This is a genomic window from Azospirillum agricola, from assembly GCF_020005195.1.
Taxonomy (GTDB): Bacteria; Pseudomonadota; Alphaproteobacteria; order Azospirillales; family Azospirillaceae; genus Azospirillum; species Azospirillum agricola.
This window is the reverse complement of sequence record NZ_JAIFZR010000006.1, coordinates 57,324-114,802: the sequence shown is the minus strand read 5'-3', so window position 1 is coordinate 114,802 and position 57,479 is coordinate 57,324. Positions and strand designations below refer to the sequence as shown.

The window sequence follows — 57,479 nt, the reverse complement described above, 5'->3', positions numbered from 1 at the left end:
ACCACCCCAAGGTGGCCGAGTTGCGCGCGCTGTCGCTCTGGTCGGAGGGGCAGGTCTGGGTCAGCCCGGAGCGGCACGGCACCCTCACCGGCATCCTGAAATGCCAGATCGACTGGCTGCCGCTGGAGAGCGGCGGCGTCCGGCCGACGCAGGGGCGCACGCTGGCGGTGATGCAGGTCTCGGGTGGCTCGCAGTCGTTCAACGCGGTCAACGCCATGCGGGTGCTGGGGCGCTGGATGCGGATGGTGACCATCCCGAACCAGTCGTCGGTGGCCAAGGCGTTCCAGGAGTTCGACGAGGCCGGCCGGATGAAGCCGTCACCCTACTACGACCGCGTGGTGGACGTGATGGAGGAGCTGGTGAAGTTCACCCTGCTGGTGCGCGACCGCAGCGACTACCTGACCGACCGCTACAGCGAGCGCCGGGAGGCCGGACGGACGGTGGCCGGGCAGGCGCAGGCCCTGGCCGCCACTGCGATGAGCGGAGAGCGCACCACCTGACTCCGTGAGGCGTGGCGGGTCACGGCTTGGCCGCTTGGCCGCGCCCGCTAATGCTGGCTTCCTTCGCACCGGCCCGACTGGTCCAAATTCAGGGTCAACGCGCACCGCCGGCGCGGGTCGGTCAAGCCGCCAGCATCTTCACCCCGGACGCCACCAGGATTGCCGACAGCACATAGCGCAGGGCTGCGACCGGCAGATGCCGGCTGCCCAGCCATGCCCCAATCATTCCCCCGGCTCCGGCTGCGACCAGCCACATCGGCAGCGCCGGAGGCAGCACCGGCAGCGTCGCCCAGGCGCCGAGCAGGGCCGACGCCGAGTTCAAAAGGTTGAACGCGGCCGACACGGCGGCCGTCCGCCGGGTTTCGACCCACCCCAGCAGCAAGATCACTGGTGCCAGGAAGATGCCGCCCCCGGTTCCCGTCATGCCCGATAGAAAGCCGATGCTTGCACCCGCCACCAGGGCCGGCCAGAAGGGCGGATGCTCAGGCGGCACCGTCGTTGCCGGTCCCCGCCTGGACATCCAGGTGGAGCGCGTCAATTCCAAGCCGGCCAACAGCAGACAGCCGCCCACCACGGGATAGTAAAGCGGGGCGGGAAGATGCACCAAGCCGCCGGCAAAGGAGAAGGGCACGCCCAGCACGCCAAAGGGATAGAAGGTGCGCCAGCGAAACAGCCCCGCCCGTGCAAAGCGGGCCGCGCCGATCGCCGCTCCAAGCCAGGGCAACCGGCTTCATAACGGCAGGATCAAGGCTGACCATCCCCATTGCAGCCAAGTAAGCGGAAGCCCCCACTTGGCCAACGGCAGCGTGCAGCGCCGCGATGACCAGCATCAGCCCTGCCGGATTGACCGTCGCGCCCGCAACGCCCCTCCCGGCTCCCCCGTCGCTTCTAACCGGGCTGCTCACGAGCGACAAATCCTTTCGGACGCTCCGGCCGGCAAGCCTTCCAGAGCGTTCGGCTCCCAGCCACGAGACCGAAGGCATGGCGAACGGCCAGCCCGTCAGGCGTCAGCCTCGACCGGATCGAGCAAGCCTTGGTCGCGAGCCCGGTCAAGCAGGGCCTTGACGCTCGATGGTGCCCAGGTCCGGGCGCCGGTTTTGGTTGGGATGCCCTGTCGCTCCAGCTGGCGGCCGATGCGGGCGAGCGTCGGCTTCTCACCGTCTGCGGCGTTGTGGATGGTCGCGACCAGCTCAACCAGCCGCTTGTCCTGCGCCACCGCCTTCTTGGAACGGCGCGGCGCCGCCTTCAGCAGGCTGGGATCAGCGAGACCGTCGCCGATCAGGCGACGGACGGCCCGGATCAGCGCGTCGCGCGTCCAGGGCGCTGGGTTGTCGCCCGGGCGCTTCCTCACCGCGCTGTTGAGCACGTCGACGACGCGGTCCCACGGGTGCGCCGGCCGCAAGCGCTCGACGACCGGAAGAAACTCCCCAGCACCCTCGGCGACCCGTTCGCTCAGCCGGTCGTCCCGGGCTCGGGCCACCCGGCGCCGGGCGAGCGGGTCCCTGGCGATCAGCCCTGGGTTGCCCGGCTGCTTGCCGATCGCCTTGGCGGCCCGCACGCCGGCCTTCGTCCGCTCGCGGATCAGGGAGCGCTCGAACTCAGCCACGGCGCCGAGGATCTGCAGGGTGAACTTGCCCTGCGGGCTGCCGGTGTCGATGGGGTCGCCGAGCGACTTGAAGGCCGCCCCCTTGCGCTCGAGACCGTCGATCACGTCGAGCAGGTGGGCGAGCGAGCGCGCCAAGCGGTCGATGCGCACCACCACCAGCGTGTCGCCCTTGCGGACCCGGTTCAGCACCGCCTTGAGCTGCGGCCGGTCGCGGTCGGCGCCCGACGCGCTCTCCCGAAAGATCTCGGTACAGCCGAAGTTCTTCAGGTCGAGGAACTGCGCCTCGGTCGACTGGTCTTCGGTGGAGACGCGTGCGTAGCCGATGAGGGCCATAGCCGACTTGTCGGCCCTCTCAATAAGCTTAACCCGTAAATTCTTTAAATCCAAATACTTAGCTCGGCAGCAATATTGTTGACTGAACACCAATAACGCAAACTGACGCACGAGCCTGACCTCAATAAGGTTAACCGGAGCGTGCGCCGATGTCGACCAACCGCTCCGGAGGACGACTGCGGTTTCTGGACCAGTCGGACGCCGAAGCGGCTCTGCTCCGCGCCCGTCTCGAGGCCGTGACGCGCTTGGCGGCGCTGACAAACCGAACCCGCTTGGATGTCGAGCGGGAGGCGGCGGCACTCGGCCTCAGCGCCGTGACCCTGTACAAGCTGCTGCGCCGCTATCTGGACGATCCGAAACCCGAATCCGTCCTGGAACAGCGCCGGGGCTGGACCAAAGGCCGGCCCCGGCTGGACTCCCAAACAACGGACATCATCACAGCGGCCATCGACGACACCTATCTGACGCGTGAAAAGCCGCCGGTTTCCAAGCTGGTGCGCGAGATCAATGGCCGTCTGCGGCGGGCCGGCCTGAAGGAGGTGATGGCGACGACGGTCCAGCGGCGCGTGGACCTTCTGCCGATCGATCTCGTTCTCAAGCGGCGCGAGGGGTCCAAGGCCGCTCGCGACGCGGTCGGTCCGCACACCTGCCGGTACGAGGTCGAGCATCCGCTCGACGTGATCCAGATCGACCACACGCTGGCCGACGTCATCGTGCTCGACGACCTCTTCCGTCAACCCATCGGCCGGCCGTGGCTGACCCTGGCCATCGACATCCGAACCCGCATGGTTTTCGGCTTCCACGCCACGCTGCGCGCGCCCTGCGAATGCAGCGTCGCCTACGCCCTCGAACAGGGCATCCGGGCAAAAGCGGCCTGGCTCGCGGCCCGCGACATCACAACGCCCTGGCCGGTCTTTGGGGTACCGCAGGCGGTGCATCTCGACAACGCGCGGGAGTTCCGTGCCCGCGGCTTTCTCTGGGGATGCCGGCGGCACGGAATCAAACCGGTGCCGCGGCCCGTCAAGGTTCCGCACGTCGGCGGCCACATCGAGCGGCTGATCGGCCGCCTGATGGGCGAGGTGCACCTGCTGCCCGGCACCACCTTCTCCGATCCCCGGCAGCGCGGCGAGTACGACGCCGAAGGCCGGGCACGCATCACCCAGTCGGAGTTCGAGCGGTGGATGGCGCTGCAGATCGTCGGCATCTACCACGCCAGCCAGCATCGCCAGCTCCTGCGCCCTCCCGTTGCCGTGTGGGACGAGGCCATTGCCGCCCTCCCGGCCCATCGGCGGCGGGAGCCCCCGGCTAGCGACGATCCGTTGCTGCTGGACTTCCTGCCGTTTCGCACCCCGGCCGTCGACGGGCAGACGATCCAGCTGTTCAACCTCGTCTACCACGACCCCATCCTGAAGCACTGGCAGGTCCGTCGCGAGAAGCCGATCGTCCGCTATGACAAGCGGGACATGAGCCAGGTCTGGGTGTTCGACGAGGCGGCGGACCGCTACTGGCCGATCGGCCTGCGGGATCCGGTCCCCGGGCCGATGTCGTTCTGGGAACACCAGCAGGCCCGGCAGGCACTCCGGGCCCAGGGCTACCGCGAGGCCGACCAGAAGCTGGTCTACGAGACCATCCTGGAGTGCCGGGCATTGGTCGCCGAGGGGGAACGGCGGACCAAGCAGGCGCGCCGCGGCCTGCAATCCACGCTCGAGGCCTTCCGCTCCCTCGACCTGATGGACGCTCCCTCGCCCGCCGCCCTCCCGTTGTCCACCCCGCCGATGCTCCGGCTGCCGCCGCCCGAGGCGCGCGCAGCCTCCACCCTCCCCCTCCCAGGACCTGAGCAGGACGGACCGGTGCCATGGCCCAGTCCACCGTGTCCACCTCCCGCCGATCTCGCCAACGAGGTTGAAGAATGGTGACCCCCATGGATTTGAACCACCTGGGTCCGGCCCAGCAGGAGATCGCCGGCCGCTCCGACGAGGAGCGCGTGCGCTACATCCTCTCCGACCGCTGGGTGCCCTACCGGGTCGCCCAGCTGGTGGAGGAGCGATTCCGCTTTCTCATCGACTTTCCCAAACGCTCCCGCATGCCGTGCCTGCTGGTCAGCGGCGATCCCGGCATGGGCAAGAGCCTGATGGCCGAGAAGTTCATTCGTGACTACCCGACCGCCTTCAACGAGGGGACGGGCGCGACGATCCGCCCGGCCCTGCATCTGGAGATGCCGGACGAGCCGACCCCGCAGGCGATCCGGGAGGAGTTGCTCGGAGCGCTCGGGGCGCCGGCGGGCAAGGCGGACAACCGCACCGTTGCCCGCTTGGTGGACAGCGTCGGCTGCCGCCTGCTGTTCATCGACGAGGTCAACAAGATCGGCGACGTCGGCCCCAAGCAGCAGGCCCTCTGCCTCACCGCGATCCGCACGCTGCACAACAGCCTGAAGATCCCGCTCGTGGCGCTGGGAACACCAGGCGCGGACATCGCCATCCGCCTGGACCCCGCCCTGGCCGAACGGTTCGAAGTGCTCGGGTTGCCGCGGTGGGGAAGCAACGAGGATCTGCGCGAGCTGCTGCTGCGCGTCGCGGCGGTGCTGCCGCTGCGCCGGCCGTCAGACATGGACACTGCGCGGTTCCGCCGTCTTCTCATCGATGCGACGTCCGGGGTGACGAGCCGCATCTTCAGGCTGCTGGAGACGGTCGCCATCGCCGCGATCCGCAACGGCCAGGAGCGGATCGACGAGGACAGCCTGTCCGACGACAAGCTGCTGCTGCCTCTCGTCTCCATGGTGCGGAACCGCCGTCCCAAGGCCATGGCCTAGGGCTATGGCGGTGTCCCCCCTGCCGGTGGTGCCGCGCCCGCTGCCCGACGAGCACCTCACCGCATGGCTCGGACGGGTGGCCGGCGTCTACAGCAGGACGTCCGAGGAACTGCTCGACCATATCGAGGAACAAGCTGGACGGAAGGCCCTGTTCGGTGTCCTGTCCCACCATCCCGCCCCTGAGTCACTGGCGGTCCTGTCGCAATCGCTCGGCCTGTCGGTCCAAACCCTCTCCGGGCTGACGGTGCCACGCCTGCGCCCCCTGTGGGGTAAAGCCTTCCGGACTGACTGGACCGTTGGACTACCACCCCTCCATTGTCCAGCGTGCCTGGCCGGCGACGAAGCGGCGGGCCGCCCCCACCACCTGCGCGTCGATTGGACCAGTGCCCTGGCCTTCCACTGCCCGATTCACGACATCGAACTCCTGCCGGGGTGCCCGGCGTGCCGACACACGGGGCTTGTATTTTCCGGACCTCCGGCGGCGGCCCGCCTCCACTGCGCCCTCTGCCGCACCCGGCTGGGAACGCGGTCCGCGGTGTCCCTTGCGCGGTGTCACAATCCGGGCCGCTGGCCCGCCGCCGACCGCCGCCAGGGTCCGGACCCGCAGGCCGCGCACGAGGCACCGTTCCGGGCGTTCATGAACGCCATCTTGCGGGCGTTGGCCTGGACGCCGGCGAAGGATACCGTCCTGGGGACCGATTGCCCAGCCGCCGTCCGATCGACGCTGATCGGGCTGCTGGAGCTGTTTGGGTTGCCGGTGCGCCACGATGACACCCCCTTGCCGAGGCGGACACTCGCCCAAACCATCCGGCTTCCCTGGGTCCGCATGGTGCCGGCGGAATGGCCGCAAGCGATCACCTTCGCCGACGGCTTCGCCTCCCTGGCCGCGCCGACCCGGTTCGATCTCATGGTCGCCATCTATGCGCTGCTCAGCGGTGCGCAGGACCTGCTCTCCTGCCGGCGGTGGCGCCTTCGGCACGAGGATTGGCGGGTGTACTGCATGGGTGATCCCATCGCCCAAGCGCTCGGTGCCGTGGCCCCGGAAGCAGGCGCAATGATCCTTGAGAGGACAAAGCGATGGGTTCCCACGGCCGCCCGCCGGTTTTTGGCCGCTCACACCGCCATGCAGGAAAAAGAAGGGGAACTGCGCGAAACAGTGGCTCGTCGACAAGACCGGACCAGAGCGGTTCCGATCACGGAAGCCTCTCTTGAGGAGCGCTATTTCTATTATCGCAAGCTTGGAAAGCTGAGCGATTACGACCTTCTGACCGTCGAGGACATGTTGACCGTCCCCAGCGAGCCCGCGGGGTATGATCGCAACGTGCCCATCGAGGAGGTGCTGGGCTTTTCCAAGGCACGGCCCTCGGTGCAAAGCCGGGACGATGCCATCCGGACGCTCCTGTCCGACGCGGGTCCTGCCGGCAATCCATCCGTTCGGACCTTCCCCCTGCCGACACCTCCGACGGACGACAGCCGGGTCTCGGTCGGCGTTGCCTCTCCGGATCTCTGCCTGACAGCCGCCCGCGCGGCACTGTCGTCGGAGGCCGGAGCCCGATTCAAACGGTCCACCGTCCGACAGCGACGCCGAGCGTGGTTGCGCTTGGTCGAGGAGGCAACCCTTCAACTGGCGGCGCTGAAAGCACAACGGACACCCAATGACCGAGCCATGACATGACGCGGAAGCATCCCGCACCAAGGGCGAACGGCACCGACCGGTTGGACCTTGAAGACCAGACAGTGCCGCGGCGTGCGAAACAGCGCCGATCGATGCCGGGTGGTCAGCGGCTAACCTCGAACAACGCCGCCGCCCCCATGCCGCCACACCTTCGTGTTGCGGCCGGACGATGGCTGGGACTACATCGGCGATTTCCAGGCGGGGGCCGGTGGCGACACGCTCGACCTCTCGCCCTACACCGACATCATGAGCCGCGCTGACTTGAACAGCCTCGTCACCGCGGACGGCAACGACGTTACCATCACCTTCAGCCCGACCAGCTCGGTGCGGCTCGCCAACGTCGATCACGCGACCTTCCTCAATGGCTAGCTGAACCTCAAGCTCGCGTCCACCCAAACGCCGCCGCCGGCCAACAGCTTCTCCCTGGCGACGGCCGAGCGGCGGCTGGCCGAGGGCAACGACGGCGCCTCGACCGACTACGCCTTCACCGTCACCCGCACCGGCGACCTGTCGCAGCCCTTGGCGCGCTCCGTCACGCGTCCGGCTGCCTGAACGCCCGCCGGACCAGACCGTCCATCTCCTTGGCCCAGCCGCTGTAGTTGCGGTGGTAGTCGCGCAGCGCCGGGTCGTCGCGGGTGCGCTCGGCCATCGCGTGGAACAGCGGCGCCTGCGCCGCGGCGATCACGGCGGCGTCGGGCCGGCGGGTGGCGGTCAGGAAGGACGACAGGCTGGACACCAAGTTGCCGCCGGTCGGCTTGGCCGCCAGCTTGGCCAGATCGTCGACGACCCACGGCATGTATGTCAGCACATAGTCCGCGTAGCGTTGCATGACCGGCGCCTGGTCGAGCAGGTCACCCCGCTCCCGGTCGAAGTCGCCGCGGTCGACGATGGCGTGGTCGCGGTAGACGACCGGCGCCGCCTCCGACACGTCGCATTGCCAGCCCTTGCGCGGGATCAGCAGGTCGGCTTGGTCCTTCTCCTCGCGGTAGGGATAGAAGGGCATGGTGCGGCAGCGCGACGGCTTGATGGCGTGGATGCCGCACAGCCCGTCGTCGCGCAGCTCCGGACAGGGGAAGGACGTCGGCAGGTAGGCGGTCGGCACGATCAGCACCGCCACCGTCTTGCGGTTGGGCAGCCGAACCGTGGCGCCCAGCTTGGTCGCCAGCCCGTAGGACCTGGCGTTCGGGCGCACCGGCGTCCACACCATGGCCAGCGGGAAACGGCCGGCGTGGGCGACGGCATCGTTCAGCGTCAGCGGCAGCCAGCCATGGCAGCACTGGCCGCAGGCGGTGCAGGAAAAGCGCGGGTCCATCGCGGCCTCCGTCCGGTCACTTGCCGCAGCAGGCCTTGAACTTCTTGCCCGACCCGCAGGGGCAGGGCTCGTTGCGGCCGACCTTCGCCACCCGGCGTGGCTCACCCTTCGGGTTGACCTCGCCGCTGACGTAGAGCCACCGCCCGTCCTCGCGGCGGAAGCTGGCCCGCTCGTGGTGGCGCAGGTCCTTGCCGTCACGGCGGAAATGGATGAGGAATTCCACCGTTCCAGCCTCGCCCTCCTCCTCGGCGCGCAGGACGTCCAACCCCTGCCATTCGGACTCGTCGGCCACCCGCTCGGCCTCGCCGCGGTTGAAGTCGTCGCGGATTTCCGGGGCGTGGGTGCGCTCGACATGGTCGAGGTCGTGGCGCAGGAAGGCGGTGTAGCGCGACCGCATCAGCGCCTCGGCGGTCGGCGCCGGCTGCCCGGCCAGGATGGGGCCGCAGCAGTCGTCGAAGGGGCGGGAGGAGCCGCAAGGGCAACTGGTCATGACGCGAACCTCACGAAACAGACAGGGATGGGAGGAGCGTGACGGACCGGGGTGTCCCCGGCCCGTCGCGGTTGGGCTTGTTAGGAGGGCGGCAGCAACGGCTGCACCGCCTTGAGAAAGGCCTCGTAGGACAGCACGCCTTTGTGGGTCTTGCCCCCGATCACGAAGGAGGGCGTGGAATCGACCCCATGCTGCTGCTCTCCCGTCATGCGGGATTGCAAGACGGCGTCGCCCAGGGCCTTGTCGTCCTGACAGGCCTGGAGGGTGTCCTTGGACAGGCCGGCCAGGGTGCCGTAGCGCCCCAGGTTTTCCAGCGGCTCCTTGGCGTGGGACCAGTCGTCCTGCTTGGCGAACAACACCGACAGGACGGCGAAGTAACGGCTGGGATCGACGCAGCGGGCCATGATCGCCGCCTGGAACGCCGCCCGGTCGAGCGGGAAGTCGCGGTAGACCAAGCGGATCTTGCCGGTGTCGATCAGCTCCTTCTTGACCTGCGGCAACACTTCGTTGTGGAAGGTCGCGCAATGGTGACAGGTCAGGGAAGCGTACTCGATGACCTCGACCGGCGCCTCGAGGCTGCCCAGGACACGCGGAGCGGTGGCCGTCGCGGGCACGGCCGGGGTCTGGCCGAGTGCCGGAGCGGCGAGAATCGTCAGGCCGGCCGCGCCGGCGAGCGCCGCGAGGGTCCGGCGGGTGAGTGGCAAGGAAAACATCGTCGTCTCGTGAATGAAGGGGAAAGAGGCATCGATGGCGGCGACCGGGCGGGTGAGCGGAGCGCGGCCGCCCCGGAGGGCTGGTCGGCGATCCGCGACATCCGCAGCCGTCGCGTGCCTCCGGATGGCCAGGGTGCGGTTGGTCTGGCGGAGCGGCTCAAGGCCGCTGGCGCCGGATGGCGACACGGGGCCGGCCATGGAGCGCGGCCAGCCTGGTCTGCGGCCCGCTCCGGACCAACCGAGGCCGGGGCCTTCAGGCCGCACGCCGGTCAAGCCGGTGCGGTGCAGAACTCCGGACCGGCCGGCGTCAACGGGCCGGCCGCCTTCGGCGGGCGGCTGCCAGGGGGATGGGACAGACCATCGGGCATGGATGCGGTGGCAAGGAGGAAGCGCGCGGGCGCGGCCAGGGGAATGGCGGGGCTGTCCGGCAGCACGCCGGCCTGCCCAAGGCAAAGGCTGCCATGGCACCCCGCGGCAGCAAACCCGGTTGTGGGGCCATTGCGACCGGAAGCGCAGTCCTCGCAGCCCGCCCGGCCGTCCTGGAGCATGGCGGCAAGGGCACCCGATGCCGGGGCCGCCACGTCCAGCGGCGCCGTCACGCCGAGCCGCGCGGCCGACACCATCGACCCCAGGGCGAGGCCCAGGATCGTCAGAAGCGTGAGAAGGCGGCGCAGACGGAGCATGGGGCCGACTATGACCACTGCCGTTGCGCAATCCAACCGCTTTGTCGTCGCCTCCACCTCGCCCGATCCCGCCGCCCTGCACCATCGTCCGGCACGGATCCGGACCACTTCCTTTTTTCGTGCGCGGCGTGGAGCGCTTAACAGTCGCTTAAGGTGAGCCGGGCTACCGGTGGCCCCCTCCCAACCGCTGGACCGACGGTTTAGCCATGTTCACCCGCGTCCGCTCCGCAGCAGCCCTTCTCACCCTGGTGGCGGTGTCCACCCTGTCGGCGCCGGTGGCGGCCAAGGCGAAGCGGGAACCGGCGACGGCCCGGCCGGTCGTGGCGGAGATCCTGATGGACGCCGGCACCGGACGCGTGCTGAGGGCGCACAACGCGGACGTTCCGACCTATCCCGCCTCGCTGACCAAGATGATGACGCTGCTCCTGACCTTCGAGGCGCTCGACCGCGGCCAGCTCCAGCTCGACCAGCTTCTGCCGGTCTCCTACCGCGCCACGACGATGGCCCCCTCGCGGCTCGGCGTCGCGCCGGGCGACAGCATCCGTGTCGAGGACGCCATCCTGGCGCTCAGCACCAAGTCGGCCAACGACGTCGCCGTCGTGCTGGGCGAGGCCCTGGCCGGGAATGAGGTTTCCTTCGCGCAGGCGATGACCAAGCGGGCCCGCGACCTGGGGATGACGCGCACCGTCTTCCGCAACGCGTCCGGCCTGCCCGATCGCGCGCAGCGGACCACCGCGCGCGACATGGCCATCCTGTCCCGCGTCCTCGTCCGCAGCCACGCGCGCTATTATCCGTATTTCAGCCGCCGCAGCTTCGATTGGCAGAACCAGACCGTCTACGGGCACAACCGGGTGCTCGACCGGTATGACGGGATGGACGGGATCAAGACCGGCTACATCGCCGCCTCCGGGTTCAACCTGGCGGCCTCGGCCTCGCGCGACGGCCGCCGCCTGATCGCGGTGGTGCTGGGCGGCGAGAGCGCCGGCAAGCGGGACCGCCGGATCGTCGAGCTGATGGACAGCGGTTTCCGCAACCAAGCCCCGGAGAAGCCGGCGGACGCGCTGGTGGCTGCCGGGACGCCGGGGGCCCGGCCGGCCGCCGGGACAGGTGCCGCGGTCGCGCGGACGGGGGCCTGGGCGATCCAGACCGGCGTGTACGGCAGCCTGCAGGCGGCCCGCCAGGACGCGGAAACCGCCCGGAGGAGCCTGGGAGCCCTGGCCGCGGGCGCGAAGCCGACGGTCCAGCAGTCGGGCTCCCTGTACAAGGCCCAGCTCGTCGGCTTCGACGGAGCCTCCGCGCGTTCGGCCTGCCAGAGCCTGAAGAGCACGAAGGCGGACTGCATTGCGGTCCAACCGCGTCCGTGACTGCCCCGGCCCCGTCCCTCAGGCGTCGAGCGGACGGGCGCGCGAGCGTTCGATGAGACGGCCGACCAGAATGGAGATTTCGTACAGCGCGAGCATCGGCAGGGCGAGGCTGACCTGGCTGATGATATCGGGGGGCGTCAGGATGGCGGCGGCGATAAAGACGACGACGATGGCGTAGCGGCGGCCGGCGACCAGCGTCGCCGTGGACAGGAGGCCGACGCGGATGAGCAGCGTCAGCAGCACGGGCAGTTGAAAGGCGATCCCGAAGGCGAAGATCAGCGAGGTCACCAGGCTGAGATACTCGGCCACGCGGCCCTGGAACTCGATGGGCAGCGCGTTGGGGCCGGGCTGCGGCACCTCGAAACCGAGGAAGAAGCGCCACGCCAGCGGAAACACGAGGTAATAGACCAGCGCGCCGCCAAGGAAGAACAGCACCGGGGTCGCCGCCAGAAACGGCAGGAAGGCCTTCCGCTCGTGCTTGTAGAGGCCGGGGGCGACGAACAGCCAGATTTGGCTGGCAACGATGGGAAAGCTGAGAAACGCCCCGGCCCACAGCGACAGCTTGAGGTAGGTGAAGAACGCCTCGGTCAGCCCGGTGTAGATCATGCGCCGCCCCTGGCCCGCCAGGATGTCCGCCAGGGGCTGCATCAGGAACCGGTAGATGCGCTCGGAAAAGGCGTAGCAGATCAGGAACCCCGCCAGCAACGCCGCGGCGGCGCAGACCAGCCGGTTGCGGAGTTCGAGCAGGTGATCCATCAGCGGCATGCGTCCGCTGTCGAGATCGTCGTCGGGGTGGTCGGGCATGAGGGCGAAGCCGTTCGTTGACGTCTGTGATGATGCCCCGGTGCCCCGCGGGACTCCGGTGCGGCGCGCGTTTCCTATGGCGTTGGCGGCGTGTCGCGTCGGAGGATCCAGGCCAGCGACAGCACGGCGAGGAGCAGCCCCAGGAAGGTCCAGTCGCCGTACCGGCCGTAGAGGGTCGGCGGAAGCGGCGGCGGCAGCGGAGCGTCGATGATCCCGGTCTGCTCCAGGGGCAGGCTGGCGCGCAGCCTGCCGAACCCGTCGATGACCGCCGAAATGCCGGTGTTGGCGGCGCGCACCACGGGCAGCCCCTCCTCGACCGCCCGCATGCGGGCGGAGGCGAGATGCTGGTAGGGGCCCATCGAGGTGCCGAACCAGGCGTCGTTGGTCGCGTTGACGATCCAGTCCGGCCGGTTCACCCGCTCGACCACCGCACCGGGGAAGATCACCTCGTAGCAGATGGCCGCGCCCACCGCGGTGCCGCCGAGCCGCAGCGTCCGCGGACCGGGCCCCGCCGAGAAGTCTCCCAGCCCCGGCGCGATCCGCTCGATGGGCAGCAGGCCCCGCAAGGGCACATACTCGCCGAAGGGGACCAGATGATGCTTGGCGTAGGTCGCCGTCACCCGGCCGCGGTCGTCGATTGCGACGATGGCGTTCCAATAGGCGGGGCCCGTGGCCTCCTGGCTGCGCCGCGGCGTCCCGGCCAGGAGATGCCCGCCCCGCGGCAGCAGGGCGGCGATCCGGTCGAGGGTCGCGGCGCTTTCCTCCAGGAAGCCGGGATACGCCGTTTCCGGCCAGACGAGCAGGTCGAACCGGCCGGCCTGGGAGGACAGGTCCAGATAGCGCTCGACCGTCGCCGCACGCCGCTCGGGTCGCCACTTGCTGGCCTGTGGGATGTTGCCCTGGACGATCCGCACCAGCGGCCCCGCCGGAGCGGGGAGCGGAGGCTCAGTGAGCCGCAGGGCGCCGCTCGCCAGCACGAGCGCGACCGCCCCGCCCACCAGCACCGTCCGTCGGCGCTCCCGCCGCGACCGGCAGCGCAGCAGCACCGCCGGCACCGTCATGGCGAGAACCGTCAGCAGGCTCAGGCCGTAACTGCCGACCACGGCCGCCGCTTGCCGCGGCCCCGCCAGCTCGACCCAGCCGTAGGCGACGAGGTTCCATGGGAATCCGGTCAGGACATGGCCCCGCAACCATTCCGCGCCAGCCCACAGGGAAGCGAACAGCAGCGCGCCGGGCAGGCCGCCGACCTTGAGGCGGGCAACGGCCCAGGCCGGCACTGCGCTGAAGACAGCCAGGATGGCGCCGATGCCGGTGACGGCGGGAGCGGCCAGCCAACCGAAGCGCTCAGGCTCGACGAGGAAGCTCTCGGCGATCCAATGCGTGCCGACGACGAAGAACCCGAAGCCGAAACTCCACCCGACCAGCGCCGCCCGGACTGGCGGCGCGCCGTCGAGCAGGAGGAAGAGCCCGCCGAACGCAAGCGCCAGAACCGGGGGAATGGACAGCGGCGGCAAGGCGGCGACCGCCAGCCCACCCAGCAGCGCGGCCGCCACACACCGCCACAGCCCGCCGGCCAGCCGGCGCCGGCCGGGCGTCACCACCGGGACAGCCTCCGGCCGATCGGCGCCGGCGGCGGGGCCGCGGTGCTGCTTCCGCCGCGCTGCAAGGTCCGCCACGGCGCGTCAGGACCGCAAGGAGAGCAGGCGCAATGCGTTGGCGGTGACCAGCACGGTTGCCCCGGTGTCGGCCAGGATGGCCGGCCACAGGCCGGTGACGCCGATGACCGTCGTTACCAGGAACACCGCCTTCAGCCCGAGCGCCAGCGTGATGTTCTGGCGGATGTTGGCCATCGTCCGCCGCGACAGGAGCACCATCGCCGCCACGTCGCCGACCCGGCCGTGCAGCACCGCGGCATCCGCCGTCTCCAGCGCCACGTCGGTGCCGCCGCCCATGGCGATGCCGACGTCGGCCGCCGCCAGGGCCGGCGCGTCGTTGATGCCGTCACCCACCTTGGCCACCCGCTCGCCGCGTGCCTGCAGTTCGCGCACGATGCGCTGCTTGTCCTCCGGCAGCAGCTCGGCTCGCGGCTCGATCCCGAGGTCGGCGGCGATCGCCTTGGCCGTGGCGGCGGTGTCGCCGGTCACCATCAGCGAGCGGATGCCGATCGCCCGCAGCGCCGCAAGGCCGCTCTTGGCGTCGTCGCGCGGCTCGTCGCGCATCGCCAGCAGCCCGGCCGCCACGCCGTCCTCCAGCAGCACCGACACGGTCTTGCCCTCGGCGTTCAGGACGGCGATCCGCTCCGCCTGGGCCGGCGTGAGCGCCACGCTCTCCCCCGCGGCCCGCGCCGAGGCGAGGACCAGCCGGTGCCCGTCGATCCGGCCGCTGACCCCCTGGCCCGGCAGGGCCACGGTCTCCGTGGCGGCCGGCGACGGCAAGCCGCGCTGCTGCGCGGCGGCAAGGATCGCCTTGGCCAGCGGGTGGCTCGACCCGGCCTCCAGGCCGGCGGCCAGCGTCAGCACGACCGCCTCCGGGCGCTCAAACGCCACGACGTCGGTGACCTTCGGCCTGCCCTCGGTCAGCGTCCCGGTCTTGTCGAAGGCCACGGTGGTGATGCCGCCCAGCGTCTCCAGCACCGCGCCGCCCTTCAGCAGCAGCCCGCGCCGCGCCCCGTTGGACAGACCGGCGGCGATGGCCGCCGGGGTGGAAATCACCAGCGCGCAGGGGCAGCCGATCAGCAGGATGGCCAGCCCCTTGTAGATCCAGTCGCCCCACTCCCCGCCGGCCACCAGGGGCGGAAGCACGGCGACCAGCGCCGCCACCACGACCACACCCGGCGTGTAGAAGCGGGAGAAGCGGTCGATGAAGCGCTCGGTCGGCGCCTTGCTCTCCTGCGCCTCCTCGACCAGACGCACCACGCGGGCGATGGTGTTGTCCCTGGCCGCAGCGGTGACCCGCACGCGCAGCACGCCGTCGCCGTTGATGGTGCCGGCGAACACCGCATCGCCCTCGCCCTTGCGCCTGGGCACGCTCTCGCCGGTGACGGGGGCTTCATCGAGGGCGCTCTCGCCGGACAGGATCACGCCGTCGGCCGCCACCCGGTCGCCGGGCCGCACCAGGATCACCATCCCGACCGCCAGGCTCGCCGCCGGGGCGCTCCGGGTCCGCGAGCCGACCTCGACCAGCGCCGTGTCCGGCATCAGCTTGGTCAAGCCCTGGATGCTGGCGCGCGCCCGGCCGGCGGCCACCCCTTCGAGCAACTCGCCGACCAGGAACAGGAAGACGACCATCGCCGCCTCCTCGGTGGCCCCGATGACCACGGCGCCGACGGCGGCGATCGTCATCAGCATCTCGATGGAAAAGGGCGTGCCGGTGCGGGCGGCGGCGAAGGCCCGGCGCGCGGTGGGCACGAGCCCGACCGCCATGGCCAGCAGGAAGGCCCAGCTCTCCGTGGCCGGAACAAGCTTGCCCAAGGCGTAGGCCGCCACCAGCGCCGCACCCGAGGCGATGGCGAGGCGCCCCTTGCCCGTGCTCCACCAAGCGCCGTCGCCGGCCCCGTGGCGGTGGTCGTGCCCATGATCATGCCCGTCCCCGGACCCGGCGCTCTGGGCGCGATCGGCCGTCCCGGCCTCGCTGCCGCTCACCCCGAAGCCGAGGGCGGAGAGCGGCTGGACGATGGCGTCGGGGGACAGCGAGGGCTCGTGGGTCACGGTCACGGTGCCGGCCGGTACCGACACGCCGACCCCGTGCACCCCGTGCACGCGCCCCAGCGCCGTTTCGATCTTCGCCGCGCACGACCCGCAGTCCATGCCGGTCACGCGGTAACGGGTGCGCTGGTGGTGCCGCTCGGCACCGGGATCGGGCGCGCTCATCGGAGGCTCCTTGTCTGCATCTCTCCGTGAGCCTAAATTCTCCAGCGACTGGAGGATCAAGAGGATTTTTCGATGACGACCCTGACCATCGGCGCGCTGTCGACGCAGACCGGGGTAAAGATCCCGACCATCCGCTACTACGAGAGCATCGGGCTGCTGCCCTCGCCGTCGCGGACCGGGAGCAACCGGCGCAGCTTCGACGAGGCGGCGGCCCGGCGGCTGCGCTTCATCCGCCACGCCCGCGAGCTCGGTTTCGAGACCGAGGCCATCCGCCAGCTGCTGACCCTGGCCGACGACCCCGCCCAGCCCTGCCACGAGGCCGATGCCCTGGCCCGCGCCCACCTCGCGGACATCGATTTCAAGATCGCCCGGCTCCAGGCGCTGCAGGCCGAGGTGCGCCAGATGGTCGAGCATTGCGCGCAGGGGCAGGTGCGGACCTGCCACGTCATCGAGGTTCTGGCCGACCACTCCCATTGCTTGAGCGACCGCCACTGATCCAGCCGCTTCCCACGGTCGATTCCCTCTTGATGCTCCAGTGGCTGGAGCATGTACGGTCCCCCGGCGCAGCCCCCTTCCCGGCGCGACGACGGAGACTGGAATGCCCCACCGCCTTGCCTTGCCCGGCCTGCGCGTGACGCTCGCCGCGGCGGCGTTCGCCCTGGCCGCCGACCAGTTGAGCAAATGGGCGATTCTCGCCCATGTCCTCAACCCGCCACGGACCATCCCGGTCACCCCCTTCTTCAACCTGACGCTCGGCTTCAACACCGGGATCAGCTTCGGCCTGCTCGGCGGCGACGGAGCGTTGGCCCCCCTCCTCCTGGCCGGGGTGGCGCTCGTGGTCGCCGCCGGGCTGATGCTGTGGGCGATCCGCCTGCCTGACCGGCCGCTGGCCGCCGCCGCCGGCGCCATCGCCGGCGGGGCGATCGGCAACGTGGTCGATCGCCTGCGCCAGGGGGCGGTGACCGACTTCCTCGACCTGCACGCCTTCGGGTGGCATTGGCCGACCTTCAACGTCGCCGACGTGCTGATCGTCGGCGGTGCCGCCGCCATCGCCCTGCGCTCGCCCCGCGAGCGGGACAGCCGTCCGGCGCTGCGCGTCGGCGGCGACTCTTCGACCTGACCAGGATGGACAAGATGACGACGTTGCGTTCCCTGCCGGGGCTTGTGCTCCTCGGCCTTGCCGCCGCCTCCCCCGCCCTGGCGGAGCCGGTCCGGTCCGGCGCGATCACCGTCGAGCGGGCGTGGGCGCGCGCGACCACGCCGGGCGCCAAGACCGGAGCGGCCTATCTGGTCATCCGCAACGACGCCGCGCAACCGGAGCGCATCCTGTCCTTGGCCGCACCGGTCGCCGGGCACGTCATGGCCCATGAGACCAGACGGCAGGGCGACGTCCTCACCATGCAGGAGGTTCCGGCGCCGGCGGTTCCGGCCGGCGGCGCGCTCAGGATGGAACCCGGGGGCATGCACGTGATGCTGATGGAGTTGAAGGGCGGCCTGAAGCCCGGTCAGAAATTTCCGCTCACGGTGACCTTCGAGAGGAGCGGCGCGGTCCAGGTGCCGGTGACGGTGGGCGGGCCGGGTGCGATGGGGCCGGAATGAGGAGGCCGCGATGATCACGCCCAAGCAGCTGCGCCGCGGCCTGTGGGCGATCACCGGGCTGGCGGTCCTGGTGTTCGTCCTCGCCCTGCAGCGCATTCCCGCCGACGGGACAGCGACCTCCGGCTCCTCGCTCCCGGCCGCCCCTCCGCTTGCCGACGCGGCGGATTGGTCCCTGACCGACCAGCGGGCGGCGTCCTTCACCGCGGCCGACCTCGTCGGCGCGCCGAGCCTGCTGGTGTTCGGCTTCACCCACTGTCCGGACGTGTGCCCGACCTCGCTGTCCTACGTCGCCGACCTCCTGAAACGCCTCGGCCCGCAGGGAGACGCGCTGCGCCCGGTCTTCCTGACCGTCGATCCGGAACGCGACAGCGTGGCAGTCATGGGCGAGTACGTCGCGCTGTTCGATCCCCGCATCCGGGGCGTGACCGGCTCCCCGAACGAGGTGTCCAAAGCTCTGAAGGATCTCGGGGCCTTTTCCCGCAAGGTTCCGCGCGACGGTGGCGACTACAGCATGGACCACACCGCCACCATGCTCCTGCTCGACGCCACCGGCCGCCTCCAGAGCACGCTCGACCTCCATGAAAGCCCGGTGACGGCGGTCGCCAAGGTTCGCCGGGTGCTCGGCCACGCTGCTCAGCCCATCTGAGGGCGGGCCGCACTGCGTGCGGCGTGCGGTGAAAGTTCGTTCGGGGATTGACGGGCTGGAGGCGACCGACGCCCGCTCTTCAATGGCAGTCGCTGTAGCCGACCGCCGGAACGACCATCGCCGCGCCGCGCACCGACGTGTCGATGAGGGAAAGGACGGAAGTGCGAAGCAGGTCGAGAACCGCCAGTTGGCCGCTGTCGGCGAGCGTCACGTAGTATTTCAGACCGGTGGCGGCGAGGGCGCCGGCCTCCGGCACGCCCGGCAGCGGCAGAATTCCGAGCGATCGCCGGTCGCGCAGGTCGACGGCCTGGACGGAGCGCGCCGTCCGGCTCATGCCGATCGACACGGTCTGGAAGACTCCCAAGCCGATGCCGGTGACCGGCGCGGCCATGGCAAGACGGCGGCTTTCCTTGAGGGTCCAGGTCGAGACGACCGAGACGGCCCGGCCACCGGCAACCGGAACCAGCATGAACTGGCTGTCGGCGCTGGGCAGCGCAGACCCCAGCGGGGCTGGCAGGACGAGGCGCGCGGACCGCGCCAGGGTCTTCAGATCGAAGATCGACACCAAGCCCTGGTCGCCTTGCAACGCGAAAAGGTAGGAGCGTCCAGGGTCGGTGGCGAGCTGGGTGATCGCCCCTTTTCCGGCCTCCACGGCCAGTTCGGTGAGGACCCGCCCGGCTTGCGTGTCGATCACCGCGATCCTGTGGCCGTATGCGACGAGAAGCCGGTTGCTGCTGTCGAACAGGATGGAGCGCAGGCCTGGCAGTCCTGGGATCGTAACCGTTGCCGCCCCCAAGGACCGGATGATCTCCACGCTGCCGGCCGACGGATCACCGACCGCCAGTAGGGTCCCGGTGCGGTCGATCTGCAGCATGACCGGGACGACCGAGGTCGCCAGTTCGCGATCCAACGTGCCGGACGAGGTTTCGATGACGGACAGCTTACGCCCAACGCCGTCGCTGACGACGAGCTTGGCGCCACGCTCGAGGACCACCGTCTGCCGGGCCGGACCGGGCAGCGGGATGCGCATCACAACGGTGTCGCTGACGCTGTCGACGACGGCGATGACCGGCTCCGATGCGGACGCCACGAAGAGGAAGCTCGAGGGATCCGGCGTTCCCGCGACGGCCGAAGGCGCCAGGAGGAGCGGGCCGAAAGCCGCAACGGCAATGGATCGCAGAGTGTACCCCACGGCATGCCCCCGCTTTGGGAAGCCGACATACTACGGTGTGGCCCGCTGGCGACAAAATGCTCAGACGAAGTGGGGGCGAGTGGCACCACAACGGATGTCTTGTACGAGGTTCGATCAGCTGCGGACACTGTTGGCGAATTCCGGAGAGGCGATCCGGAGGCTTCCGAATCGGCGGAGCGCTCCGCTCTAAACAGCGTTCCTAACCCGGTTCCGAGCGCCTTCAGACCCTGCCTGTGAATCGGCGTGGGGTTCTGACGCCGATCGGCACGGGAGCGCGTTGATAGCAATGAAAGTTAAGGAGACTCAGGCGCGAGCTGTTTCACATTCATGCTCAAGGATCCTTCGGTCCCTTGCTGCCCCTCTGACGGTTGGAACTGGCCTTACCGGTAGGAGTGACGAGCCCGGTTCGCTCAGCCCGATCCAGGAGTGCCTTGACCGAGGAGGCCGACCACGTCGTGCCGCCGCGCGGCGTGCGGATACGCATGTCCTCCAGGCGCGCGGCGATGGCCCGCAGGCTGATCTCGGGATCGGCTCCCTTGATGCCGGCGATGACCAGCAGGATGTCGTCCTTGGGCGGCTTGCGCGGTGCCGGCTCGATCAGGGCCGACTCAGCCAGTCCCTCCGCAACGAGGCGGCGCACCGCCCGCGACAGACGATCCGCCGTCCAAGGCCGATCGGGCGAGCCCAGCCGCCCGAGGGTCTTGGCCACCTTGCCCCAGGAATTGGCCGGGCGCAGCGCCCGCACCTTGGGCAGCCACGCCGCCATGCTGGCCAACAGGTCCGCCATGTACTGCCGGTCGCGGATGGCGGAGAGCTGGGCGATCGCCTCCGGATCGCGCCGCTTGAGCGCCGGGTTGCCGCCCACCCGGCCGCGGGCCTTGGCGGCCCGCAGGCCAGCCTTTGTCCGCTCGCGGATCAGGGCGCGTTCCAACTCGGCGGCGGCACCGAGCACTTGGAGGGCGAACTTCCCCTGTGGCGTCGAGGTGTCGATCGGATCGCGCAGCGACTTGAAGTGGGCACCGACGGCCTCCAGCCCCTCGATCACCTCCAGCAGATGGGAAAGCGAACGGGCCAGACGGTCGATGCGGGCCACCACCAGGACGTCGCCACGCTGCGCGCGGGCGACGGCCTTGGCCAGTTCCGGCCGTGCCCGGCTGGCGCCCGAGGCCTTCTCCTCGAAGATCACCGCGCAACCGGCGGCCTTCAACTCGTCGAGCTGGCTGAAGGTCGCCTGATCCTCGGTGGACACACGGGCGTAGCCGATCAGGGCCATGCGGAAGCTCCAGGGCGGAGGGGAAAACGCCCTTTGTACATTTTGATTAGCTCTGAGGAAATGATCGTTTGGCCGCCTGTACAGACAGTTTGAACAGGCTGGAGCCCACGCCGGCATCGCCGGCCGGTGGGGCAAGGCTGTTGCCAGGATCAGCGAAAAGCTCCGGTCACCGTGATCGCGCGCCCTTCGACCAGAGTGCGACAAGATGCCAACCCCGGCCCCAGGACGGTGGCTTGTCGGCCGTTCAGCCGGCAAAGACGGTCGGACTTTTTGCATGAACCGGCTGGCAGAATGGGGCATCGCGACTCTCAACACCCTCGAATCCGACGTTTTGCATAAACTTCCCGGCGACGATACACGGCCTGCCGCTGTCGTCCGCCGGGCCGCCAAGCCGCCGGCAGCCAAAGCGGGTCAGAATGACCATGATCTATAGGAAGTTAAGTCCGGTTTTTGTATCATTTCATCGATTTTGCCGGCGCAATCGCACTGCCCAAGTGCCAGGGCGTCGCTTTCGCTCAATGGTCAAGGTTGGTCATGGTGTGGATGTCAAAGCTCCAAAGCGGGACAGAGTTGGTGCGGCTCCAACCGGCCCGCTCGAAGTCGGTATAGTTGGAATAATGAACTTCGGCTTCGAGCCGCTTCACCCCGCGGCGTGCAGCCAGGCGAACGCAGCCTTCCAGGAGAACAGGGAGAAAGTCCGCCTCGACCATGGGCTCGACAAAGATCTCCACGAGCCGCCCGGTCCACACCGTCCCCACACCGACAACGCGACCGCCCTCCATTCCCACGGCCAGCGGCTGTTTGGCTCCAAGAATGCTTCGCCACCGGAACGCAGCGAGATCCTGCAACAGCTCGTAGTGGTCGGGCCCTTTTCCCAAACGGGGCTCCGCGTCCAAAAGGGCCAGCAAGTTACGACAGAATTGTCGAAGCGCCGGAACGTCGGCGCCGATGGCCGGTCGGACGCACGGAACGAAGGCGCCGAGGCGGTTGGACGGTGACAGAAGAAGCAACGGCTTTCGCGGACTTGGCGTGTTCCCTGTCGTTCCCTCGCCAAACCCTCTCTGGTGCAGCCGCTGAAGCAGCAAGGCCCTCAGGCGATCACGGCAGATCGCGTTCACCCGCGGTCGGATAGTGTCCCAAACCACGGCACTCCCGGTCGGTTCGGCTGGCGCGTTCATTGGCTGGGGAACCTGCTCGCGCGGAGAAACCTCCAAGGCGCTTATGTCGGCGTCGAGCGCGGACAGCACGCGCGCGGTAGAGGCAACCGCCTGCTCCAGCCCGATCTCGCCCGGTAACTCCGTAATGGCCTCGATGAGGGCTTGCGCGAGGACCGCTTGCGGCGATGCTTGATCCATCCGTTCGTGCCGCAGATCAGAGCGGCACGTCACGCAACACCACAGCGGCCGCCGGAGCCGCCCACCGAGCACGGACAGCGGGGACTGGCACTTCGGACAGCACGGATTGAGCCAAACCCGATGCTCTGTGCAGACCCGGAACAGAGTCCCCCGCCATTGCCAGCGGAGATAGGGGATGGCATCCGCCGCCCAGCAGCGTGGACAAAAGCGCGGACTGCGCAGCGCTCCCGTCCACATCGAGGAAACGGTCGGGGAAAAGCGCTGCGCCTGCTCAAACCGCGTAGCCGGGATTCCGGTGCGCCGTTCGAGGCGCTCGAAGAAGTGGGGCGGAACGTCCGCATCGAGATCGGCCGTGTGGCGGCCGAGGATCCCCCGAAAGCCGAGAAGGAGGGAAGACGGCCCGATCGCGCTGGCCCAAGCGTAACGGCTGAGCCAGCTGCTGAGGAGTTCACCGTCGATGGGAGACGGGTCCATCGCCCAGGATTCACTTCCCTGGTCCGGTCGGCCTTGCCCCAATGGCTCGCAGGCGTAAACCTCACCGTGCCCGACACTCGGCAAGCGGTCCGCCATCAGGAGAGCCCACGCAGCTCGTCGGGTCCGAACCGCTTCGAGGGCGGCTCCAGCTTGAGAGAGTCGAAGAGAGCCAGAGTGATCTGCTCCTCACCCGTGCGCACCGCGGCCACGGCCGCTGCGGCGACGTTCTGCACGATGTCGCCGATCAACCCCTCGGCCACCAGGAAGATCCGCTTGGCCAGGGCTTCGTCAGTGAGTTCGGATTTTCGGCGCAACGGCAGGGTTCGCACCAGGCTGTTCAGCAAGCGTGCGTAATCGGCGTCGTACTGCCACCGCGGCAGGGACCGATTGGTCAACCGCGTGCGCAATTCGCCATCGTTGTGAATGGTCTCCGCCAGCGACCGGTCGCCGATCAGCACCGGCGACATGTCCCAGCGGTGACCCATGACCCGGAGCAGCGTGTGGAACTCCTTGGCGGCGCTGCCCCGGAATCCATGGTGCGCATCGTCGAAGATGAAGACGCGTGGTTCATATTCATCGAGCAAAGCATCCAACTGGTGGCGCCGCCCCTCGATCGTCCGCTGCGTCGGATCGGGCACCCGCCCCATGGCCCGGATCATGCCGGTCAGGAACTCCTGCCGTGTGGCCTCGGTCGGCAGCTGGTAGTAGTGCGACGGACGAACCTGGACGGTTTCCATGCTGAGGAACTTGTCGGCGACCATCGTCTTGCCGTTGCGGAACGGTCCACACACGACCACCCCGGTCGTTCGGGTGGATTTCGGGCGCTCCCGCACCTGGGTCAGCGCGTCGAGAGCCCGGATCGCCGCAGGGTAGCCGATCCATCGGTTCGCTTCGATCGCGGCGCAGCGCTCGACGGTTCCCAGTGTCTCCAACTGCCGGCGTGCTTCATCGCTGAGATGGTCGGTCATGCGCTCCCCCAGGGTTCCACATCGAAACAGTCCTCGACCGCGGGCAAGCGGCCCAGCCCATCGCCCGACGTTTTGAGGCGGTTGAGCGCCATTTCCGCTTCGTGCGGCTTGGGAGCCTCACCGGCGACGCGTGCAGCCAAGGCCCCGCTGGCAGCCTTTCGGCTGACACGCGGCTTTCGCCCGGCTCCCGCCGCCGGCGTCAGGGCCGCATCGACCATCTCGCGCGACTTTCCCCGCTCCATCCAGCTGGTTTCCGCTTCGGCCCGCTCCCGCTCATTCTGCGCCTCCAACTCCCAAGCCGTCAGGGGAGTGAGCACACCGTCAGCCCGTGGGACCGCAACCCACGACTCCCAGGACGGATGCCGAACGTAGATATGGCTGACGTCGTTGCGGTTGACCTTGATGCGAAGTGCATCCCGGCCACGGTTGGCGTAAAGCCCGGCCAGCCTGGGATCGTCCGCATTCCAGTAGGTGAGACCGAAGGCCGGGATCCCCTTGCTCGACAAGCGGCCCGCGTGTTCCGGCAGGAAGGCGAGTTGCACCGCCTCCCAGTCGACGACCAGGAGGTGCTCGGGAATCCGCGGAGCGTGCTTGGCCCATTCGAGGTCGGGGCGCTTCCGTGTCTTCTCATCCATCTCCCCGTTGCAGATGCGGAACGCCGTGATGGCGACGGCCTTCTCGATCTGTTCATAGGTGAGGCACGCGCGCTCCTCGGCCGGATACTCGCCCCGGTCGGCGGTGGAGTGGCCGGTCCGACCACGGCCCTTGCGGAGTTGCTGATTGATCGAGCCTTGCAGGCGCTCGACAACCCCGCGGATGTGCGGCTCGCCGTGCCGAGGCTCCACCGTGATGCGCAGATCCTCCAGGCTTTTGTTGTCCTGCAAGGACTTGTACCAAGCCGCCCGGTCCGAAATAATTCGCTCGGGCCGGCCAAAGACATCCGTGGCCTCGATGCCGAATTTCTGGAAATAAGCCCGTTTCGGCCGGATGGCGTGCTGGATGCACAGCCCGATCGCCTCCCGGTTGGCTGAGCGCGGCCACAGCCAGAAGCCCAGGATCATGTGGGTGAGCACGTCGACCAGTACGATGACCCAAAGCCGCTTGAGGAGATTGCCGGCATCGTCGACGGCGAGGACGTCGATCTCCGTCTCGTCGATCTGGCAGATCTGGAGCGGATGGTCGGGTACCAGCGAGCCACCACGCCTCCGGTGCTTCCGCACCGCGGTTTGATCGCCGCGCCGCCGTGCAACGTCCTCCGCCGTCCAGTGCTTCCAGAGCCGGCTCTTCACCGTGTTGAACGAGACCGGCTTCAGACCGGCCTGCTCCAGACGGCCGTTGATGATGATGACGGCCTCGTTCAGCGAACACCCCTCAAGGGTCAGATACTTTTCGTCGAGGATTGCTTTGACGATTCCTTCGGTCTCTGGCGGCAACCTCGGGCCACGGCCGGAATCGTCCCGCAGCAGGTCCCGGACCAAGCGGCGTTCGCCGTATCTGCGCAGGTAACTGCGGATCGTTTGGGGCGTCCGCCTCAGCCGGGCGGCAAGATCATCAATGGCGGCGGCACGCGCCTCGCTGTGCGGCGGGAAGGAATCAAGGATACGGTCAAGGTGCGTGGCAAGGCGTTCGGCCTCGGACCAGCGCGGATGGCCCGGTGGGTCGTCGGCTCCCCGTCCCATCCCATCGGCCCTCCCGCGAAAGCGTTCGGCTGCAAGAAAATTGTGAGCCGCAACAATCGCATGGATGCCCTTGATTCGTCGCTACGACCTTGGTGAGAACACGAGAAAATTTTCAGGAGAAAGCGACAGCCTTCCTCGAAGGACTGCGCCTGCGCATACCGGACACTCCGGCGCAGCACGAACGGGGCGCCGACCTCGATGCGCTCTCTCACGCCCTCCACCTCTACGGTCTGATGCTTGCCGCCGCCGACCGCCGACCCGAGCGCGACCTCGATGCCGGCACGGATGCTCCCGAGCACCGGCGCCTCGCCGAGGACGCGCTGTGGGCGCTGACGCAGCTCAGCCCCGGCGCCCGCCTGCCGGCGCTGGCGCGGGCGATGCGGGCGCGGATTCTTGACGACCGCCCGCGCGGCGCCGTGCGCGCTGCCTTGCCGGCGGCACTGCAGGCCACTGGCGTGACCCGCACCCTGCTGCCCATCCTCGCCGGCGCCGACACCCTGCGCCCGGACAGCCCGACGGACGCGGACGGCTGGGTTCTGGCCTTCGCCTCCAGTCTGGAGCGCGAGGCCGCGGACGGCCTCGCCATCCTGCGCCGGCTCGAACACGCCTGGCGCGGCGCCCGCGCCGCCATCGGACCACGCCGTTCCAACAGCCGCCTGCCCGCCGCCGTCGATCTGCTCGCCGCCACGCCGCTGCTCGGCCCGACCCGGCTGGCGGCTCTGCTCGGCTGCAGCGTCCGCGGCGCCGGGCTGATGATGGAGGAGCTGGTGGCCTGCGGGGCGGCGGTGGAGGTGACTGGCCGCGGTTCGCACCGCCTCTATGGGCTGCCCGGCACCGAGGGCATCCGCGGCGAGACCGCCGGACCGCGCCGCCACGGACACCGGCGGGGACGGCCGCCGAAGGTGATCGTGCCGGAGCCGCTGGCCGCGACCGAGCCGCCCCGGCCACTTCCGCCAGTGCCCGCCCGCCTTGAGCGCTTGGAGGTGGATTACACAGCGCTCGACGCCTTGCTCGCCGACACCAACCGGATCGTCGAGCGCGTCCAGGCGATTCTGAAGAAACGGTAGCGTGGGAGGATTCCATCAGGCCACGCGCCAGTTGGATCGAAGCGGCGGGATGGCCATAGACGATCATCTCTTGCCGCCGCTGGGAGGATCGTTACGAAGGCCGCAATGGACGCGACTGATCCGATGATATTGAAAAACCGGGGAACTCATCGCGAACCGATCGGTCGGCATTCCGCCCAATCTCTTTCTTTGCTCGCGCATAACCTCGGCACCAGAAACCGCTGTTCAAGCCATGCTGCCACAGCTTCTACGCGCTGACCTTAATCATCGACGTCATCGAAGATCGTGCTGCTATCCTCAGCAACCGACGTTGCGGAGATGCTCGCCGCCGTTGTCACCTGAGCTGACCAAGAGGAAGGTTCTGAAGAGGGCGCATCCTCCTCAAGCGTGCTGATATAGGCGTTGATTTCGAGATAGAAGGTGTCGAGCGGCTCCGGACGCCCATCCGGGAAGAAATAGGGTTCAGCCTTTTCGATACTCTCCTTGAACTCCTCATAAAGGCTGAGTTCGTTGCTCGTGTAGAAGCTGCAGCTCAGCTTGTTCAGCAGTTTCTCGAAATCATTCAGCCATTCTTCGCGGAAGCGCGTGGCGAGGTCGTTAAACTCCTCATCGGTGAAGATCTGGCGATAGATGTTGTTCGCAAACACCTTGCTCTGCATGTAAGTGATCGCGTCATCGTCCATGTGTTCGACAATCCGCCTTCGGGCCGCTTCGGGCAAGAAGCCGTAAGAGTTGAGGGCCGCCAGGAGCAACAGGCTGCCCGGCGACAGGTCGTCGGTGTTCGTCGTTGCGGCCCATTCGAGAACGTCTGGCCGCGCAGCGACGATCTTGCCGAGAAAGCCGCTACCCGCGCGGGCGCCCAGGAATGACTTGAAACTCTCGTCGAGCGAACGATCCTGAAACCGCCCTAACAGTACCGGAAACAGCGAGGCCGGGACGCGGACACGAGCGTGCTGAGCGGTCAGCGGTGCGCATACGACCTCGCTGATAAGCCGATCGACCTTGGCGCCATGCACATAGAGCTCGATCAGCTCAGGGGAGCGGGCAATGATCTCAGCAAACGCATCATTTACGGTCGGGTGCCGAAACACCCAATGGTCACCGTCTTCAGCAGCAAGGCGCCGCGTAAGGCTGTCATTCATATGCTCGATCGCTTTGGCGACGGCGGCTGGCTGTACGCCCAACAGCCGCGTGACCATGTCGAGCGCCGGGTGCTGCCCGATCGGCGACGGCACGCCGTTTTCCAAATTGAGAAAAATCAGCGCGACGGCCCCGAGCGACGGCGTATCAAGCTGTTCGAGCACTTCGGTCAGGAACTCGACCGGCTGTTCGACAAGTTCCTTCAACCGGTCCGCGCTGAGTTTCAGCTTGCTGGTGAACAGCGGATCACCGAGCCGCCGCGCGGTCTCGGGCAGAAATGCTTTGTTGGCGGCGACAGCGGGCAGAAACGGCTTTAGCCGCTGGCGCATCGCCTGAGGATGAACCCGGCGGACATGGTTGTAGAGCATCTGCGCGCGTTCATTCTCGCTCAGCTCTTGGACATTGACGACGACTTGGCTCTCCTTGAACAAAGGGAACGCACTTAACTTGAGATGGGGCCGGGCCGCCTCCCAGATATAATTGCGGGACGTGAAAATGATGCGGGCGCCCCCCTCGATCGCCGCACGCAGCGTGCCGAGTTCGGCATTCCACCGGCTCATTCGGTCGACATCGAAGTGATTAGGCCCGAAGGCATCGTCGACCCACAGCAACTGCTTTTCGCCAGGATGCCATAAGTGCAGCTGATCGGGCGCGTTGATCTTCACGGCGCCGGTGCAGCCGTCGTCGAGTGCGCCCAACGCCAGGATCGCCGCAATCGTCGATTTGCCAGAGGCCGGATCACCAAGCAGGATGACAAAGCGATGCTCTTGGAGCGCCTTGACCGCATCCCGGTAGGCGTCGGTCGGCACGAAGCAGCTGAGATCGGATCCCATATTGTCGAGGATCGCCTTGGCCTGCTTGTAAGCATGGTCGGTGATGATGTGGGAAAGGTCGCCGATCCCGTAGATCCGGGGTACCAGCATACGCAGGCGCACACTCTCTTCAAGTTGCTGCTCGATCCACGAACCGCCAAACACCAAGCATCGCTTTACGCCCATGGCCTCGAACGCGGCGCAAATCTCCCTGTCTGCCTCACCGGAGACGCCGGCATTGGTAAGGATCACATAATCCTCGGCAAGCCCGTTCTTGGCGAGTTGCTCCGCCTTCGGCAGTTCGTTCTTTAGGTTGGCCAACGTCAGGTTGGCGCCAGGCTTCCCCATGAACTTGCACTGGAGCGTCGACTTGACCGGCTGACCGTCATCCCCAGTCCATGTCCCAAGAAACGCTCCGTCCCGGCCACCATCGTTTGACCCCAGGAAGGTCTGCACCGGGCGTTTCAGGATCTCGGCTGCGACCGCCGTGGCGAGATCCTGAAAAGCCTTCCAGCCCAATTTGGTCAGGTCAAAGGTCATCTTACTGTTTCGCCTATGCGGCCGCCCCGCCTTTTTCGCCGAGCTCCCAGAGCGCGTCGATGCCGTTTAGGTAGTTCACCACCCGCCAGTCTTCATCGTCGATGATGCCTCCACCCGTATAGGGCGTGCCCTCCTCCAATACTTCGGTGCGGCGAAACCAGCCCGTGTGACAAGTCCAGCTGTCGCCGCAGGCATCCTCGGAGATTGCCTGGATCTGCGCGAGATGATCGTTGTCCCGGTCCTGCAGCGGCCCCGCCATGGCGGCGAAGAGGATCGTCAGTACGCCCTTGCGCTCGCCGATGAACACGATTGGCCAGAGGAGCCCGGCCAAGTGCAGCCGTTCGGCTACGCGTATCACGCGCGTGTCGTGATCCTCATCCCAGATGATCGCGAAGTCGTGGATGCGGCCATTCTTGAGGGAGGCGCCACCGATATCGCGCCACTGCACCGAGCGGAACACCGAATGGTGGACCCCGCGCCCGAGCCGGCCAATCGGTGCGGGCTCGTCGTAAAGGCACGAAAAAATATGGGAATAGAAAGTGGTCGTCATGGGCTTGCTCCTTGCCGAGGATCATCGCGGCTCCCGCCGCTGCGCCCAGGCTTTCGACCCACGCGCACCTTGAAGATCGCACAAAAAGTTCAGGGAATGAAACGAAAGCTGGGCTTTGCCACGTGTATGATGGCTCCGCCGGCTGAAGACCTCGCAGCCGGTTCTGACAACACTGGATCCTAATGACCCTGCTGAGCGGAAGTTGGCTCGTCTCACGTTAGGTCATCAACGAGGGTTGCGCCGGGTAGGCTGGCGCCGAGCCTCAGACAAAAGAGGCGAGACAAACCGCTCCTTGCTCATCTGCCTTGTCCGTGACTATGGCCGGGACAACGGCTTAGAAGGGCTACGAGCGAAGATCCTGCCGAAGAACTGCAGAAAGCGTCCGCGTCCAACCCAACCGGCCGGCCGCTGACCAGATCGGGCAGCAGACTGTCCAGGGAATAGAGATGCAGGCTGCGGACGTCTGCGGTATCCAGCATGAAATCGTCCAGTTCGGCAATGATCGGACGAAAGTTAGCGTGGCCTTGACCATTTACGCAACCGTGGAGAGCTGGACATCACGAACCCGCGCGCCGCACGGAATGCTCCGACGCCGGGATTGACCGGGACGAGTCGAACACCCGAAACTATGACCATAACGCCCCCCTTCCGGCTATTCAGATCGCCATTTTCCATGCCGACCTTCGTCCGACGTTCACCGACGCAATGTCCTGTCCTCGTGACGCGCCGCCTCCGGCAGGTTCTGCCCGCATCCGAAGACGGCCAGCCGCGCGAAGGGGTGTTCGCGGACTTCCTGGACAATCGCCTCGTCGTGTTGCTGGGCGAGCCGGGGCTCGGCAAGACCACCGAGCTCAACCGGGCCGCGACGGTTGAAGCGGATGCGGAGGTGATGCCGGTCGGCCGCTTCCTCAGCCGGCCGGCATCGGCGATGCAGGGCCGCACACTGTACCTGGACGGTCTTGACGAGCACCGGGCGCGCACCGGCGGCGGGCGCAGCGTGATGGACCACATCCTCGGCAAGCTGGAGGAACTTGGCAGCCCGAAGGTCCGGCTGTCCTGTCGCACCGCCGACTGGTACGGCGGCAGCGATACCCGCATGCTGTCGCAGCTCGGCAGGGAGCCGGTGGTCCTGGAGCTGCTGCCGCTCAGGTTCGAGGATGCCGTCGTCATCGCGGCCGCGCGGCTGGACGACGCCGGGGCCAGGGCCTTCATCGCCGGAGCCAGGGCGCGCAACCTGGACCCCTGGCTGCTCAATCCCGAACTGCTCGGCCTGTTGTTGGAGGCCCATGTCGGTGACGGCGGCTGGCCCGCCACCCGCACCGCCCTGTTCGAAAGCGCCCGAGCCCAGCTGCTGACGGAACTGAACGACGAGCATGCCGAGGTGGTGGGCGATTCCGTGTCCGACCCGGCGCTGTCCGCGGCGGCCGATTGGCTTTCCGCCGTGGCGCTGCTCGCCAACCGGACGGGCTTCGCGCTCCACCCCAACCAAGCCGATGCAGAGTTCACCGCGATCCACTCCCTTGGCAGTGATGTCCCGGCCCTGTCCGCCGCAGCGCGGCGACGACCGTTCTCGCCGGTCGAGGGCCGGCGGGTGGTGCCGCGCCACCGCATGATCGCCGAGTATATGGCCGCACGCCACCTGCGCGACCGGATGCGGGCGGCGGGCCTGCCGCTCGGCCGCGTGCTGGCGCTGATCACTGGCTGGGACGGCGGCACCCTGTCGGACCTGCGCGGCGTGTATGCCTGGCTGGTTGCCCTGATGCCTGAGCATGCCGAGCAGCTTCTCAGCCGCGATCCACTTGGGGCCGTCCTGTACGGCGACGCCGCGTCCTGGAGGGTGGAGGCCAAGCACTCGGCATTTCGCCATCTGAGGACGCTGGCGGATCAGGACCCGTGGTTCCGGGCGCAGGAGCGGACGCCGGGCTGGTCGGGCATGGGTGCGCCCTTCGGCGGCTTGTCCTGCCCAGAGCTCGTGCCGGATTTCCGCGATGCACTTTGCGAGACGGGCAAACCGCATCTGCTCGCGACCGTGTTGGACATCGTCGAGAATGGGCCGCCGCGGCCGGAACTCGGGGATGATCTGCTTGCCGTCGCACGCAACGACGGCGTCAGCGATGCCTTCCGTTCTCACGCGATTGACGCGTTCTCCCGCGCCTGTCCGGATCGTCAGGACGATCTGCAAGCCCTACTGGACGCGGTGCATGACGGTACCGTGGCGGATCGGCGGCAGGACCTCCGGGCCTCCCTGCTGCGGCGCCTGTATCCGGGGCTGCTCACACCGGATCAGCTTGTCGGATACCTGACGGGAAGGCGTGCACATGATTATGTCGGGCACTACAGCATGGACCTGCGCCGCGGCATCGTCCGGCGAACGCCACGGGACCAGCTGGTACCCCTGGCCGACGCACTGGCCTCGCGCGGCGCTCCGCGCGACAGGCGCGCGCAATTCGATCATTCTGGGCTGGTGATTGGACTTCTGGAGCGCATCCTTCGCGAAGTGCCGGAAGACGCCACCCCGGAGCGCCTGTACCACTGGCTTGCCGCCGGGCTGGACGATCGGCATCAGACTATTCGGCCACCCGATGCCAAACGGCTACAAGCACATCTCGCCGAACCCGCCATGATTCGGGCGATGTTCCGGACGTGGCTGTCGGAGACACACGACAATTACTGGCGCGGTTACTGGGGCTTTCAGGAGCGCATCCTCAACACGCCACTTCCTCCTGGTTTTTCCTTTGATCTGGTGTCCTGGGCAAGGGAGGCAAGCGGGCCGGAAGGGGCCACGTTCCTGCTCGACTTGGCCGTTCGTACGGCCGGTGGTCGCGTCGGCGATGGTTGTGAGGTGACGCTCGACGAGTTGTCGGCGCTTCCCGACGAACGGCCGGACCTAGAACCGGCACTCGCCGCGGCCCTTACGACGCGTGTGCATGAGCGGCATTCCGAGCATATCGCGCTCTCCCGCCGCTTACGCGACGCCCAGCAGCTTCATCAAGCCGAGGGCGCTGCTGAACTGGCCCCGCATCTCGAGGAAATCCGGAGCGGAGCCGCTTTCGATACGCTCGACTGGGCTGCGGGGTTCGGGTCACTCACTAAGCCGGAAGGCGAAAAGCTGAACGCCTTCCGCACGCGCATCGCCGAAGATGTCGGAGATGAGGCAGCCATTGCGATCATGGCCGGCTTCCGGAACATTGTGCTCCGTGACGATCTGCCGAGCCCGAACAAACTTGCCGACACGACCGTGACGGATCGCCGTCACTTCGCAGTGCTCCCGCTCCTGGTCGGCATGGAGATTTTGGCGACAGAGGGAAAGGAAGCCGTTCTGGGTCTGCCGGATCGCACCTTGGAAGCGGCGTTATGCGGTTCCGTGATCGAGGATCAGTACTCCGAACCGTGGATTCAATGGATTCTGGCCGAGCGCGCCGAGTTGGCCTCGCGAAGCCTGGCGGCGTTCTGGCGCATCTGTCTCGAGCGGAGCTTGCAGTGTCCGCCGGGGTTGTTCGGCCTGAAGGGGCAGGAGCCCCTTGGACATGTCGCCGGCGGCATGGCGGTGGCCTTGCTGCGGGACTATCCGAAAGCTCCGGTCCGGGCGGTGGACGGCTTGCTGAACGCAGCCCTGTGGCATGGCGACCGCGAAGCCCTGCTGGACCTCGCCGTTCACCGGCTTGCCGGCGATGATGCGGATGACGAGCGGCTCCTGCTGTGGAGCGCCCTGGCCTTCCATCTCGCACCGGACCGCTTCGCCGCCGATTTCGAAGACCGGCTGTCCCGGTGGGCGGACATGAGCTGGGACGTCATCGCCCCTGTCCTGCTATTGGCCCTGGGTAGCCGCGCCGAGGGGTGGAGCTTTTCCACCCAGCAGGCCATGGTGCTGATCCGGTCGCTGGCCCCACGTTTCGACGACGTTGCGTACAGCGTCGAGAACGGGCGCCGGGTTCGCGGGGAGTCCGAGTTCGCACGCCTCATCCGCGCCTGCATCGACCATCTCGCCGCCGACCCCTCAACGGACGCGGCCGACTTCCTTGCCGCTTGGCGCGACGATCCCCAGCGTGCCTCCTGGCATGACACCTTCGCCCATGCCGCGGCACGACAGGTGCGGGTTCGTCGCGAAGCATTGTTTCAACATGCCGACGTGGAACAGCTGGTGGCGGCGCTCGACGGCGGGCCGCCGGCCAACGCCGCGGATTTGCAGGCGCTCGTCGTCCAGCATCTGGAGGACATCGCCGAGGAAATCCGCACCGGCTCCGGCGACGGCTGGAAGACCTTCTGGAACACTGAGGTGGAGAAGCACGTCAGACCCAAGGTGGAGAACATCTGCCGCAACGCCCTGCTTGGCCTGTTGACCCCCCGCCTCATCCGCCACGGCGCGGTGGCGAAGCCGGAGGGCTATTACGCCGGGAGCAGGCGCGCCGACATCGACGTGACCGCCGGCACCCTCGTGTTACCCGTCGAGATCAAACTGCAGATGCACGATGCGCTGTGGACGGCGGCGGAAGGGCAGTTGCAGCGGCTCTACACGGCCGATCCGCTGGCGGGCGGACGTGGCGTGTATCTTGTGTTCTGGTTCGGCCCGACGGTTGACCTCACGTCCCCACGCGACGGCTCGCCGCCCCCGGCATCGGCGGGGGATCTGAAGACGGCGCTCGTGAATCGGCTGACGGGCAGTGCGCGCGAACTGCTGTCGGTGGTGGTGATCGACGCAGGGCCGCCGGACCCTACTCTTCAGCACCAGCAGGTCCGAAGGCGGCGTAAGGCGATCCTTCGGGTACCTCGCGCATCATCTCCGACAGCTCGGACCTGACCTGTTAGGCGAGGCTCTCTGTCCAAAGTCCAGCCGACGACCAACGCCACCTCTACTCGGTCAAGCCGATGCCCGCAGCCTTATTCACAAGGTCGTGGGACAGAGCGCCTTCCACTGCTTCCATGTCGATTCCGACAGCTTTCGCGCCAGCTTGGCCCTCCTGGTCGGCTGCAGCGTCCGCGGCGCCGGGCGGATGCTGGCGGATCTGGTAGCCTGCGGCGTCGCCGTCGAGGTGATCGGCAGCGTCGGCCACCGCCTGTACGGCCTGCCGGGTACCGAAGGCATCCGTGGCGAAACCGCCGGATCGCACCCCTTGGGCGGGAACTTCGTTCCCCTGTTCAAGAATACTCTGTTCTAAGATTCCGGAGAGCCGGAACCCCGCACCAATCCTGGACGGAGACGGGGTGTCGGGGTGAAAAGTACGGGGGTACGGGGTTACCGGGGGCCTTGGACGGGGCGCGCCGACACATGATGCCGATGCGGAAGCCCGATGCAGCGGGTCTTCCACCTAAGTCTTTGGAACAACGAAAATTCCGGGATGCCAATGCATTGCAAACGCTGGTGCCTTCGCAGTTGATGCAACAGTTCCACGTTGCCATCGGAGCGGCAACCGTTGATCCCACTCTGCTTTCCGCGGCGGAGCATATCCAGTACGAGGGCTTCTGCGCCGAGGGGAGACCAACGGTGTCAGTATCGCCTTGGCCATCCGGGCCGCACAGGCGTGTGCCCACCAGGGATGGGTTACACCACTTCCGGAAACGCTACTATTCCAAGAGCCCATCAACGCCCAGCATCCGCCCTTGACGCCAGGGGAGCAATAGAATCCAATCTTCTTCTACTTTGAAGAGAACCTATGCCGCTGCAGCTTCCCCGAGCGGCGCGCCGAGAGAAGCCGATGGAAACCACCAAGTCTGAACTTGCCAACGACCTTTACTCAAGGCTGAAGCAGCCGCGGAAAGCACCGAAGGTCGCATCCATCGGGCGCTGGAAGGACCAGGCGTTCTCTGAAGGCTGGCTTGACGCCGTCGACGTCGAGGATCTGCTCGCCGACTTTGACGACAGGCTCTGGCGGGTGGACAACCGGGCGGTCGCCGCCCTCTTCCGAGTCCCACTCACCACCCTGTTCCACCGCCCTCGGAGCCGCTCGTCCTCGGTGTCCGGCCAGGGCACATACCTCCTGCCGGACCTGATCGCCCTGCTGGCCGGGTTCGAGCGGCTCGGCTTCGACGTCGACCCGGCCCCGTGGGCCGAGGGGCACCGCCTGTCGCTGGCGTCGAAGGACAGGCTGACCGGGACGGAGCTGACGGTGTGGTGGTACGCGCAGTGCCGCCACAAGGCCGAACCGGTGGAGATCTGGCCAGACGACCAGCCGCACCGGATCTGGTCGCTCCGCGAGGAGCAGCTGGTCACGCCTGCGGGCTACCGCGCGACGGCGCGCTTGGACGCCGAGGGCAAGGCCCACGCTCTCTCCGTCGCGGCACCCAAGCACAGGCGCCGGAAGGATCCGGTGGAGACGGTCTGCGCGGACTGTGGGCACACTTGGTGGAGGGGCGACCCGGAGTCGAGCCGCATGCACCGCCGCGTCCACAAGAAGGAGACGGCGATCCGGGCCCCCGCTCCCGACGCCCGGCTGCTGGCCGCTCTCGACGGCGAGGCCCGCCCCGAGGAGGTGCTGCCGGACTCGCCGCAGTGGAAGCACGACCTTGTGTACGAACGCGCCGTGCGGTTCCGGCGGGAGTTCGGCTACGACTTCGTCCAATGGTCCCGCACCAAGCGCGACGACAAGGCGGTGGCTTACGTCTTCGCCGACGACACCGGAGCGTTCGGCCGCGGCGCCCCGGTGGGGGCGTGCGCCTTCCGGTTACGGGGGCACGTCTGGACCCTCGACTGGGTCTGGGTGATCCCAACCGCGAGGCGTAAGGGCGTCCTCCGGCGGCGATGGCCGGGCTTCCGGGAGAAATTTGGCGAGTTCGCCCTGGAGTACCCGACCTCCGACGCCATGGAGGCATTCGCCGCGCGGCATGCGCCCTGGCTGACGGCCGAGGCTTCGACGGCGGAAGGGTGACGTTCGGCACGCAAGCGAAGGACGGAAACATGATCCCCCAGGTGCTCAGTTACGCGTTGGCGGAAAGGTGCGACGCCCTCATGGACGCGTGCCTCCCAGCCGTCCGGCGGGAGGCGTCGCCCGAGATGTCCCTGGCCACCACGTTCGCCCTGACCATGGCGATGCCCCTGATCGTTATCCCGCTCGAGTGGCTGTCCGACGACGGGGAGGAGGACTCGATGCGTGCCGAGAGGCCCGGGCGTTTCGTCGAGGAGTTCCGGCGCGGGATGCACGGCAGGTTCGGCGACGCCCCGTTCAGGGGCGACGGTGTATGGTATGCCGCGGAGCACGAGGGGCCTCCGAAAGCCCCCTCACATTGGGGATCGACCCTCCGCAGCCCGGTGGCCTCGGAGCGCAACAGGGAGAGGGCGGACGCCAGTGAAGCCCGGCACGTGATGTGGGGGATCCGACACGCCCTGAGCCATGGCTGCGTCGCCTACCTGGATGACGACTGCAACGGCCCGATGGCCCGCAGCACTTCGACAACACGGTTGGCATCACCGAAGCTGTGCCGCTCCATGATCGTCTCGATCTCGGCGAAGGTCGTCACATCGATCTCAATAATCGTCCGCTCGACCCCACCGTTCGTTTGCCAAGTCGTCACCGTCACCCCGTCGCGCCAGACTTCGACCCCGATGTTGTTGTAGAAGCAGCCGCCATCATAGTCGGGCGCGCCGTGCTCGCTGCCTGGAACATCCTCGGGGTCGTAATTCGTAATCCAATCTTCATCGAAATCGCGGACAATGGCGCACAGCGCCTCGTAGTCACCGCGCAAAATGGCTTGGGCGCCGGTCACGTCGTTGGTAAGCCAGATGGTCCGTTCGTGGTCCGCGCCAAGCGACAACTGGCAGTCGAAGGCGTTCTTGCCCTCATGCTCGATGTCGAGGGAGATCGCATCGACCACGTCACCGAACGCGTCGTAGTACAGGCCATCTTCGTCACGCTCAGTGTCGCTTTCACGGACTCCTTCGACCGCCCGGGCCAGCGCCTTGAGAATCCCCTCATCATGGGTCTCGGGCTCTAAACATCCCGGGATCGCAGTCACGGCCGCGTGGGTCACGAGCGTGCCATACTCCGGCGCGGCGCCCGTCAACCGCATCAGCGTTGCTGCGGCGGCCGCGTCGTTGATCCGGCAGACCAGCGGGCTCCTCGTGGTGCCGTTCAAGGCAGCGCGCAGGCTCCCAGCCGTGTCGAAGCCGAGCCCTTCCGCGACAACTGCTGACGCCTGGGCGGCAAGGACATCGGGCAGGAGGATCTGGACAGAGGTCTCGAGAGCGTCGAGGTCGGTTGGGGTAAGGGACAGCTTCACGGTCGGCTCCGCATCGGATGGAGGGTCGGTGGCGGCGAATATGGTCCGGTTTCGCGCAGACAACGGGTCGCGCCGCGAATTTTGTGAAGAATCTGACGAACGGCGGAGCCGGGTCCGTTATGCCTCATAGACGGTCGTCATCGGTGCTTTGACGCTGGATGCGTGCGCCGGTCGGCGTGGATGACCGCCGCCGACGTGCCGCGTGCCGTGCTCAACGCGCCGGTCACGGCCCGAGCAGGATCGATGCGGCAACCCTCCAGTTCGGGTGCTCCAACACCCCGTAACTCCCGGTGGCCTCATGCACCCGGAAGGTCGTCACTGCGTCGAAGGCAACCCCGAAATAGCGCGCCCGTTCCGCGTCCGCCCAGGTCGGGTCGAGGACAGTGCCGGCCTCCGTGACGCACCACGCGTGTGGCATCGGAATTTCATAGTCCGGGTCCAGCGCGTATCCTTCCGCGTAGAGGAAGCGGCCCGGGCACTCCGTAGCTAACCGGAACGCGTTTTGGTAGCACGCCTTCGGTTCGCCCCGGCGGATGCCGCCCGGCAACGCCGCGGGTTCCCAAGAGCGGCCGTAGGTAAGCAAGTGAGTGGCCGCGCAGGGCAGAGCCGGTCGCCGCCGCGCCGGCGCGTTCGAAGAGGCAAGCAGAGTGAGGTGCTGTCGGATCGCCGTTTCGCCGTTCATCGCCACGCTCCAGACCAAGCCCCCGACGACGAGTGTACCACCCGCGCCACGCGGGCTTCGCTGCCAGCGCACCGCGATGGCGTGTCAGCATGCGAAAAGATTGGTCGTTCGCGCTGTTCGATTGCAGATCGCCCACAGCGCGTATGCGCAGAGCCGCCCCTCGCCGTCGGGCCATGCAAGTCCCATCCCCGGCCGACGCCCTGGTCCGGGACCTATGCAGCAACGAATGCGGCCAAAGACCTTCCGCTGTTCGCAGCAAGCGGCTCCTGCTGCAACCTATGAGCGCACCTCCTTTCGCTACACCAGCTCTGGGCTTCACTATCGACGGGCCGGGGCTCGCGCCGGTGCAAGCGGTGCCCCATTCTCATTCAAGCCCATCAGCACCGAAAGAGCCCCATGAAACCGAACCGTCCCGAGCACCCCGCCCCGCCCGACGCAGACGCGCGCCGAAACGTGGCGCCGGTGATCTGCTACCCGGTGGACGGCCTGCCCCCGGCCGACGTCACCGCCTATCGCGCGGCCCGGGAAGGCTGGCGGAAGGCCGCCGAGGTGCGCGTCCCACCGCGCGAGGCCCGGTGCTTCGAGGTGCCGGCCGGGTGGTTCTTCCGCATCGTCAGCGTCGAGGGGCCGCAGGTCGGCGACCTCAACCTGTGGGCGGCGCACGATCCCGGTGAACGTTTCTTCTCCGGCAAAATGCGGGCGCTGCACGGCACGCACCTGTCCACCGGCGACCGGCTGTGGTCCTCGCTGCCGCACCTGCGGCCCATGGCCACCATCACCGAGGACACGCTCGACTGGTACGGGTTCGACGCATACGGCGGCTCGGTTCACGACGTCATCGGGACGCGATGCGATCCCTACACGCACCGCCTGCTCGCCGATGCCGACTATCACCATTGCTGCCACTCCAACCTGACCCGTGCCCTGGCCGACCGCCTGCAGCGCCCGCGCGACGACGTCGAACCGGCGGTGCACGACGTGCTGAACGTCTTCATGTGCACGGGGTTCACCCGCGACACCGGCCAGTACTTCATGAAGGCGAGCCCGGTGCGCCCCGGTGACTTCCTGGAATTCTTCGCCGAGATCGACCTGCTCGGCGCCCTGTCGGCCTGCCCCGGCGGCGATTGCAGCGCCGAGCATTCGAGCGACGTCGCGGCCTGCCACCCGCTCCTTGTCGAGGTCCACCAGCCCAAGGAACCGCCGCGCGGCTGGGTGTCCCCGCCGCGCAATGGCTACCGTAGGGGACACGGCCCCTGACGGCGGGGCAGACCAACGGTTCGGGAGCGGAGTTTGAGCACCGCCGGATACCTCTCCGTTTCGCCGTCCGTTCTCATGCCTGCGGTTCCGCCGACTGGACGGATGAGGAGGCGCCTGGTGCTTCCCCCTGAGTTGATCAGAGGCGTGCGAGGCTGCGATCGTCATCCAGGGCCTCTATGTAGGGCACACGAGCGGAACGGATCATCGGTACGGCGTGCCGGACGGCGCTCCCTGGAACGGGAACTTCGTTCCCCTGTTCAAGCATATTCTGTTCTAAGATTCCGGAGAGGCGGAACCCCGCACCAACCCTGGACGGAGACGGGATGTCGGGGTGAGAAGTACGGGGTTACGGGATCGCGTGTGCGGAGGGCCAGCCGCCGAGGGGTTACTTGTACGGGGCGGGCACGACGCAACATGCCGATGCGGACGCGCCATGCAGCGAGTCTTCCACCTAAGCGTTTGGGCCAGCAGAGATTCTGGGGTGCCAATGCATTGCGAACGCTGATGCCTTCGCAGTGCATGGCCTTGGTGCCCGCCCCGGGCTGAGCGGCGGCGAGGCCGACGGCGGGCCTCACCCTGGGCGTCCTCATCAGTTCCAACTGGCCGCTCCCATCCCGGCCTCCTCTCCGGTTCATGCGCTCCACGCCAAGCTGAGCGATGTGACGCGCCCGGCGGTGGTCGATCCCCTCAGGCGTGGGCCTCCACGTTGAGCTTGGGCTGCAAGGCCAGACGAAGGACTGGCCGGTCAAAATGGGGCATCAGAGCCAGCCCGCCCTGCACGGCCGCGTCCAGGTCGCCGACGGCCGTAAAGACATCCGTGCATTCGAGGCCCACCTGGTAGCCAAGGGATCCGGCCACCAGAAGGAGGTTCTCGATCTGCTCGCGCGCAGCGGGTGAGTGTTCGCCGTGCGACCACGCATGCACCGCATCCCGCAAAAGCCGACACAGGCGGTTGGTGAGAGGAGCGGTGTCCGGCTGCAACACCCTGAGGACCGCATCCGCTTCGATGCAGTTGATCAGCTCGGTACCGTCGCGAACAATCCTCATCATGGCTTTTTCCTGTCGGAACATTGTTGTCGTGCCGACCGCCCGGCGCGGCGGCCCGTAGGGCCGGCCGGCGCGCCGGGACGGGCGACGGATTGGGTGTGCGGTTTGCCGGGCAGCGCGACGCGGGAGGCGGTCAGCGCACCGGCTTGTCCTCGAGCATCTCCGCCGCACGCCGCCGCTGTTCGCGGGCGCGGTCGCGATGCCACTCCGACAGCGGGTACCGGGCACGGACGAACAGCCGCATCGTCCCCAGCCCACATGCGCCGAACCAGGAGCGCTGATCGTCGATGGCCGCCACGGCCGCGCTGTTCATCGCGTCGACCATCGCGGGCCAGCGCTCGTCCTCGCTGCGGTGGTCGCCCCAGCGATTGTTCGAGCACACGACGCTCGACGCGGTTGGGCGCCCTGCTCCACCCGCTCCATTGGACGGAAACGTCACCGTGGTGACGCTCTCGATCCGCGTGTTGCCCAGCCACACAGGCCGGTTGAGGACAAGCTCCGCTTGCAGACATGCCAGAAGAGTTCCCAAGCGCCCGAGATCCAGCACGCAGCGAGCACCGACCGGAACAGTTGCAGAGAAATCGAGGACCCCGACACCGGTACCGGCCTCGAAGCGTCGGAGCCAGCTGTCGACCGGTGCGTAGCGCGGGTCCTCGCGCGGGATGACGGTTCCGTTCAAGCGCAGGCGATGGTCCAGCCAGAAGACGTCGAGGGACGCGTTCTCGTTCAGCGCTTCAGACAGGGATTCGAGGGTCATGGAAAAACTCCGCGTGGTTTCGCATGCCCGAGCGATGCCTGGCCCCTTATGCGTTGGGCGGGCGCCGCCGCGGCGCACAGCCGCGCGGCGGCGCCCGCCCAACGCGCGACGGTGCGGTCACCCCGGCACGTCATGCCGCTCCTGCAGCCGATGCCTACCAACCGGCGGAAGAGCGGCCGGGGCGGCAACCGCGACGGAGCGACACGCGGTGCCTCTGCAGACTGATGCGAGGTCCGTTGCCTCTGCGCGATGCCGATCGCCCCGATTCCGGACAGGCCAGAGTGCGGGCTGGGCCTCGTCGCCATACGCTCGGCACGCTATTCTCAGAAAGAGCGTCCGAAACAAGGACCCGTCCATGCTGGACTTGCCATCGCTCCGTGCCGAAACCGAGGTGCTTCGCGCGCTCAAGAGGCTTCGCGCCGATCTGACCTCCCTTCAACGCGGCAGCCTCCCGACGATCAAGCCGCGGCCGAGCAGGCGCGCCGCAGAGGCCTCCCGCCGAACAGAGCCTTCCATGTGCAAGCGTACATTCCACGTGGATCCGGACGCCGTCTCCGCGCCGTCCGACGGCGCACGGCACCATGGTGGCCGGCAGATGGACCTGCCATTTCCGGATCCAGAACGATAACGCTCTGGCGAGTCCGTCACAGCGCCCGGCAGAGTGACGTGGTGAGCCTGAACGGTCCTCCGGGCATCTCAGGGTAACGGCAGGGTCGATCCGGCTTGGCCGTCCTCACCATCACGGTCATCTTCTGCCGATCATCCCGTCAGCTAACCCATTGCTTGCAAAGCGGGAACCCGCAACCCGCGCCAAGATGTTGCCGATGTCTTCGCCGATCCGGGCTCCGGCGCCAAGCCATTGCCTGAGCAGGGTATTCTGCCGTCCTGGCCCGCCATCCTTGCCGATCTTCCCAAGGCGCCGGTGGAGGCAAGGCAGCCTTCTCAGGAATCTTGCGCGCCGGCCACGACCAGCCGAAATGCCCGGTTCCTTTCCACACGTTGTTCGGACGGTTGGTAACGGAGACCACATCCCGGGTTTCTCTCGTGTTCGCCACAAAAACGTACGCTGCCATCACCGTTCCGCTTACCCGGCTGTGTCCTGAGGCGCTCGAGCACAGGCGTTCCACCCTCACCGGCTGGCCCGGCAGGTGCTCGTGGAGTCTGACCAGCCTTCGGCGGCCCGCCGCCATAGGGTCGGGAGACGTCAGATCTCGCAAGCCCCGCATCGGCGTGCAGCATCGGTCAGCAAACGTATACGCATGACAGTGAGCGACCGCTTGCGCTGACGATCGAACACGGTATCCTTCTGCTCTGAGGGGGCTCAGCCAAGCAATGCGCGAGGACGCAATGGCGCAGCTTCCGATTCTGAAACTCCACGATCCGACGTTCCTGCCCGCCGCCGTCACGATCACGGTCGGCAACATCAAGGGCGGCGTCGGCAAAACGACGCTGGCCACCAATCTCGCGGTCTGGGCAGCGGTCCGACGCTTCGCAAAGACCGCTCTCATCGACACCGATGCGCAGCAGTCGGCCACGACCTTCGCCAACATGCGCGCCGAGACGCTCGGCGATCCGCTCTTCACCTGCGTGTCGATCCTCAACGCCGAGGCCCTGAAGGTCCATGCCAGGCGCATCGCCGCGGACCATGCGCTGACCATCATCGACGCCGGCGGCCGCGACACGGCGACCCTGCGTCACGCGCTCCTGATCTCGGACGCCGTGCTCATCCCGCTCGGCCCGCGCGCTTACGATGTCTGGGTCCTGCAGCAGATGGTTGACCTGATCGCTCAGGCGAGGGCGTACAACCAACGCCTCCAGGCCTTCGCGGTCCTGAGCATGGCGGACCTCCGTGGCGCCGAGAGCCGGGACGTCGCTCGGATGCTCACCGATCTCAATGGCGTGGAGTTTCTCGATACCCCCATTCGCAAGCGCAGCGCCTGGTTCCGGGCAGCGGCTGACGGCAAGGGCGTCGTCGAGGCGAAGCCCCGGGACAACGGTGCGATCGAGGATCTCGAGGCGCTGACCGGAGCCCTCTTCGAGCGTGTTCGGGCGTCAGCAACGATCCGCGCCTGACCACACCCGTAAACCATCGTCAACGCACGTAGACGCGAGGAACCGGTTATGCGCATCAAGATGCCAACCACGAAGGCCGTGCCAACCATCACCGAGCCGAACGAGGACGCGAAAACGGCCGAAGCCTGGGCAAATGGCCCCCCTGCCGCGTCGGCGAAGAGGCGTTCGCAGCCAAAGCGGAAGACCCCACCCAAGCTGCTCCGCTCGTACCGCCTGCCGCAACGTCTGCTGGATCGGATCGGGCTGGTGTCCAACGAGATCGGCCTTCCCGAGTACACCATTGTCGAACTCCTGCTCAACTAGGCCCTCGCCGCCCGAGGTGTCCCGAAGACACTCGACAAGCCCGGATGATCCCGGCTCCGGCCGGCCTGAACGTCATCGCAACACACGAACCCGTCCGCGCGTCCCCGCCGGTGCTGTTCGGACGCGAGCTGATTTGCCTGGTCACGACGCCGGACAAGATGGTGATGGAAGCAGCACCTTAACCGTCCTTCGGAATGCCCTCATGATGATCCGCCTTCGCAACGGCCCGCGCCGCCAGACGATCCAGTTGATCCGCACGGTCTACAGCCCGGAAAGGGGCCGCGGTGCGCAGACCGTGGTCGCCCGTTTGCCCGCTTCGGCGACCACGCTCCCTCCGCGGGTGTCGGCATGCCTGACCGCCGACGAGCGGGCACAGGTCGAAGATTTCTTCGAGAACCGCCGCAAGCGCCATGCGGTGCAGCTCGCCGACTACAACGCCGTCCACTTGAGCGCTTGTGCGGACATGATGGTGCTCGCCGCGTCCGCCTCCGGCGGATTGACGACGGTGCAGGCCGCCGCGGAGCGCGCCGGCATCGGGACCGCTCTGCGCCGCCTGTTCACGGCCTTGTACGGCGACTCCGTGCGCGTGGTTGTCCGTCGGCCGGCGCTTCCCCGCGCCAAGAGCGGATGATCTGGCGCGGCGGAGCCGCACTCCAGCGGCTGCTACGCCCACAGTTCGTCCCAAGCGCGCGTCGAGCCCTAACAGTGTGCGGAAAAAGTCTCGTCGGAGGCCAAGGGCTACAATATGCGGTATTCGCCTTTGCAATTCGGCCACAACATAAGGCGCACCTACCTCCTTTGCCCGACTTTTTCCGCAGCCTGCTAAGGCCCCGGCGCCAGACGATTCAGCCGGCCCCGTACATGGCAGCCCTTGGCAGCCAAATCGGGCCTTGTACCGTACGATACAAACGAGATCAGGCATGACCGCCATCACCGTCGAGCAGTACGCCGCTCTCCAGCGCGCCTTCGACCACTTCAACGCGACACTGTTCGACGGAACGTTGCCCCAGGTGCTCATCACCTTCCAGCGCAGCAAGCGCTTCAAGGGCTACTTTTCCCCCGAACGCTTCGAGAGCCTGGCGGCATCTGGCGAGCGGCGGCACGAAATCGCCTTGAACCCGGATGTGTTCGACCGCGGCCAAGCCGAGATCCTCTCCACTTTGGTCCATGAGATGGTCCATCTGTGGCAAGAGGAGTTCGGGAAGCGCTCGCGCGGCGGCTATCACAACGCGGAATGGGCGGCCAAGATGAAGGCCGTCGGCCTGCACCCGAGTGACACGGGCGCGCCGGGCGGTAAGGAAACGGGACAGAGGGTGACGCACATCATCGTCACGGACGGACCCTTTGATCGTGAGGCAGCCAAACTGCTGGCGGACGGCATCGCCATCGCCTGGAGGTCCGACGTCCCGAAGGCCGGCGCCGCGAAGAAGGATAAGGTCGCCTATACCTGCGGATGTGGGACGAAGGTGTGGGGGAAACCGGGCCTCAGGGTGATCTGCGGCGACTGCGCGGAACTCCTCGCTTCTGTGGCGGCGCAGCAGGGTGACGGCGTGGAGCTGGTCCAACCGCGTGGCGCCGGCTGATCGGGACCTTCCTGCGCGGCCGTGCTATCGGCCGTGGCGAGACGGTGCTGCGGTCTGCCTGCAAGCCCGTCCGCAGGGATTCCGGGGCGGCGTTCCGGAAAGTTCGGTTCGCCCTCGCGGCAGAGACGTCTCCGCGGGCACCGGTGCTCCCTGTGTACAAGCACGAGCCCGCAGACCAGCATCGTCGCGTCCGCCGAGCAACCACCACCATCCTACCGGGACATGCCGATCGCCGCTTACCAAGCCTCCTGTGCGACGCGGACGGCATTGAAATCACTTTCGTCGCCGACTCTCCCCATAAACACAGCGCCGCCGGGCGGACCATCGTATGTTGGCCGACGCAGGAGGTCGGAAAGCCGTGTCGGTTCAGCAGTGATCGGTATCCGCAGATCTCCTGGCCGGTCATGCCTCGGGCAGGCACTCCCGGATCATCCTGATCCTGTGGTAAAGAAGCCCAGGATTCATCGGGAACACCAACGTGCCGAATACGACAACCTGGATGACACGCCACGCGGTGACACGAGCCTATGGCTGCGATCTCACGGTGATGTGGCGCGGGCCCGATGTGTGGGCGTGGCTCATCAACGTGGCCGGCGAGCACGTCGCCTCCGGCACGGCGCGCACCATGGAGGGCGCTCAGGGTGCCGCGCTGCGCGCCGCCAAGGCTCATAGTGACAACGGTGGGCGCGTCCAGCTTCCCCTACTCTGAGGCCTCGTCCTCGGTGCAGCGGTGTGCGGGCGCAGAGTGGCTCGATCATGTCCGCAGGCGGACAACATAGCCCCGCAATCATCCGCCTAGCCGCGGTATCCGCTGATGCGGTACATCGGCGTTCCAAGTGAACGTGGAGCCGCCATGTCCCCCTCCGACGATCCTGACTTCGGCGCCAAGGAACGCGACCTCATCCGGCGCGAGTTCATGCAGCGCATGTCCAGCGCTCGCAGCATTCATGACGGGTTCCTGCTGCGGCGGTGGTCGACGGGCGAGCGCAAGGGGCAGCCGAAGGTCCCGGCCGCCGTTCAGAGCATGCTGGACCGCGGCCTTGTGGCGCTGGACGACTTCGACAAGCACTGGCCCGTGGCCCGTTTCACAACGGCAGGGTTCCGTGCCTTGCGGCGGATGGCCGCCGACCGCCGGGCCTTCACCCCGGAGAGCCACGCACGACTCCTCGAGGAGGTCGCCGCGCTAACTGGGGTGGACGATGACACGTAGGCATCGGATCGCGATCGGCGACCGCTACGCGCGTGCCAGTACGCCCCGGCACAGATTCTCTGGTGGACAAACCCGGACACCCGTCGCACGCCGCGGCTGCGGGCAGAAGATGGCACACCGTATGAAGAGGTGCTGGTTGGCGTGTCCGCGCTAACCGATTCCACCACATGGCGGCGGCTGGACTGAAGCCACCAGCTCCGGCCGTCGGCATCCCCGCGGCTTTGTGCCGGGCATCGACGTCGCTCGCGACCAACCGTCATGATGAGCAGGTCACAACGAGGGCTCCGTCCTGATCCTCCTGGTCATTGCCGGTGAAGACGCCGGTGACTGGCTGCAGCTTGGCCTCCGCCAGGAACGCGAGCAGGTTGTCGATCTCCTTCAGCATCAGCGTGGTGGGCAACAGATGGATGATGGCGGAGTGGACCTCGGCGCGGAGGCCGCCCGCCTGGGCTGCCGGGGTCTGACTTGCCGCGGCAGCCGGCCACGCCCCCGCAGCCCACATGGCGGTCCGGGGGGCCAGGGCCGCCAGCCGGCAACACGCGTCGGACCTTGTGCCCGTCGATCACAAACCATGCGGCAGAGATTTCCTGGGAGCAGGGTGGACAAGGCGCCCGGGCGGCGAAACATGTGGTGGAAGCTCAGTCCTTCTCGGCAAGCATCCTGCCTCCGCGGGAGGAGGACGCTTGCTGCACGGTTCGGTGTCCGCCTCGTACAGCGCGATCCGACTTGATACCTTCTAAGGTATGATTTGCATTCTCCACATCATATAGCGTATAGCTGTCGACTAGAATTTGATACCGTATACGGTATGGATGAGGCTGATTATTCGCTTAGCGGGGTGATCGCGATGCAAGCACGTGAACGGTTTGGCGCGCGTATGCGCTCGTTGCGGCGCTTGCGCGGTTTCTCACAAGCAGCCCTTGCCGAACGAACGCGGCGCACACAGGCACGTGTCGCTGCCGTCGAAGGGCGCGGTGACCCCCAGCTCACAACGATCCTGGCGCTGACGGAAGCCTTGCGGGCGGTCCTCGTCCCGGTTCCGATCGAGCGTTTGGCGGAGGTCGAGCGTCTGCTCGACCTGAACGACCGTGAGGCCAAGCCGGACGAGCGCGTCCCGAGTGCGCTCGAGGAACTCTTCATCGCGTCCGACGAGGATGAGCCATGAGCCGCAAGGCCGAAATGTTGGGGGTCTACCTCGAGCCAACGGCGAGCGCCTCGGTGCGAGTCGGGAGTCTGCTGCTCGACAGCAAGCAGAGCGTCCGCTTCGTCGTCGACCAGGGATATATCGACCTCGGGCCGGAACGTCCGATCCTCAGCGCAGCGTGGTGGTTCCCGGGTGACGAGGAGCGGACCGTCGCACGCCTCTCGGACGCACGCGACAAGACGGGCCTGCTGGGTCTCTTGCCCGCCTGGTTCCGGAACGTGCTGCCGGAAGGCGCCCTACGGGTCGCCGTCGAACGGCAGATGGGACCAGGAATCCACACCGACTTCGACATCATGAAGCGCGTCGGGCACGATCTGCCCGGCGCCGTCGTCGTCCGGGACGAGGGGTACGCCCCGCCCGCCAGGGTGGCCGACCACACCGCCGACGACCTGCCGCCGATCCGCTTCGGTCTGGCCGGCGTGCAGATGAAGCTCTCCGTCCTCAAGGAGGGTGAGGGGCTGACGGTGCCTGCCGAGGGCCAGTACGGCTCCATCATCGCCAAACTGCCAAGCCGGCAGCGCGGGCTGGAGTTCCTGCCTGAGCTGGAATTCTCGGCAATGCGCCTCGCCACGGCCGCTGGCGTCACGGTCGCGGCCTGCGAACTGATCCCGCTGGGCAAGCTGCGCGGAATCGGTCCCGAGCACCGCAAACACGGCGAGCATGCCCTGGCGGTGACCCGGTTCGACCGCGCGTCCGGCGCACGCGTCCACATCGAAGACTTCGCCCAGATCTTCGGGGCGGTGGACAATCAGAAGTACACGATCGCAAACGAGGAAACACTGTGGAACGGTATCAAGCGCTTTGCCGCCGACCCCAACGGTGATCTGCTCGAAGCGGTGCGCCGCTTCACCGTGAACGTGCTGCTTGGCAACGGCGATGCGCACCTCAAGAACACCAGCCTGATCTATCCTGACGGACGCACGGCCCACTTGAGCCCGGCATACGACATCGTCCCGACATTCTGCCTGGATGGGGACGACACGCTGGCCATCCCCCTCGGGCGCGCCAAGACGATGGCCGACGTGACGTTGGAGACCTTCCGCAGGCCCGGCATGCTGCTCAGCCTGGATCCCCGCCTGCTGACCGACGAGGCGAAGCGCACGGTGGAACGGGCGGCTGACGAATGGCCCGCCTTGCTGCCCAACCTCCCGCTCGTGAAAGGCCACGCCGAGAAGCTGCGCGGGCGCTGGGAGGCGGTGGCGCTCGCGGAAGGACATCGTCAGGTCTTCCTGTCCGGGTTTGGTGCCAACCGTTCGTCCTGATCACTGCCGCGCCTCCGAGGGAACGCCGGCCGGTGCCAAAGAAACGTGAGCACGCCACGCTCAGCGTCCTAGAGGGCGGGTACCGTGCAGCCGCAGATCCGAAGCGTGGCGGATCGCTCCGGCTATCTCTGATCCGCCGGCCCCGGCAGCCGGTCAGCCGCCCGGCCGGTCGTGCGTCCCCGCGACGGCTGGCCGAGGAGATCGTCTGTCGGCCCGCGGGGTGCTCTACCCTGCCCGTCCACACCGGCTTGCCATCGCACGCGGCCTGGACCAGCCGGGGCGGCACGGCTCCGGCATCCCCGACACCCATTGCGCAGGGGTAAGCGAAGGCATTGCGTTCGCACCGCGATTCCTGTGGACGATCAATCTTTTAGTGCGATTCGAGAGCTCGACACGCCCTGGCCCCTGGCGCGTTTCACGGCGATGGGGCTCCGCGCCCTGCGGCGGACGGCCGCCAACGACCAGGCCGCTCCCGCAGAGCCCATGGTCGGCTCCTCCTCCCTCAAGGCGGTCGCCGCGCTGATGGGGTGGACGATGACGCGTACGCATCGGATTGGGGGCGGCGACCGCTATGCGCGTGCCGGCACGCCTCGGCACAGCCGCCTTGTGGTGGGCGCTGGTAGACAAGCCCGGACACCTGTCGCGCGGCCAGCTGAAGGCCGAGGGTGGGGTACGCCCCGTGACTAAGTGCTGGTCGGCATGTCGGCCTTGAGCAACCCCGCCGCATAGCGACGGCTGGGCCGACGTCAGCATCAGGCAATCCTGAAGCGCAGGGCAGCCCCGCCGCAGCGGCTTCACGTCCACTCTCCGTCCACCCTGCTGCCGGCGGGTGCCGCGTCCTTGCCCATGCGGCTCTCCTAGGCGGCAGCGGCCTGTCCCTGCCTCGCCCCTGCCTGCAGGGGCGAGGCAGGGACAGGCACGGCCACCATACAACCGGACGGACCTGTCTCACTGGTCCCTGTTGTCGTTCGCGCCTTGTTCCTTTGCCTCCGGTACCACGTCGCGCGGCTGCATCCCTCGACCTTCCACGGCTCCTCGTGAGACAGGCTGTTCGCCTCGTACTCGGCACGCGGGGTGGCACCCGCGGCGCGGCGGTCACGCTGCTTCCTCTGCCGGTCGCGCGTCCTCTTGATCTCGGGGCTGGCAAAGTGGCGCAGGTCGAGGTCGATCATCTCCCACTCGGTGATCTTCAGCCGTTTGATGATGGTCGCGTCCTGGAAGGCGTATCGCTGGTCGACGTCGTGGCCCCGGTAGTTGACCTTCTCGCCCCGGAAGGCACGTTCCGCCCGTGCCAGCACCGACGCCATCCGGGAGCGCATCTCTGATTCTGACCAACCGGCCGCCTCGTGTGCCAGCGCCTCGGCTTCGCGGAGGAGCACCGCGGGCGGCACCAGGTAGGACATGGCGGTCGTCGCAAGAAAGAGCCACTCGTCACGTGATCCCGACGGAATGCCGTCCGGCCAGCGCCCGGCACGGAGTTTCTGCAAGTCGGTCAATCGCCCTTCCCACAGCGTCGCAATCGAAAAGTTCGCCGGCGCCACTGCCTTGACACGATCGTCCTTGGCAGCCCGGCGCTTCGCCCGCTCGGCGCGCAGTGCGACCAGCTCGGCGCGCGGCAGGGGCAGGATCTCGTCCGCCAAAGTGTCGAAATCCCAGGTGTCACCGAAGTCGGTGATCGCCTCGACCGGGCTGCCGGATTTGGCGTTGATGGTGCCGATCAGGCGCAGCACGCGCGCGGCGTCGGTCGCCGCCGGGTCGGCGCCAAACGGCGCCAGCGTTGCGCCGAGCACCTTCTGGCACGCTCGCCAGCGGGGCAGCGCGGCGCGCGGCGCGGCGGTGTGCCGCCACACCAGAGCGAGACCGCGACCGGTGGATACGGCCAACGAAGGCGCCGGTATGTTTTCGTCGTCCAGGGCCATACGGGTCGCGATGAGGAGCTGATCGGGGCTCAGGTTGGCGTAGCGGCCCTTGTAGTAGTCGAGATCGACGAACAGCGCGTTCAGCTCGGCAAGCTGAGCCACCACCCGGCGCACACCCCAGAAGCGGTTTTGCGAGATGAAGACTTCGGGGCGCCCGGCGAACTCCTGCACGGCACCTCCGAGATCGGCGATGGGGATCGACCGCTCCTGCCAGGTGCCCACCGTACGCGTGGCAATGGTGACCCGCCCCCGGCCACCGGCGTGAAGCGCGATCCCATGTGCCGCGGGCGAGTCGATGCGCCCCGATCGATCCGGAATCATGGAAAGAGACATCATGCGGACGCTTGGCTCCCAACGTGAGCGTTCGTTTACGCCGTTCCACCATAGCGCGAGTCAGACGCCGCCATCCCTGTCAGCAGCTTCTGATGTCCATGGGAGTCACGACATCCGCTGTGCTCATATTGTCCGCTTCGACGGGACGTGAAACGAATCTCGACCGAGCGGCTGGCCATTCGTCCGCTGCCAACCGTCCAGCCTGTGCCCAGCAGCTCGGGACAATCGGATGCCCCCTGCCACGGACGTGAAGAAGCCGGAGGATTTGGCCGCTTAGCGACCGAGCGAGGGTCGGTTGAGTGCGTGGCGCAGTGGAACATCGTCCGCGCGTGTTAGGGCGCGTGCAGTCCCGGCGCCTCGGAAGCGCCGCCGAACGTGTAACGCCGTATACGGGTGTCCACGGGAAACGCGCCCTCGTCGTCTCGCCCTCTCTGCCACCGCCATGGGCGGCCAGGATCAGTCAGTCCCTGTCGACGTTAGCGCGCGCGCTCGGTCGGTTGCGGTTGCACGTGCTTGTCGGCCACCGTCTTGAGTTGCGCGAGGTCGCCGCGCAGACTGCGCAGCACGTCACCGCCATAGCGGTGGGACTTTTCGAACAGCGCATCGGCCAGACGCTGCAGTGTGGTCGCATCCTCGTGCAGGGCCATCTGCTTGGCGTTCAGGTGCTGGTCCTTGATGGCCACGCGGGCCAACTCGGCGCGTACGCGCTGGTCGTGCCGCACGGCATGATCGTCGTCGGCAGCGTCGGCCTTCAGGTACTCGCGCAGCGCCAGGCGGGCGCTCTTCGCGTCGGGGGCAACACGGTAGATCTCGATGGTCTGATCCTCCACAGTCAGGGCGGCCATGCGCGGCATCACCGCCTCGATCAGCACCGCCAACTTGCTCTGCGCGCGTTCTTTGACCGTGCTGAGCCAGATGCTCAGGACACGCACGGCGTGTTCGACCACGCTGGTGAGCGTCTGCACCTGACGGCGCAGCAGCGTGTTCTGCGTTTCCAGGCGGTCGGCTTCCTCCATCCGCAGTTGCGCCTCTCGCCGGGCCCTCGTCAGTTCCTCGTCCTTGGCGCGCATGGCGCCGGCATGCACGCGGATCACGCCGGCCATTTCCTCGGTGCGATCGCGGTTGATCTTGTCGATACGGGCCCTTACCCGGGCCTCAGCCGCTTGCTGAACACGGATCGCGCGGGCGCCGCTGTCCATCACCGCCCACAGCTCGTCCTGCTCGCAGCCGTACGCGCGGCAAAGCACCGTCAGCGTCTCCTCGAGCGATGATGCGCGTTGCGCGGCCGCTGCCTGGGCGGCCCGCTCGGCCTCAAGCTCCTTCCTGGCAATCTCCCGCTCGGCCGTGACCGCATCGCGCTCCATCTCAGCGTCGGCAACGCGCCTCAAGGCGTCCAGGGCACATCGGCGCCATTCGTCACCTCGTCCTGCGGCGAGTTCGGCGGCCCCGGCGGCGACAATAGCTGCCTGCTCCGCCTCAAGGGCGCGCTCGCGGTCGCGGTCCTGTTCGGCTTGGCGACCCCGCAGGTCGGTCTCCCATTCAGCCAGATGCTGCTGGCGCGCATCGAGTTCGGCAACGGCCATCTCCAGCTGCTTGGCCTGGCGATTGTGCTTGGCCTTGCTGGCGTCGTGCGGTTTGCCCTTCTCAGCCGCGATAGTGGTGCTGGCTCCAACGTGGCGCTGTGGCGCCCGGTCGGTGATCCCCAACGTTTCGAAGGACTCGACCTCCAGGCGGACCGGTGCGCCCCACGTCTCCAACATCGGGTTTACATAGTCGCGCCAATGCCGGCGGATCGCAAACTTGCCGGACCGGTCGGCGAAGGTGTCGATGACGTACTGCCGGCGCACACGCGTCCGCTTGCCACCGTCGCTGCGGGCCTCCGCGCGCTTTCGCGCCTCGTATTCCGTCTCCAGCTCGTTGATGACAATGACGTGGGCATGGGGATTTCTGCCCCGGTTTCGGTGAATTGCGCACACCGCCACCGGCTTGCGATTCTTCCCGCGCGGGCTGCGTTCGCCGTTGCGGGTCAGGCTTACCATCCAGCCCTTCATCAGCTCGCGCTGCTGGTCATCGGTGATGTCACGCGGCAGCGCCAGAATGAAGCCCTTGATGATTCCGCTACGGCGCTTCGTCACGAATCCCTTCCACTCCCTCAGCTGCTTCTCGATGGCGGCACGGCGCTCCGCCGTGAGCGACTTGCGCCCGCTGTCCAGGAGCTTCTTCTGCTCATCGCGATGTGCCCGCTCCCACGCCTTCTGATCGGCGAAGGACGCCGACAGAGCCTTGCTGGTGGCATTGATGACGTCGCCCGAGGGTGCATCCTTTGGCAGGTCGAGGCCGGTGTGGATCAGATCGCTGTCGTGCATCTTGTCGTCGTCGACGTTGTAGTCGAGCTGCCGCATGGCGCCTTTGTGCGTCGTGATCCCCTTGATGTTGACGGTCAGGTGCAGCATCCTGGTGGTGAAGGGTGCGGTCACGGCATCATCCTCTGAGCTCATGCGTCGTGAGCTCCCGCGTTAAGAGTGACCGGCCTGCCGGTCACGCCCCGAAAGGCCGCTTGCGGCCGGAGGGCTTAACGCAAAGTGCGCTGGGGTTCATCCCCGGTGCGACGCTAAGCAGGAGCGTGGTCGCAGAAGCTTCAGCCCGCAACGGGTGCACCCGGAAAAGCTGTGCGACCTGAAAGAAATTCGGCACAGCCCCTCTCATCGCCCCCGAACTCCATACCCCAGCAGCGCCGGAACGGCGCGCGGCCTCGCTCCGCTCGGCCGAAGTCACGTCCCAGGTTGGCGCCGTTGGCGCCCTGCCACGCCCAACTGGTTCCCGGCCCTACGGCCCAAGCACCCTCCCCGCCCCTTCCAATGCAACCATCCGGGGGCTGCTCCGCAGCCCCGAAGCAACCATCCTGCGCGGCTTCGCCGCGCCGCTTGCTCAGGCTTGGTGTAGCGGTCCCTGCAACGCCTGGGCCTCGCCCTCGCTCAGCTCGCGGATCAGCGCCCGGTCGCGCGCGCCGATCCGGGTCAGACCGCCGATCGATGCGTCGACGAAGGCGCGGTTTGGGCAAGAGCACATCTGGCTCTCGTGTATACGCTCGCACACGATTACGGCTCTGCAAGCAAGGCACTGCGCCGCCACGATCACCGGTCGTCCTCCATGGTTGGGGGCTGTATACTGGAGCGCTCACAAGGAGGGAGCAATGGCCGACGAACCGCTGTTTGTGTCGACTCCGCGCCCGGTGCGGTTCGCCCCGGACGGCACCCCGTGGCCAATCTGCCCGTGCGGCGAACACCAAGCCTCGGCGCCCAGCTGGCACGGCTGGCACGGTTGCCCCTGCGGCGGCGCCACGGGCGAGATCACGAGCCTCGGCACCGCGCATTGGATCCTGCAAGACAGGCCCCTTGTCGAGCAACGGCGCCAAGCCCGGCACACACGCACGGAGGCTGAGATAGCAGTCCGATTGCAGGCCAAGATCCGCTGAGGCGGACCATATACGTCAGCGAGATCACGTTCCGCTGAGGGATGGGGTCGTTGTAGCGCCAGACTTCAGGGCGGCTAGGCGCAGACCGGGGCCGCCCTTTTTCTGTCTACCCTCGTATGACGTTGGTGCAAAATGGCCGGGCCGGTGGTGTGCGAAAGCGGCCCCGCTGAAGCCGAGCCTGCGATGCCATACAAAATGAACGAGAGCTGCCGCCACAAGATCCCGAAGGTCCGGTACCGTGTGGAGAACTGGTCAGCTTACGATGCGGCGCTGCGCCGGCGGGGTGACCTGACGATCTGGGTGTCGCCGGAGGCGATCGCCGCGTGGACGCCGCCCGCCACGGAGCGGCGTGGCCGGCCGGTGCGGTACTCAGACTTGGCGATCGAAGCCGGGATGCTGCTGCGCCTGGCCTTCGGTCGGCCGTGGCGCCAGACCGAGGGGCTGCTGGGATCGCTCATGCGCCTGCTCGGCCTGGAGTTGCCGGTCCCCGATCACACCAGCTTCTCCCGGCGCAGCGCCGACCTGGAGGTGGTAAGCGAACTGACGAAGACGGACGGGCCGGTCACCGTGGTCATCGATTCCACCGGGCTGAAGGTGTTCGGCACGGGCGAGTGGCATCTGGAAAAGCACGGCGGCCAAGCGCGCCGGAGCTGGCGCAAACTCCATCTGGCCGTCAATCCCGATACCGGCGAGATCCTCGCCTCGGAGCTGACGAGCAACGAGGAAGGGGATGCCTCTCTGGTTCGCCCGTTGCTCGACCAGATCGCCCGCCCGATCGGCACGGTGCTGGCGGACGGCGCCTACGACGGCGAGCCCGTCTATCGTGCTGTCGCCGAGCGTGCGCCGGACGCCGAGGTGATCATCCCGCCGCGCGCGACTGCGGTGGTGAGCGACATCGCCGAGAGCGCGCCCACCCGGCGCGACCGCCACATCCAGATGATCAAGGAGCATGGTCGGCTGGGCTGGCAGCGAGCCGTCCAATACGGCAGGAGATCGTTGGTCGAGGTGGCGATGCTTCGGTACAAGGTTTTGATCGGACGCAGCCTGCGCGCCCGCACTCTGCCCGCACAAAAAGCCGAAGCCAAGGCCGCCTGCGCCGTCATCAATCGCATGACCAGTCTTGGCATGCCGATCTCCCGGAAGGTCGCCTGATCTCCATCGCTTCTGGGCGAAATCCGTCGGCAGGCCGAGTTCTGCACCAAAGTCCCCTCGCATGGCTGAGCGAGATCGCCATCGGCAACAGCTTCACCGAACTGGAAAGGCGGTCGCCAGCCAGTCTTCTGGAGGATGCAGCCCACGCCCGGCAACACGCGGACGATGCGCTCAAGGCATTTGGACAGGCGCTGGAGGAAATCCAGATGATCGCCTCAGGCGCCATCGGTCCAAACTGCGGAGCAGGGCCGGAACTGGTGCGGATCGCAGGCTACGCCGAAACGGCGCTCGATATGATCCGTCGCCTGGGCGGTTGTCAGCCGACCGCGACGAGTGATGAAGCGGAGCGGGCTGATGCGCTTTGAAAGGCCCCGTTGGAGGAGGTGGTCGGAGTGATACGGCAATCCATCAATTGCCCTGAGACAGCAATCGGCACTCTCCCCGTGTGACGGTCGATGGCGTCAGGGCTGGCGACGGCGCTCTCTTTGTTGTTCGAAAGCGCCGCACCGGTTTAATCAATTAAACTAGCGAGAGTTTAATCGATTAAACCTGTCTGCGCTCCCGAGCCAGTTCATCACGCACCCTCGCCAGTTCCGCCAGGAGCTTGGCTTCTCTCGCCTCAAGCTCTGCGATCCTGCTTTCGCGACTCATCGGCGCGCGGGCGCTTTGGAAGAACTGCCGGATCTCCGCCTGGCGAACGTCCGGACGCAGCAGTCCTTCGGCGGCGGCTCGACTGCGCTGCTCGTCGGTGAGCCGGGCCAGCATGTAGACGGTGCCGTATCCTGCGGCGGCCATCTCCTGCGGCACGACACGGTCCCGGATCGCCCGGTAGGCGCTCATCAGCTGCGACCGGGCAGACTTCCCGAACCGGCGGTTCAGACCATCATACAGGGCTTGCCGATCGTCGTCGGTGAGGCGCGTCTCCGCCAGCGTCAGCAGTTCGCCGATCCGAAGGAACCTCTGCTGGGCATCCTCCCAGAGTTCGGTGATCCGGGATAGGAACTCATCGGCGGTGCGCGGCGCACGGGATTCCGGCAGGGGAGGGAATAACTCTCCATCAAGCGCAACTTGCCCCGGGGGAGGGGAGGGGAGGATCTCGACTGGTACCGAGGGCTTCTGTGCGTCGCCCATCACAGCTTGGAGGTATGCGGAGTCCGTCACTGGCGCCGGCGGCGGGCGCCTGCTCGTCCGCGCCTTCGGCTTGTGGACCACCTCGAAGTCCTTTCCAGGCTGACGGGGCTTAGCCACGGAATGTCTCCAGTAGGGCGAGAGCCTCGACACCGATTGCCTCGATGTCGTCGGACATCGCCGCATAAGGCGCCGGCTTCTGCGCGAAGCTCGCATGGTTGATGGAGGCTTTCAGGCCGAGGTCGGCTTTCATCGTCGGCACGCCCAGGCTGGTGAGCTGCTGCCGGGCAGCCTGATCGACAGTGGCGCGCCGGTCGACCTGGGACAGCACTGCGGCGGCAGGGATATGGGCGCGGGGGGAGAACCGGCGGGCCTTCGTGATGGCGTTCACGACGTGCTGGAAGGTGCGGAACGCCTCGACAACGTCTTT

At 67.4% G+C, this 57,479-nt stretch carries 51 protein-coding genes (2 of these 51 cut by a window edge); 25 read left to right on the top strand and 26 right to left on the bottom strand.

The genetic code is table 11. From position 1 onward, the window contains the following. Positions 1–500: the 3' portion of an arsenical resistance protein ArsH gene (gene arsH / locus JN22_RS29445; protein WP_085557485.1), read on the top strand. It extends 262 nt beyond the left edge of the window; only the last 500 of its 762 coding nucleotides appear in the window; the start codon falls outside the window, past its left edge; it ends in the stop codon at positions 498–500. A gap of 121 nt (positions 501–621) precedes the next feature. On the opposite strand, the gene JN22_RS29440 is transcribed toward arsH, so the two are convergent. Next, on the bottom strand, positions 622–1,224 hold the full coding sequence (locus tag JN22_RS29440) for a sulfite exporter TauE/SafE family protein (RefSeq protein ID WP_211099709.1): 603 nt from the start codon (positions 1,222–1,224) through the stop codon (positions 622–624). A 276-nt stretch (positions 1,225–1,500) separates the two neighbouring features. Beyond that, positions 1,501–2,439, bottom strand: coding sequence for a recombinase family protein (locus JN22_RS29435; protein WP_085557484.1), 939 nt, complete (start codon positions 2,437–2,439; stop codon positions 1,501–1,503). Between the two features lie 149 nt (positions 2,440–2,588). On the opposite strand from JN22_RS29435, the gene JN22_RS29430 reads away from it, so the two are divergent. From JN22_RS29430 to JN22_RS29415, 4 genes are all read left to right on the top strand, one after another. Continuing rightward, positions 2,589–4,355 carry a Mu transposase C-terminal domain-containing protein gene (locus JN22_RS29430; protein WP_085557483.1) on the top strand — a complete coding sequence of 589 codons (1,767 nt, stop codon included), beginning with the start codon at positions 2,589–2,591 and terminating at the stop codon, positions 4,353–4,355. Positions 4,356–4,360: 5 nt separating this feature from the next. Continuing rightward, complete coding sequence (locus JN22_RS29425; RefSeq protein ID WP_179166295.1) at positions 4,361–5,248, top strand: TniB family NTP-binding protein; 888 nt, start codon at positions 4,361–4,363, stop codon at positions 5,246–5,248. Between the two features lie 4 nt (positions 5,249–5,252). Continuing rightward, the gene (locus JN22_RS29420) at positions 5,253–6,923 is read left to right on the top strand and encodes a TniQ family protein (RefSeq protein ID WP_085557481.1); all 1,671 of its coding nucleotides are present in this window, start codon (positions 5,253–5,255) and stop codon (positions 6,921–6,923) included. 156 nt (positions 6,924–7,079) lie between these two features. Beyond that, the gene (locus JN22_RS29415; protein WP_085557480.1) at positions 7,080–7,292 is read left to right on the top strand and encodes a hypothetical protein; all 213 of its coding nucleotides are present in this window, start codon (positions 7,080–7,082) and stop codon (positions 7,290–7,292) included. A 163-nt stretch (positions 7,293–7,455) separates the two neighbouring features. Here the strand turns inward: JN22_RS29415 and JN22_RS29410 are convergent, their stop codons facing one another. From JN22_RS29410 to JN22_RS29395, 4 genes are all read right to left on the bottom strand, one after another. Beyond that, a complete protein-coding gene (locus tag JN22_RS29410) occupies positions 7,456–8,235 on the bottom strand; it encodes a YkgJ family cysteine cluster protein (protein WP_085557479.1) in 780 nt (259 codons plus the stop codon). A 16-nt stretch (positions 8,236–8,251) separates the two neighbouring features. Next, complete coding sequence (locus JN22_RS29405) at positions 8,252–8,725, bottom strand: YchJ family protein (protein ID WP_085557478.1); 474 nt, start codon at positions 8,723–8,725, stop codon at positions 8,252–8,254. Positions 8,726–8,805: 80 nt separating this feature from the next. Continuing rightward, positions 8,806–9,438: a DsbA family protein gene (locus JN22_RS29400; protein ID WP_085557594.1), complete on the bottom strand. Its 633-nt coding sequence runs from the start codon at positions 9,436–9,438 to the stop codon at positions 8,806–8,808. 269 nt (positions 9,439–9,707) lie between these two features. Further along, positions 9,708–10,121 (bottom strand): hypothetical protein, encoded by a 414-nt coding sequence (locus JN22_RS29395; RefSeq protein WP_143268739.1) that lies wholly within the window; start codon positions 10,119–10,121, stop codon positions 9,708–9,710. A gap of 206 nt (positions 10,122–10,327) precedes the next feature. Between JN22_RS29395 and JN22_RS29390 the strand changes: the two genes are divergently transcribed. Beyond that, positions 10,328–11,485: a D-alanyl-D-alanine carboxypeptidase family protein gene (locus JN22_RS29390; protein ID WP_085557476.1), complete on the top strand. Its 1,158-nt coding sequence runs from the start codon at positions 10,328–10,330 to the stop codon at positions 11,483–11,485. Between the two features lie 18 nt (positions 11,486–11,503). On the opposite strand, the gene tatC is transcribed toward JN22_RS29390, so the two are convergent. From tatC to JN22_RS29375, 3 genes are all read right to left on the bottom strand, one after another. After that, entirely contained in the window at positions 11,504–12,289 is a 786-nt protein-coding gene (gene tatC / locus JN22_RS29385; protein WP_085557475.1) for a twin-arginine translocase subunit TatC, read from the bottom strand. Positions 12,290–12,363: 74 nt separating this feature from the next. Next, a complete protein-coding gene (lnt, locus tag JN22_RS29380) occupies positions 12,364–13,890 on the bottom strand; it encodes an apolipoprotein N-acyltransferase (RefSeq protein ID WP_085557474.1) in 1,527 nt (508 codons plus the stop codon). An 81-nt stretch (positions 13,891–13,971) separates the two neighbouring features. Next, positions 13,972–16,158 (bottom strand): heavy metal translocating P-type ATPase, encoded by a 2,187-nt coding sequence (locus tag JN22_RS29375; RefSeq protein WP_085557473.1) that lies wholly within the window; start codon positions 16,156–16,158, stop codon positions 13,972–13,974. A 72-nt stretch (positions 16,159–16,230) separates the two neighbouring features. Between JN22_RS29375 and JN22_RS29370 the strand changes: the two genes are divergently transcribed. The 4 genes from JN22_RS29370 to JN22_RS29355 all read left to right on the top strand — a co-directional run bounded on the left by JN22_RS29370 (position 16,231) and on the right by JN22_RS29355 (position 18,403). Continuing rightward, positions 16,231–16,653, top strand: coding sequence for a MerR family transcriptional regulator (locus JN22_RS29370; protein ID WP_085557472.1), 423 nt, complete (start codon positions 16,231–16,233; stop codon positions 16,651–16,653). 103 nt (positions 16,654–16,756) lie between these two features. Then, positions 16,757–17,278, top strand: a complete 522-nt coding sequence (gene lspA, locus JN22_RS29365; RefSeq protein ID WP_085557471.1) for a signal peptidase II — start codon at positions 16,757–16,759, stop codon at positions 17,276–17,278. 14 nt (positions 17,279–17,292) lie between these two features. Further along, positions 17,293–17,757: a copper chaperone PCu(A)C gene (locus JN22_RS29360; protein ID WP_179166294.1), complete on the top strand. Its 465-nt coding sequence runs from the start codon at positions 17,293–17,295 to the stop codon at positions 17,755–17,757. A gap of 10 nt (positions 17,758–17,767) precedes the next feature. After that, a complete protein-coding gene (locus JN22_RS29355; protein WP_085557469.1) occupies positions 17,768–18,403 on the top strand; it encodes an SCO family protein in 636 nt (211 codons plus the stop codon). A 79-nt stretch (positions 18,404–18,482) separates the two neighbouring features. Here JN22_RS29355 and JN22_RS29350 read toward each other — a convergent pair whose 3' ends face one another. The 5 genes from JN22_RS29350 to JN22_RS29330 all read right to left on the bottom strand — a co-directional run bounded on the left by JN22_RS29350 (position 18,483) and on the right by JN22_RS29330 (position 25,344). Next, positions 18,483–19,595: a YncE family protein gene (locus JN22_RS29350; protein ID WP_143268733.1), complete on the bottom strand. Its 1,113-nt coding sequence runs from the start codon at positions 19,593–19,595 to the stop codon at positions 18,483–18,485. A 331-nt stretch (positions 19,596–19,926) separates the two neighbouring features. Next, the gene (locus tag JN22_RS29345) at positions 19,927–20,868 is read right to left on the bottom strand and encodes a recombinase family protein (RefSeq protein ID WP_085557467.1); all 942 of its coding nucleotides are present in this window, start codon (positions 20,866–20,868) and stop codon (positions 19,927–19,929) included. 515 nt (positions 20,869–21,383) lie between these two features. Further along, complete coding sequence (locus JN22_RS29340) at positions 21,384–22,697, bottom strand: TniQ family protein (protein ID WP_179166293.1); 1,314 nt, start codon at positions 22,695–22,697, stop codon at positions 21,384–21,386. A gap of 95 nt (positions 22,698–22,792) precedes the next feature. Further along, the gene (locus tag JN22_RS29335) at positions 22,793–23,665 is read right to left on the bottom strand and encodes a TniB family NTP-binding protein (RefSeq protein WP_085557465.1); all 873 of its coding nucleotides are present in this window, start codon (positions 23,663–23,665) and stop codon (positions 22,793–22,795) included. Next, positions 23,662–25,344, bottom strand: a complete 1,683-nt coding sequence (locus JN22_RS29330; RefSeq protein WP_085557464.1) for an integrase catalytic domain-containing protein — start codon at positions 25,342–25,344, stop codon at positions 23,662–23,664. The genes JN22_RS29335 and JN22_RS29330 overlap by 4 nt, the downstream gene beginning before the upstream one ends. A gap of 233 nt (positions 25,345–25,577) precedes the next feature. On the opposite strand from JN22_RS29330, the gene JN22_RS29325 reads away from it, so the two are divergent. Continuing rightward, positions 25,578–26,411: a hypothetical protein gene (locus JN22_RS29325; RefSeq protein WP_179166292.1), complete on the top strand. Its 834-nt coding sequence runs from the start codon at positions 25,578–25,580 to the stop codon at positions 26,409–26,411. 260 nt (positions 26,412–26,671) lie between these two features. Here JN22_RS29325 and JN22_RS29320 read toward each other — a convergent pair whose 3' ends face one another. Beyond that, a complete protein-coding gene (locus JN22_RS29320; RefSeq protein ID WP_085557463.1) occupies positions 26,672–28,903 on the bottom strand; it encodes an nSTAND3 domain-containing NTPase in 2,232 nt (743 codons plus the stop codon). Positions 28,904–28,916: 13 nt separating this feature from the next. Beyond that, a complete protein-coding gene (locus JN22_RS29315; RefSeq protein ID WP_085557462.1) occupies positions 28,917–29,453 on the bottom strand; it encodes a hypothetical protein in 537 nt (178 codons plus the stop codon). A gap of 673 nt (positions 29,454–30,126) precedes the next feature. On the opposite strand from JN22_RS29315, the gene JN22_RS29310 reads away from it, so the two are divergent. From JN22_RS29310 to JN22_RS29300, 3 genes are all read left to right on the top strand, one after another. After that, complete coding sequence (locus JN22_RS29310; protein ID WP_179166291.1) at positions 30,127–34,251, top strand: NACHT domain-containing protein; 4,125 nt, start codon at positions 30,127–30,129, stop codon at positions 34,249–34,251. A gap of 94 nt (positions 34,252–34,345) precedes the next feature. After that, positions 34,346–34,609, top strand: coding sequence for a hypothetical protein (locus JN22_RS29305; protein ID WP_085557461.1), 264 nt, complete (start codon positions 34,346–34,348; stop codon positions 34,607–34,609). 537 nt (positions 34,610–35,146) lie between these two features. Next, positions 35,147–36,316, top strand: coding sequence for a hypothetical protein (locus JN22_RS29300; protein WP_143268729.1), 1,170 nt, complete (start codon positions 35,147–35,149; stop codon positions 36,314–36,316). Positions 36,317–36,791: 475 nt separating this feature from the next. Here the strand turns inward: JN22_RS29300 and JN22_RS29295 are convergent, their stop codons facing one another. Next, entirely contained in the window at positions 36,792–37,664 is an 873-nt protein-coding gene (locus JN22_RS29295) for a hypothetical protein (protein WP_085557459.1), read from the bottom strand. 223 nt (positions 37,665–37,887) lie between these two features. Then, positions 37,888–38,346 (bottom strand): hypothetical protein, encoded by a 459-nt coding sequence (locus JN22_RS29290; RefSeq protein WP_085557458.1) that lies wholly within the window; start codon positions 38,344–38,346, stop codon positions 37,888–37,890. Positions 38,347–38,742: 396 nt separating this feature from the next. Here JN22_RS29290 and JN22_RS29285 point away from each other — a divergent pair, with 396 nt between their 5' ends. After that, the gene (locus JN22_RS29285) at positions 38,743–39,603 is read left to right on the top strand and encodes an urea carboxylase-associated family protein (RefSeq protein WP_085557457.1); all 861 of its coding nucleotides are present in this window, start codon (positions 38,743–38,745) and stop codon (positions 39,601–39,603) included. A 687-nt stretch (positions 39,604–40,290) separates the two neighbouring features. Here the strand turns inward: JN22_RS29285 and JN22_RS29280 are convergent. Both JN22_RS29280 and JN22_RS29275 read right to left on the bottom strand, forming a co-directional pair. Further along, positions 40,291–40,653 carry a hypothetical protein gene (locus tag JN22_RS29280; RefSeq protein ID WP_085557456.1) on the bottom strand — a complete coding sequence of 121 codons (363 nt, stop codon included), beginning with the start codon at positions 40,651–40,653 and terminating at the stop codon, positions 40,291–40,293. A 130-nt stretch (positions 40,654–40,783) separates the two neighbouring features. Beyond that, positions 40,784–41,407 carry a hypothetical protein gene (locus tag JN22_RS29275; RefSeq protein ID WP_085557455.1) on the bottom strand — a complete coding sequence of 208 codons (624 nt, stop codon included), beginning with the start codon at positions 41,405–41,407 and terminating at the stop codon, positions 40,784–40,786. A 1,347-nt stretch (positions 41,408–42,754) separates the two neighbouring features. Here JN22_RS29275 and JN22_RS29270 point away from each other — a divergent pair. The 6 genes from JN22_RS29270 (at position 42,755) to JN22_RS29245 (ending at position 46,576) form a co-directional block, all read left to right on the top strand. Continuing rightward, on the top strand, positions 42,755–43,480 hold the full coding sequence (locus tag JN22_RS29270) for an AAA family ATPase (protein ID WP_179166290.1): 726 nt from the start codon (positions 42,755–42,757) through the stop codon (positions 43,478–43,480). A gap of 48 nt (positions 43,481–43,528) precedes the next feature. Next, on the top strand, positions 43,529–43,783 hold the full coding sequence (locus tag JN22_RS29265) for a hypothetical protein (RefSeq protein WP_085557453.1): 255 nt from the start codon (positions 43,529–43,531) through the stop codon (positions 43,781–43,783). Positions 43,784–43,985: 202 nt separating this feature from the next. Then, a complete protein-coding gene (locus tag JN22_RS29260; protein WP_085557452.1) occupies positions 43,986–44,414 on the top strand; it encodes a hypothetical protein in 429 nt (142 codons plus the stop codon). Between the two features lie 289 nt (positions 44,415–44,703). Beyond that, positions 44,704–45,366, top strand: coding sequence for a SprT-like domain-containing protein (locus JN22_RS29255; RefSeq protein ID WP_085557451.1), 663 nt, complete (start codon positions 44,704–44,706; stop codon positions 45,364–45,366). Positions 45,367–45,844: 478 nt separating this feature from the next. Next, positions 45,845–46,075 carry a hypothetical protein gene (locus JN22_RS29250; protein ID WP_085557450.1) on the top strand — a complete coding sequence of 77 codons (231 nt, stop codon included), beginning with the start codon at positions 45,845–45,847 and terminating at the stop codon, positions 46,073–46,075. A 144-nt stretch (positions 46,076–46,219) separates the two neighbouring features. Beyond that, entirely contained in the window at positions 46,220–46,576 is a 357-nt protein-coding gene (locus tag JN22_RS29245) for a hypothetical protein (protein WP_085557449.1), read from the top strand. Positions 46,577–46,832: 256 nt separating this feature from the next. Here JN22_RS29245 and JN22_RS29240 read toward each other — a convergent pair whose 3' ends face one another. Then, positions 46,833–46,976 carry a hypothetical protein gene (locus JN22_RS29240; RefSeq protein WP_223677965.1) on the bottom strand — a complete coding sequence of 48 codons (144 nt, stop codon included), beginning with the start codon at positions 46,974–46,976 and terminating at the stop codon, positions 46,833–46,835. Between the two features lie 408 nt (positions 46,977–47,384). Between JN22_RS29240 and JN22_RS29235 the strand changes: the two genes are divergently transcribed. Together JN22_RS29235 and JN22_RS29230 are read left to right on the top strand one after the other, a co-directional pair. Beyond that, on the top strand, positions 47,385–47,741 hold the full coding sequence (locus tag JN22_RS29235; protein ID WP_085557447.1) for a helix-turn-helix domain-containing protein: 357 nt from the start codon (positions 47,385–47,387) through the stop codon (positions 47,739–47,741). Beyond that, a complete protein-coding gene (locus JN22_RS29230) occupies positions 47,738–49,042 on the top strand; it encodes a type II toxin-antitoxin system HipA family toxin (RefSeq protein WP_085557446.1) in 1,305 nt (434 codons plus the stop codon). The genes JN22_RS29235 and JN22_RS29230 overlap by 4 nt, the downstream gene beginning before the upstream one ends. A gap of 857 nt (positions 49,043–49,899) precedes the next feature. On the opposite strand, the gene JN22_RS29225 is transcribed toward JN22_RS29230, so the two are convergent. The 3 genes from JN22_RS29225 to JN22_RS29215 all read right to left on the bottom strand — a co-directional run bounded on the left by JN22_RS29225 (position 49,900) and on the right by JN22_RS29215 (position 54,363). Continuing rightward, positions 49,900–51,297: a hypothetical protein gene (locus JN22_RS29225; protein ID WP_085557445.1), complete on the bottom strand. Its 1,398-nt coding sequence runs from the start codon at positions 51,295–51,297 to the stop codon at positions 49,900–49,902. A gap of 473 nt (positions 51,298–51,770) precedes the next feature. Further along, complete coding sequence (locus JN22_RS29220; protein WP_179166289.1) at positions 51,771–53,771, bottom strand: MobA/MobL family protein; 2,001 nt, start codon at positions 53,769–53,771, stop codon at positions 51,771–51,773. A 451-nt stretch (positions 53,772–54,222) separates the two neighbouring features. Beyond that, a complete protein-coding gene (locus JN22_RS29215; protein WP_179166288.1) occupies positions 54,223–54,363 on the bottom strand; it encodes a hypothetical protein in 141 nt (46 codons plus the stop codon). A 589-nt stretch (positions 54,364–54,952) separates the two neighbouring features. On the opposite strand from JN22_RS29215, the gene JN22_RS29210 reads away from it, so the two are divergent. After that, positions 54,953–55,921: an IS5 family transposase gene (locus tag JN22_RS29210; RefSeq protein WP_085557438.1), complete on the top strand. Its 969-nt coding sequence runs from the start codon at positions 54,953–54,955 to the stop codon at positions 55,919–55,921. A gap of 206 nt (positions 55,922–56,127) precedes the next feature. Beyond that, positions 56,128–56,286, top strand: a complete 159-nt coding sequence (locus JN22_RS29205) for a hypothetical protein (protein WP_179166287.1) — start codon at positions 56,128–56,130, stop codon at positions 56,284–56,286. Between the two features lie 178 nt (positions 56,287–56,464). Here JN22_RS29205 and JN22_RS29200 read toward each other — a convergent pair whose 3' ends face one another. After that, complete coding sequence (locus JN22_RS29200) at positions 56,465–57,052, bottom strand: hypothetical protein (protein ID WP_143268724.1); 588 nt, start codon at positions 57,050–57,052, stop codon at positions 56,465–56,467. 109 nt (positions 57,053–57,161) lie between these two features. Next, positions 57,162–57,479, bottom strand: partial view of a ParA family protein gene (locus JN22_RS29195; RefSeq protein WP_085557440.1) — the end only. 327 nt of this gene lie beyond the right edge of the window; 318 of the gene's 645 nt are visible here — the last part of the coding sequence; its start codon lies off the right edge, out of view; its stop codon occupies positions 57,162–57,164.

Bases quoted from the DNA above. Each gene is read 5' to 3' on its own strand.
- JN22_RS29435 (WP_085557484.1), bottom strand. From the start codon at position 2,439: ATGGCCCTCATCGGCTACGCACGCGTCTCCACCGAAGACCAGTCGACC.
- JN22_RS29430 (WP_085557483.1), top strand. From the start codon at position 2,589: ATGTCGACCAACCGCTCCGGAGGACGACTGCGGTTTCTGGACCAGTCG.
- JN22_RS29425 (WP_179166295.1), top strand. From the start codon at position 4,361: ATGGATTTGAACCACCTGGGTCCGGCCCAGCAGGAGATCGCCGGCCGC.
- JN22_RS29420 (WP_085557481.1), top strand. From the start codon at position 5,253: ATGGCGGTGTCCCCCCTGCCGGTGGTGCCGCGCCCGCTGCCCGACGAG.
- JN22_RS29410 (WP_085557479.1), bottom strand. From the start codon at position 8,235: ATGGACCCGCGCTTTTCCTGCACCGCCTGCGGCCAGTGCTGCCATGGC.
- JN22_RS29405 (WP_085557478.1), bottom strand. From the start codon at position 8,725: ATGACCAGTTGCCCTTGCGGCTCCTCCCGCCCCTTCGACGACTGCTGC.
- JN22_RS29400 (WP_085557594.1), bottom strand. From the start codon at position 9,438: ATGTTTTCCTTGCCACTCACCCGCCGGACCCTCGCGGCGCTCGCCGGC.
- JN22_RS29395 (WP_143268739.1), bottom strand. From the start codon at position 10,121: ATGCTCCGTCTGCGCCGCCTTCTCACGCTTCTGACGATCCTGGGCCTC.
- JN22_RS29390 (WP_085557476.1), top strand. From the start codon at position 10,328: ATGTTCACCCGCGTCCGCTCCGCAGCAGCCCTTCTCACCCTGGTGGCG.
- tatC (WP_085557475.1), bottom strand. From the start codon at position 12,289: ATGCCCGACCACCCCGACGACGATCTCGACAGCGGACGCATGCCGCTG.
- JN22_RS29375 (WP_085557473.1), bottom strand. From the start codon at position 16,158: ATGAGCGCGCCCGATCCCGGTGCCGAGCGGCACCACCAGCGCACCCGT.
- JN22_RS29370 (WP_085557472.1), top strand. From the start codon at position 16,231: ATGACGACCCTGACCATCGGCGCGCTGTCGACGCAGACCGGGGTAAAG.
- lspA (WP_085557471.1), top strand. From the start codon at position 16,757: ATGCCCCACCGCCTTGCCTTGCCCGGCCTGCGCGTGACGCTCGCCGCG.
- JN22_RS29360 (WP_179166294.1), top strand. From the start codon at position 17,293: ATGACGACGTTGCGTTCCCTGCCGGGGCTTGTGCTCCTCGGCCTTGCC.
- JN22_RS29355 (WP_085557469.1), top strand. From the start codon at position 17,768: ATGATCACGCCCAAGCAGCTGCGCCGCGGCCTGTGGGCGATCACCGGG.
- JN22_RS29345 (WP_085557467.1), bottom strand. From the start codon at position 20,868: ATGGCCCTGATCGGCTACGCCCGTGTGTCCACCGAGGATCAGGCGACC.
- JN22_RS29340 (WP_179166293.1), bottom strand. From the start codon at position 22,697: ATGGACCCGTCTCCCATCGACGGTGAACTCCTCAGCAGCTGGCTCAGC.
- JN22_RS29335 (WP_085557465.1), bottom strand. From the start codon at position 23,665: ATGACCGACCATCTCAGCGATGAAGCACGCCGGCAGTTGGAGACACTG.
- JN22_RS29330 (WP_085557464.1), bottom strand. From the start codon at position 25,344: ATGGGACGGGGAGCCGACGACCCACCGGGCCATCCGCGCTGGTCCGAG.
- JN22_RS29325 (WP_179166292.1), top strand. From the start codon at position 25,578: ATGCTTGCCGCCGCCGACCGCCGACCCGAGCGCGACCTCGATGCCGGC.
- JN22_RS29320 (WP_085557463.1), bottom strand. From the start codon at position 28,903: ATGACCTTTGACCTGACCAAATTGGGCTGGAAGGCTTTTCAGGATCTC.
- JN22_RS29315 (WP_085557462.1), bottom strand. From the start codon at position 29,453: ATGACGACCACTTTCTATTCCCATATTTTTTCGTGCCTTTACGACGAG.
- JN22_RS29310 (WP_179166291.1), top strand. From the start codon at position 30,127: ATGCCGACCTTCGTCCGACGTTCACCGACGCAATGTCCTGTCCTCGTG.
- JN22_RS29300 (WP_143268729.1), top strand. From the start codon at position 35,147: ATGGAAACCACCAAGTCTGAACTTGCCAACGACCTTTACTCAAGGCTG.
- JN22_RS29290 (WP_085557458.1), bottom strand. From the start codon at position 38,346: ATGAACGGCGAAACGGCGATCCGACAGCACCTCACTCTGCTTGCCTCT.
- JN22_RS29285 (WP_085557457.1), top strand. From the start codon at position 38,743: ATGAAACCGAACCGTCCCGAGCACCCCGCCCCGCCCGACGCAGACGCG.
- JN22_RS29280 (WP_085557456.1), bottom strand. From the start codon at position 40,653: ATGATGAGGATTGTTCGCGACGGTACCGAGCTGATCAACTGCATCGAA.
- JN22_RS29275 (WP_085557455.1), bottom strand. From the start codon at position 41,407: ATGACCCTCGAATCCCTGTCTGAAGCGCTGAACGAGAACGCGTCCCTC.
- JN22_RS29270 (WP_179166290.1), top strand. From the start codon at position 42,755: ATGGCGCAGCTTCCGATTCTGAAACTCCACGATCCGACGTTCCTGCCC.
- JN22_RS29265 (WP_085557453.1), top strand. From the start codon at position 43,529: ATGCGCATCAAGATGCCAACCACGAAGGCCGTGCCAACCATCACCGAG.
- JN22_RS29260 (WP_085557452.1), top strand. From the start codon at position 43,986: ATGATGATCCGCCTTCGCAACGGCCCGCGCCGCCAGACGATCCAGTTG.
- JN22_RS29255 (WP_085557451.1), top strand. From the start codon at position 44,704: ATGACCGCCATCACCGTCGAGCAGTACGCCGCTCTCCAGCGCGCCTTC.
- JN22_RS29245 (WP_085557449.1), top strand. From the start codon at position 46,220: ATGTCCCCCTCCGACGATCCTGACTTCGGCGCCAAGGAACGCGACCTC.
- JN22_RS29235 (WP_085557447.1), top strand. From the start codon at position 47,385: ATGGATGAGGCTGATTATTCGCTTAGCGGGGTGATCGCGATGCAAGCA.
- JN22_RS29230 (WP_085557446.1), top strand. From the start codon at position 47,738: ATGAGCCGCAAGGCCGAAATGTTGGGGGTCTACCTCGAGCCAACGGCG.
- JN22_RS29225 (WP_085557445.1), bottom strand. From the start codon at position 51,297: ATGATGTCTCTTTCCATGATTCCGGATCGATCGGGGCGCATCGACTCG.
- JN22_RS29215 (WP_179166288.1), bottom strand. From the start codon at position 54,363: ATGTGCTCTTGCCCAAACCGCGCCTTCGTCGACGCATCGATCGGCGGT.
- JN22_RS29210 (WP_085557438.1), top strand. From the start codon at position 54,953: ATGCCATACAAAATGAACGAGAGCTGCCGCCACAAGATCCCGAAGGTC.
- JN22_RS29205 (WP_179166287.1), top strand. From the start codon at position 56,128: ATGATCGCCTCAGGCGCCATCGGTCCAAACTGCGGAGCAGGGCCGGAA.
- JN22_RS29200 (WP_143268724.1), bottom strand. From the start codon at position 57,052: ATGGGCGACGCACAGAAGCCCTCGGTACCAGTCGAGATCCTCCCCTCC.